General features: G+C 72.5%; 52 protein-coding genes and 1 tRNA gene (2 of these 53 cut by a window edge). 17 read left to right on the forward strand and 36 right to left on the reverse strand.

All coding sequences use genetic code 11. The features are described 5' to 3' along the window. From AC5RWQ_RS16785 to AC5RWQ_RS16795, 3 genes are all read right to left on the reverse strand, one after another. A protein-coding gene (locus AC5RWQ_RS16785; protein WP_494283656.1) for a 3-hydroxyacyl-CoA dehydrogenase family protein crosses the window boundary here: on the reverse strand, positions 1–387 show its 5' end (the start). The gene continues 1,404 nt to the left of window position 1, outside the view; 387 of the gene's 1,791 nt are visible here — the first part of the coding sequence; the start codon lies at positions 385–387; its stop codon lies beyond the left edge, outside the window. A 110-nt stretch (positions 388–497) separates the two neighbouring features. Then, on the reverse strand, positions 498–1,565 hold the full coding sequence (locus AC5RWQ_RS16790; protein ID WP_494283657.1) for an alpha/beta hydrolase: 1,068 nt from the start codon (positions 1,563–1,565) through the stop codon (positions 498–500). A 112-nt stretch (positions 1,566–1,677) separates the two neighbouring features. After that, positions 1,678–2,154: an FHA domain-containing protein gene (locus tag AC5RWQ_RS16795; protein WP_494283658.1), complete on the reverse strand. Its 477-nt coding sequence runs from the start codon at positions 2,152–2,154 to the stop codon at positions 1,678–1,680. A 226-nt stretch (positions 2,155–2,380) separates the two neighbouring features. On the opposite strand from AC5RWQ_RS16795, the gene AC5RWQ_RS16800 reads away from it, so the two are divergent. Further along, positions 2,381–3,880 (forward strand): aldehyde dehydrogenase family protein, encoded by a 1,500-nt coding sequence (locus tag AC5RWQ_RS16800; RefSeq protein WP_494283659.1) that lies wholly within the window; start codon positions 2,381–2,383, stop codon positions 3,878–3,880. A gap of 31 nt (positions 3,881–3,911) precedes the next feature. Here the strand turns inward: AC5RWQ_RS16800 and nucS are convergent, their stop codons facing one another. Beyond that, positions 3,912–4,571, reverse strand: coding sequence for an endonuclease NucS (nucS, locus tag AC5RWQ_RS16805; protein ID WP_334492329.1), 660 nt, complete (start codon positions 4,569–4,571; stop codon positions 3,912–3,914). A 71-nt stretch (positions 4,572–4,642) separates the two neighbouring features. Here nucS and AC5RWQ_RS16810 point away from each other — a divergent pair, with 71 nt between their 5' ends. After that, positions 4,643–5,260, forward strand: coding sequence for a DUF4126 domain-containing protein (locus AC5RWQ_RS16810; protein WP_334492331.1), 618 nt, complete (start codon positions 4,643–4,645; stop codon positions 5,258–5,260). 144 nt (positions 5,261–5,404) lie between these two features. On the opposite strand, the gene AC5RWQ_RS16815 is transcribed toward AC5RWQ_RS16810, so the two are convergent. Then, positions 5,405–6,004 (reverse strand): hypothetical protein, encoded by a 600-nt coding sequence (locus tag AC5RWQ_RS16815; protein WP_494283015.1) that lies wholly within the window; start codon positions 6,002–6,004, stop codon positions 5,405–5,407. A 949-nt stretch (positions 6,005–6,953) separates the two neighbouring features. Here AC5RWQ_RS16815 and AC5RWQ_RS16820 point away from each other — a divergent pair. Together AC5RWQ_RS16820 and AC5RWQ_RS16825 are read left to right on the forward strand one after the other, a co-directional pair. Next, on the forward strand, positions 6,954–7,955 hold the full coding sequence (locus AC5RWQ_RS16820; protein WP_494283660.1) for a polysaccharide deacetylase family protein: 1,002 nt from the start codon (positions 6,954–6,956) through the stop codon (positions 7,953–7,955). A gap of 109 nt (positions 7,956–8,064) precedes the next feature. Next, on the forward strand, positions 8,065–8,361 hold the full coding sequence (locus AC5RWQ_RS16825) for a DUF1540 domain-containing protein (RefSeq protein ID WP_334490909.1): 297 nt from the start codon (positions 8,065–8,067) through the stop codon (positions 8,359–8,361). Positions 8,362–8,379: 18 nt separating this feature from the next. On the opposite strand, the gene AC5RWQ_RS16830 is transcribed toward AC5RWQ_RS16825, so the two are convergent. Then, positions 8,380–10,386, reverse strand: coding sequence for a protein meaA (locus tag AC5RWQ_RS16830; protein ID WP_494283661.1), 2,007 nt, complete (start codon positions 10,384–10,386; stop codon positions 8,380–8,382). Between the two features lie 151 nt (positions 10,387–10,537). Between AC5RWQ_RS16830 and AC5RWQ_RS16835 the strand changes: the two genes are divergently transcribed. Together AC5RWQ_RS16835 and AC5RWQ_RS16840 are read left to right on the forward strand one after the other, a co-directional pair. Next, positions 10,538–11,383: an ABC transporter ATP-binding protein gene (locus AC5RWQ_RS16835; protein WP_494283662.1), complete on the forward strand. Its 846-nt coding sequence runs from the start codon at positions 10,538–10,540 to the stop codon at positions 11,381–11,383. Beyond that, positions 11,383–12,228 carry an ABC transporter permease gene (locus tag AC5RWQ_RS16840; protein ID WP_494283663.1) on the forward strand — a complete coding sequence of 282 codons (846 nt, stop codon included), beginning with the start codon at positions 11,383–11,385 and terminating at the stop codon, positions 12,226–12,228. Before AC5RWQ_RS16835 ends, AC5RWQ_RS16840 begins: the two co-directional genes overlap by 1 nt. Before the next feature lie 53 nt (positions 12,229–12,281). Here the strand turns inward: AC5RWQ_RS16840 and AC5RWQ_RS16845 are convergent, their stop codons facing one another. Then, positions 12,282–13,130 carry a 3-hydroxyacyl-CoA dehydrogenase family protein gene (locus tag AC5RWQ_RS16845; protein ID WP_494283664.1) on the reverse strand — a complete coding sequence of 283 codons (849 nt, stop codon included), beginning with the start codon at positions 13,128–13,130 and terminating at the stop codon, positions 12,282–12,284. Positions 13,131–13,202: 72 nt separating this feature from the next. Then, entirely contained in the window at positions 13,203–14,645 is a 1,443-nt protein-coding gene (gene murA, locus AC5RWQ_RS16850; RefSeq protein WP_494283665.1) for a UDP-N-acetylglucosamine 1-carboxyvinyltransferase, read from the reverse strand. Between murA and AC5RWQ_RS16855 the strand changes: the two genes are divergently transcribed. After that, positions 14,644–15,216 (forward strand): cob(I)yrinic acid a,c-diamide adenosyltransferase, encoded by a 573-nt coding sequence (locus tag AC5RWQ_RS16855; RefSeq protein ID WP_334490902.1) that lies wholly within the window; start codon positions 14,644–14,646, stop codon positions 15,214–15,216. The two genes, murA and AC5RWQ_RS16855, sit on opposite strands and share 2 nt — an antisense overlap. Beyond that, positions 15,192–15,638, forward strand: coding sequence for a VOC family protein (locus AC5RWQ_RS16860; RefSeq protein WP_494283666.1), 447 nt, complete (start codon positions 15,192–15,194; stop codon positions 15,636–15,638). Before AC5RWQ_RS16855 ends, AC5RWQ_RS16860 begins: the two co-directional genes overlap by 25 nt. A 108-nt stretch (positions 15,639–15,746) precedes the next feature. Here the strand turns inward: AC5RWQ_RS16860 and AC5RWQ_RS16865 are convergent, their stop codons facing one another. From AC5RWQ_RS16865 to glyA, 13 genes are all read right to left on the reverse strand, one after another. Continuing rightward, complete coding sequence (locus AC5RWQ_RS16865; protein ID WP_494283667.1) at positions 15,747–16,202, reverse strand: DUF2550 domain-containing protein; 456 nt, start codon at positions 16,200–16,202, stop codon at positions 15,747–15,749. 12 nt (positions 16,203–16,214) lie between these two features. Beyond that, on the reverse strand, positions 16,215–16,493 hold the full coding sequence (locus AC5RWQ_RS16870) for a F0F1 ATP synthase subunit epsilon (protein WP_334490899.1): 279 nt from the start codon (positions 16,491–16,493) through the stop codon (positions 16,215–16,217). Positions 16,494–16,641: 148 nt separating this feature from the next. Beyond that, the gene (locus AC5RWQ_RS16875) at positions 16,642–17,790 is read right to left on the reverse strand and encodes an LCP family protein (protein ID WP_494283668.1); all 1,149 of its coding nucleotides are present in this window, start codon (positions 17,788–17,790) and stop codon (positions 16,642–16,644) included. A gap of 206 nt (positions 17,791–17,996) precedes the next feature. Continuing rightward, on the reverse strand, positions 17,997–19,436 hold the full coding sequence (gene atpD / locus AC5RWQ_RS16880) for a F0F1 ATP synthase subunit beta (protein WP_494283669.1): 1,440 nt from the start codon (positions 19,434–19,436) through the stop codon (positions 17,997–17,999). Further along, complete coding sequence (locus AC5RWQ_RS16885) at positions 19,436–20,365, reverse strand: F0F1 ATP synthase subunit gamma (RefSeq protein WP_494283670.1); 930 nt, start codon at positions 20,363–20,365, stop codon at positions 19,436–19,438. The genes atpD and AC5RWQ_RS16885 overlap by 1 nt, the downstream gene beginning before the upstream one ends. 3 nt (positions 20,366–20,368) lie before the next feature. Further along, positions 20,369–22,021 carry a F0F1 ATP synthase subunit alpha gene (atpA, locus tag AC5RWQ_RS16890; protein WP_494283671.1) on the reverse strand — a complete coding sequence of 551 codons (1,653 nt, stop codon included), beginning with the start codon at positions 22,019–22,021 and terminating at the stop codon, positions 20,369–20,371. 87 nt (positions 22,022–22,108) lie between these two features. Next, a complete protein-coding gene (locus AC5RWQ_RS16895; RefSeq protein ID WP_334490891.1) occupies positions 22,109–22,930 on the reverse strand; it encodes a F0F1 ATP synthase subunit delta in 822 nt (273 codons plus the stop codon). Beyond that, positions 22,930–23,469 carry a F0F1 ATP synthase subunit B gene (locus AC5RWQ_RS16900; RefSeq protein WP_334490890.1) on the reverse strand — a complete coding sequence of 180 codons (540 nt, stop codon included), beginning with the start codon at positions 23,467–23,469 and terminating at the stop codon, positions 22,930–22,932. Before AC5RWQ_RS16900 ends, AC5RWQ_RS16895 begins: the two co-directional genes overlap by 1 nt. A 30-nt stretch (positions 23,470–23,499) precedes the next feature. Beyond that, complete coding sequence (locus AC5RWQ_RS16905; protein WP_334490889.1) at positions 23,500–23,733, reverse strand: ATP synthase F0 subunit C; 234 nt, start codon at positions 23,731–23,733, stop codon at positions 23,500–23,502. A gap of 67 nt (positions 23,734–23,800) precedes the next feature. After that, positions 23,801–24,598 (reverse strand): F0F1 ATP synthase subunit A, encoded by a 798-nt coding sequence (gene atpB / locus AC5RWQ_RS16910; RefSeq protein WP_334490888.1) that lies wholly within the window; start codon positions 24,596–24,598, stop codon positions 23,801–23,803. Between the two features lie 11 nt (positions 24,599–24,609). After that, positions 24,610–24,846, reverse strand: coding sequence for an AtpZ/AtpI family protein (locus AC5RWQ_RS16915; protein WP_088642787.1), 237 nt, complete (start codon positions 24,844–24,846; stop codon positions 24,610–24,612). A 173-nt stretch (positions 24,847–25,019) separates the two neighbouring features. Then, the gene (locus AC5RWQ_RS16920) at positions 25,020–25,442 is read right to left on the reverse strand and encodes a hypothetical protein (RefSeq protein ID WP_494283672.1); all 423 of its coding nucleotides are present in this window, start codon (positions 25,440–25,442) and stop codon (positions 25,020–25,022) included. Further along, positions 25,435–26,724 (reverse strand): serine hydroxymethyltransferase, encoded by a 1,290-nt coding sequence (glyA, locus tag AC5RWQ_RS16925; protein ID WP_494283673.1) that lies wholly within the window; start codon positions 26,722–26,724, stop codon positions 25,435–25,437. Before glyA ends, AC5RWQ_RS16920 begins: the two co-directional genes overlap by 8 nt. A gap of 35 nt (positions 26,725–26,759) precedes the next feature. Here glyA and AC5RWQ_RS16930 point away from each other — a divergent pair, with 35 nt between their 5' ends. Next, positions 26,760–28,223 carry an SDR family oxidoreductase gene (locus AC5RWQ_RS16930; RefSeq protein ID WP_494283674.1) on the forward strand — a complete coding sequence of 488 codons (1,464 nt, stop codon included), beginning with the start codon at positions 26,760–26,762 and terminating at the stop codon, positions 28,221–28,223. Positions 28,224–28,228: 5 nt separating this feature from the next. Here the strand turns inward: AC5RWQ_RS16930 and AC5RWQ_RS16935 are convergent, their stop codons facing one another. The 4 genes from AC5RWQ_RS16935 to prmC form a co-directional block, all read right to left on the reverse strand. After that, complete coding sequence (locus tag AC5RWQ_RS16935) at positions 28,229–30,346, reverse strand: transglycosylase domain-containing protein (RefSeq protein ID WP_494283675.1); 2,118 nt, start codon at positions 30,344–30,346, stop codon at positions 28,229–28,231. Positions 30,347–30,513: 167 nt separating this feature from the next. Next, the gene (locus tag AC5RWQ_RS16940) at positions 30,514–31,125 is read right to left on the reverse strand and encodes an arsenate reductase/protein-tyrosine-phosphatase family protein (protein ID WP_494283676.1); all 612 of its coding nucleotides are present in this window, start codon (positions 31,123–31,125) and stop codon (positions 30,514–30,516) included. Continuing rightward, complete coding sequence (locus AC5RWQ_RS16945) at positions 31,126–31,770, reverse strand: L-threonylcarbamoyladenylate synthase (protein ID WP_334490916.1); 645 nt, start codon at positions 31,768–31,770, stop codon at positions 31,126–31,128. Further along, a complete protein-coding gene (prmC, locus tag AC5RWQ_RS16950) occupies positions 31,770–32,717 on the reverse strand; it encodes a peptide chain release factor N(5)-glutamine methyltransferase (RefSeq protein ID WP_494283677.1) in 948 nt (315 codons plus the stop codon). Before prmC ends, AC5RWQ_RS16945 begins: the two co-directional genes overlap by 1 nt. 76 nt (positions 32,718–32,793) lie before the next feature. Here prmC and AC5RWQ_RS16955 point away from each other — a divergent pair, with 76 nt between their 5' ends. Beyond that, positions 32,794–34,350, forward strand: coding sequence for a GGDEF domain-containing protein (locus tag AC5RWQ_RS16955; RefSeq protein WP_494283678.1), 1,557 nt, complete (start codon positions 32,794–32,796; stop codon positions 34,348–34,350). Positions 34,351–34,392: 42 nt separating this feature from the next. Here the strand turns inward: AC5RWQ_RS16955 and prfA are convergent, their stop codons facing one another. Next, positions 34,393–35,481: a peptide chain release factor 1 gene (prfA, locus tag AC5RWQ_RS16960; protein ID WP_334490878.1), complete on the reverse strand. Its 1,089-nt coding sequence runs from the start codon at positions 35,479–35,481 to the stop codon at positions 34,393–34,395. 100 nt (positions 35,482–35,581) lie between these two features. Then, a complete protein-coding gene (gene rpmE, locus AC5RWQ_RS16965; RefSeq protein ID WP_088642795.1) occupies positions 35,582–35,806 on the reverse strand; it encodes a 50S ribosomal protein L31 in 225 nt (74 codons plus the stop codon). Positions 35,807–36,082: 276 nt separating this feature from the next. Here rpmE and AC5RWQ_RS16970 point away from each other — a divergent pair, with 276 nt between their 5' ends. Continuing rightward, positions 36,083–36,979, forward strand: a complete 897-nt coding sequence (locus AC5RWQ_RS16970) for a phosphatase domain-containing protein (RefSeq protein WP_494283679.1) — start codon at positions 36,083–36,085, stop codon at positions 36,977–36,979. A gap of 90 nt (positions 36,980–37,069) precedes the next feature. Here AC5RWQ_RS16970 and rho read toward each other — a convergent pair whose 3' ends face one another. Both rho and thrB read right to left on the reverse strand, forming a co-directional pair. Next, the gene (gene rho / locus AC5RWQ_RS16975) at positions 37,070–39,253 is read right to left on the reverse strand and encodes a transcription termination factor Rho (RefSeq protein ID WP_494283680.1); all 2,184 of its coding nucleotides are present in this window, start codon (positions 39,251–39,253) and stop codon (positions 37,070–37,072) included. Between the two features lie 298 nt (positions 39,254–39,551). After that, on the reverse strand, positions 39,552–40,496 hold the full coding sequence (gene thrB / locus AC5RWQ_RS16980) for a homoserine kinase (RefSeq protein WP_494283681.1): 945 nt from the start codon (positions 40,494–40,496) through the stop codon (positions 39,552–39,554). A 109-nt stretch (positions 40,497–40,605) separates the two neighbouring features. Here thrB and AC5RWQ_RS16985 point away from each other — a divergent pair, with 109 nt between their 5' ends. Continuing rightward, entirely contained in the window at positions 40,606–41,097 is a 492-nt protein-coding gene (locus AC5RWQ_RS16985) for a hypothetical protein (RefSeq protein WP_494283682.1), read from the forward strand. Positions 41,098–41,122: 25 nt separating this feature from the next. Here AC5RWQ_RS16985 and AC5RWQ_RS16990 read toward each other — a convergent pair whose 3' ends face one another. The 7 genes from AC5RWQ_RS16990 to argS all read right to left on the reverse strand — a co-directional run bounded on the left by AC5RWQ_RS16990 (position 41,123) and on the right by argS (position 52,228). After that, on the reverse strand, positions 41,123–42,367 hold the full coding sequence (locus tag AC5RWQ_RS16990; protein ID WP_494283683.1) for an MFS transporter: 1,245 nt from the start codon (positions 42,365–42,367) through the stop codon (positions 41,123–41,125). An 11-nt stretch (positions 42,368–42,378) separates the two neighbouring features. After that, positions 42,379–43,203 (reverse strand): polysaccharide deacetylase family protein, encoded by an 825-nt coding sequence (locus AC5RWQ_RS16995; RefSeq protein ID WP_494283684.1) that lies wholly within the window; start codon positions 43,201–43,203, stop codon positions 42,379–42,381. Between the two features lie 124 nt (positions 43,204–43,327). Continuing rightward, on the reverse strand, positions 43,328–46,597 hold the full coding sequence (locus AC5RWQ_RS17000) for an efflux RND transporter permease subunit (protein ID WP_494283685.1): 3,270 nt from the start codon (positions 46,595–46,597) through the stop codon (positions 43,328–43,330). Positions 46,598–46,697: 100 nt separating this feature from the next. Further along, on the reverse strand, positions 46,698–47,747 hold the full coding sequence (thrC, locus tag AC5RWQ_RS17005; protein WP_494283686.1) for a threonine synthase: 1,050 nt from the start codon (positions 47,745–47,747) through the stop codon (positions 46,698–46,700). A gap of 108 nt (positions 47,748–47,855) precedes the next feature. Then, positions 47,856–49,169, reverse strand: coding sequence for a homoserine dehydrogenase (locus AC5RWQ_RS17010; RefSeq protein ID WP_494283791.1), 1,314 nt, complete (start codon positions 49,167–49,169; stop codon positions 47,856–47,858). 8 nt (positions 49,170–49,177) lie between these two features. Then, a complete protein-coding gene (lysA, locus tag AC5RWQ_RS17015; protein WP_334490867.1) occupies positions 49,178–50,560 on the reverse strand; it encodes a diaminopimelate decarboxylase in 1,383 nt (460 codons plus the stop codon). Between the two features lie 3 nt (positions 50,561–50,563). Then, a complete protein-coding gene (argS, locus tag AC5RWQ_RS17020) occupies positions 50,564–52,228 on the reverse strand; it encodes an arginine--tRNA ligase (RefSeq protein ID WP_494283687.1) in 1,665 nt (554 codons plus the stop codon). A 98-nt stretch (positions 52,229–52,326) separates the two neighbouring features. Between argS and AC5RWQ_RS17025 the strand changes: the two genes are divergently transcribed. The 5 genes from AC5RWQ_RS17025 to mmsA all read left to right on the forward strand — a co-directional run. After that, positions 52,327–53,142, forward strand: coding sequence for a thioredoxin-like domain-containing protein (locus tag AC5RWQ_RS17025; protein ID WP_494283688.1), 816 nt, complete (start codon positions 52,327–52,329; stop codon positions 53,140–53,142). A 9-nt stretch (positions 53,143–53,151) separates the two neighbouring features. Continuing rightward, the gene (locus AC5RWQ_RS17030) at positions 53,152–53,820 is read left to right on the forward strand and encodes a DUF305 domain-containing protein (protein ID WP_494283689.1); all 669 of its coding nucleotides are present in this window, start codon (positions 53,152–53,154) and stop codon (positions 53,818–53,820) included. Between the two features lie 199 nt (positions 53,821–54,019). Further along, positions 54,020–54,715: a winged helix-turn-helix domain-containing protein gene (locus AC5RWQ_RS17035; RefSeq protein ID WP_494283792.1), complete on the forward strand. Its 696-nt coding sequence runs from the start codon at positions 54,020–54,022 to the stop codon at positions 54,713–54,715. A 188-nt stretch (positions 54,716–54,903) separates the two neighbouring features. Then, positions 54,904–54,975 (forward strand) — tRNA-Arg (locus AC5RWQ_RS17040). Between the two features lie 355 nt (positions 54,976–55,330). After that, positions 55,331–56,057, forward strand: the 5' end (the start) of a protein-coding gene (gene mmsA, locus AC5RWQ_RS17045; protein WP_494283690.1) for a multiple monosaccharide ABC transporter ATP-binding protein. The gene runs 821 nt beyond the window's last position; the window shows 727 of its 1,548 coding nt (coding positions 1–727); the start codon lies at positions 55,331–55,333; the stop codon falls past the right edge of the window.

The following is a 56,057-nucleotide window of genomic DNA, read 5'->3' on the forward strand; positions in this document are numbered from 1 at the left end:
CGAGATCTCGGTGACGCTCAGCGAGGAGGTGTTGGTGGCCAGGATCGCCTCGGGCTTGCAGACCCGGTCCAGCTCGGCGAAGATCCGCTGCTTCAGGTCGAGGTGCTCGGGCACGGCCTCGATCACCAGGTCCACCGAGTGCAGCGCGTCCAGCCCCACCTTGAAGTCGACCCGGGAGTGCAGGGCGTCCCGGTCGGCCTCGGCGAGCTTGCCCTTGGCCACCGCCCGGTCGGTCGAGCCCTTGAGGGTGGCCCGGCCCCGCTCCAGGGCGGCCTCGGAGATCTCCACCGCGACGACGCCCACGCCGTTGCGGGCGAAGACCTCCACGATGCCGGCACCCATGGTGCCCAGACCCACCACACCGACACTGGTGAACTCGCGCGCCACGACCGGCCTCCCCTTGGTTTGACTCCGCCGTTGCCGACATGAACGGCCGCTAAGGTTATGCGCCGGAGTCTGCCACGTGACGCTGCGTTGTCGAGACGCCGTGGGATATTTCACGCAGGGGCTGTCGATCCCGTCAGCAGCGCCAGCAGCTCCGCCACGAACTCGGCCGGCCGCTCCAGGTGCGGGCTGTGTCCGCAGCCGGGGAGCACCACCTCGCGGTACGACCCGCCGGCCGCCGCGTACCGCTCCAGCACCGCCCGGGTCTGCCCGATCATCGGCTGCGGCGGGCAGGCCTCCTCCCCCGGCCAGCCCGGCACCAGGCCCAGCGACCCCAGGTACGCCAGGTCGAACAGCGAGGTGTCCGAGACGATCACGTCGGCGTCGCCGCGTACCCAGGTGATCGGCGGCTTGACCGCGACGGCGACCAGCTCGTCGGCGATCCGGAAGTGGACCGGGGCGAGGGCGTTGAGCACGCCCCGCTCCCCCGCCGCGATGCCGGGCCAGTGCGCCGAGGTGGCCACCGTGCCCGGGTAGTTGCCGTCCCCGGTGGCGGTCGAGAGCAAGCTGTCGAGCAGCAACTCCTCGTCGTCGCCGAGGGTGGCGGGATCGGCCACGTAGGTGGCCCGCAGGACGCTGCGCGGGCTGGTCCGGGCCTCCTGGCCCCGGTCGCCGGCCGCGAGTCGGGCCACGAAGTCGGCGTTGGCGGTGCCAGCCCCGGTGCCGGCGAAGTCCGGCGTGGTGGGGGTGCCGTCGAGGTCCCGGGTGCCGCCGAAGCCGTACGGCGAGACCGGCGCCTCCAGCAGCAGTCCGGCCACCCGGGTGGGGTGGTCCACCAGCAGTCGCATCGCCACCCCGCCACCGAGGGAGTGGCCGGCCACCAGCGGGCGGGCGCCAGCGGCGAAGAGCTCCGGCAGGTCCAGCAGGGCGGCCACGTCGGCGGCGAAGTCGGCCAGCCCCCGGGTCGCGTCCACCGGGGCGGTCTCGGTGTCCCCGTAGCCCCGCAGGTCCGGCGCGACCACCCGCAGCGTGGCCGGCAGCCGGCGGATCAGCGGCTCCCAGAACGCCGAGGAGGAGCCGTTGCCGTGCACCAGCAGCACCGGCACGCCGTCCGGCGGCCCGGCCACCCGGACCCGCTGGGTGATGCCGTTCGCCGTCACGGTCCGCTGCTCGGTCTCCATCCGCGGCATGCTGCCACGGTCGCGCGGGCCGGTCCATGGGTCGGCGCCCCACGATCGCCCCGGCCACGATGTCGCCGGCCCGGCCGGCGTCGGGTCAGGAGGCGGTGTCGGGTCAGGAGGCGGTGTCGGTGACCGCCCGCGACGACACCGGGGTGCCGGCCGGCCAGGCGTCGGTCGGCCCGGTCGAGGGCGCGAGCGGCAGCGGCAGGGTGGGCCGGTGGTCGCGTCGGACGCCGCCGCCGGCGAACCGCAGCCCGACCGGGTCGGTGGTGGCCAGCCCGGGGTCGGAGTACCGCAGCTCCGTGCGGCCGAGCCGGATGACGTCCCCGTCGCAGAGCGGCTCCGGGCCGCTGATCCGCCGGTCGTTGAGCCAGGTCCCGTTGGTCGACGCCAGGTCGACCAGGACCGCGCCGGCATCGGTCAGTCGCACCTCCGCGTGCCGCCGGCTCAGATGCGGATCGGGCACCGCGATGTCGGCCGTCGGCGCCCGGCCGATCACCAGCGGCTGGGGGCCCAGCCGAAAGCTCGCCCCCCGCATCGGCCCGCCCGCCACCCTGACCAGTGGTACCAGTTCCGGATGATCCACCATGGACAGTCAGCTCCCCACCCACCGTCGCCCCGGCGCAAGCCTGCCAGCTCGCTGTAACCAGCTCACCACCCGGGAGGTCATCTCCGCGACCCCGGGCGTACATCTCCCGTCCACCGAACCGGGCCCGACACCGGCCGCCCGGTCCGCCCGGGACGCCGGACGGGTGCGGAGTGGACGGTCGTCGCCGCCCCTACCGGCCAGTAATCACCGGGTCTAGACTTCCGCCATGACGGCTGTGCATGTCCCGGGCACCCCGGTCATCGAGGACGGCCGGTTGGTCTCGACCAGCCCGGCGACGGGCGCCGAGGCGGGCCGACTCCCGGTCGCCACCCCCGCCGACGTCACCCGCGCGGTCGAGCGTGCCCGCCAGGCCGGCGCGTGGTGGGCCGGCCTGGGCAACGCCCGCCGCCGGGAACGGCTGCTGCGCTGGCGCGGCGCGCTGGCCCGGCGGATCGAGGAGCTCGCCCAGCTGGTCCACGTCGAGGGCGGCAAGCCGGTCGCCGACGCGATCGTCGAGATCCTCACCGCGATCGAGCACGTCGACTGGGCCGCCCGCAACGCCCGCCGGGTCCTCGGCCCACGCCGGGTCCGGTCCCGGCTGATCCTCGCCGAATTCTCCGGCCACCTCGAATACCAGCCGTACGGGGTGATCGGCGTGATCGGCCCCTGGAACTACCCCGTCTTCACCCCGATCGGCTCGACCGCGTACGCGCTGGCGGCCGGCAACGCGGTGGTGCTCAAGCCCAGCGAGTACACCCCGGCGGTCGGCCAGTGGCTGGTCGACAGCTTCGCCGAGGTGGTGCCGGAGCACCCGGTGCTCACCGCCGTGCACGGGCTCGGCGACGTCGGGGCGGCGCTGTGCCGGTCCGGGGTGGACAAGGTCGCCTTCACCGGCTCCACCGCCACGGCCAGGAAGGTGATGGCCGCCTGCGCCGAGTCGCTGACCCCGGTGCTGCTGGAGGCGGGCGGCAAGGACGCGATGATCGTCGACGCGGACGCCGACCTGGACGCGGCCGCCGAGGCCTGCGTGTGGGGCGCGCTGACCAACGCCGGCCAGACCTGCATCGGCATCGAGCGGGTTTACGCGGTCGAACCGGTCTTCGACGCCTTCGTCGACAAGGTGGTGGCTCGCGCCGGGCGGTTGACCGTCGGCGCCGAGGGGACGGACATCGGGCCGATCACGATGCCCGGCCAGCTCGACGTGATCCGCCGGCACATCGACGACGCGGTGGCCGCGGGCGGTCGGGCCGTCCTCGGCGGGGCGGAGGCCGTGCGGCCGCCGTACGTGCACCCGACCGTGCTGGTGGACGTGCCGGAGTCCTCCGCCGCCGTCCGCGAGGAGACCTTCGGCCCGACGCTGACCATCAACCGGGTACGCGACGCCGACGAGGCCGTCCGCCGGGCCAATGCCCTGTCGTACGGCCTGGGGGGTTCGGTCTTCGGCCGGAAGCACGCGGTGGCGATCGCCCGGCAGCTGCGCTCGGGCATGGCCTCCGTCAACTCGGCGCTCACCTTCGCCGGGATGTCCACGCTGCCGTTCGGCGGGGTGGGCGACTCCGGCTTCGGCCGCATCCACGGCGAGGACGGGCTGCGCGAGTTCGGCCGGGCCAAGGCGATCACCCGGCGCCGGGCCCGGTCGCTGCTGCCCTCGATGACCTTCGAGCGGACGCCGGCCGACGTGGCCCGCCTGGTCAAGGCCGCCAAGCTGATCTACGGCCGACGCTGACGGGTGGTCCCGGACGGCGGCGGCCCCGCAATCAGAACAGGGTCAGCTCGTCGCGCTCGATGCCGCGCAGCTTGTCGTAGTCGACCACCACGCAGCGGATGCCCCGGTCGGTGGCGAGCACCCGGGCCTGCGGCTTGATCTCCTGCGCCGCGAAGACGCCGGTCACCGGAGCGAGCAGCGGGTCCCGGTTCATCAGTTCGAGGTAGCGGGTGAGCTGCTCCACCCCGTCGATCTCGCCGCGCCGCTTGACCTCCACGGCGACCGCGCCGGAGTTCGCGTCCCGGCAGAGCAGGTCGACCGGGCCGATCGCCGTCATGTACTCGCGCCGGACCAGGGTGAACCCCTCGCCGAGGGTCTGCGGGTTGGCGGCGAGCAACTCCTGCAGGTGCGCCTCGACGCCGTCCTTGCGCAGCCCCGGGTCGACACCCAGCTCGTAGGAGGTGTCCTGGAAGATCTCCTCCAGGGTGATCCGCAGCTCCTCGCCGGCCTTGTTGACCACCCGCCAGACGCCGGGGGCCTCCTCGAGCCGGCAGGGCGGGCTCATCCAGTTGAGTGGCTTGTACGCCCGGTCGTCGGCGTGGATCGACACCGACCCGTCCGCCTTCACCATGAGCAGTCGGATGGCTGGCGGCAGGTGAGCCGAGAGCCGTCCGACGTAGTCCACCGAGCACTTCGCGATCACCAGACGCACCCGACGAGGGTAGCCGAGGACCGAACCGTCGCCACCGAGCGGCACTGGCGTGCCGGTGCGATGCTGAGATCGTGTTCGAAGTCCTCACCGGCACCGGGCTCGCCGCCTCGGCGGGTCTCAACGCCTACATCCCCCTGCTCACCATGGGCCTGCTCGCCCGCTACACCGACCTGATCGACCTGCCCGGCGGCTGGCAGTGGCTGGGCAACGGCTGGGTGCTGGCGATCCTGGCGGCGCTGCTCGCCGTCGAGGTCGTCGCCGACAAGGTGCCGGTCGTCGACCACGTCAACGACCTGGTGCAGACAGTCGTCCGGCCGACCGCCGGCGGCCTCGCGTTCGGCGCGGGGTCCAGCTCCGAGACAGTCACGGTCAGCGACCCGGGCAGCTTCTTCTCGTCGCACCAGTGGGTGCCGGTGGTGACCGGCGTGGTCATCGCGTTCGCCGTGCACCTGCTCAAGTCCGCCGCCCGGCCGGTCGTCAACGCCACCACCGCCGGCTTCGGCGCGCCGGTGGCCAGCACCGCCGAGGACGCCACCAGCGTGGTGATGTCCCTGGCGGCGATCATCCTGCCGGTGCTGGTGCTGGCGTTCCTGCTCGGCCTGGTGGCCTTCCTCTTCTGGTTCCTGCGCCGACGCTCCGACCGCCGCCGGGAACGCCAGGCCGCCCGGGCCGCGGGCTTCCGCGTCTGACCCATCGGGTACGCCTCCAGCCAGCCCGCCCGGGGGACGCCCCGGCGAGATCCTGAACGGTCGCGGTTCGCCGTTGAGCCATTGGATATGCCGCTGGCCGGCACCCCGTGAGGGGTGCCGGCCAGCGTTCGTTGGCTTGTGGGGTCAGCTGTTCCAGTGCTTGGCGACGAGGTCGGCGGCCTGCTGCTCCCACTGGGCGTAGGCGTCCGGGTAGGCGGAGACCTGCACGGTCTGGGCGGCTTCGGTCAGCGGCATGTCCTGCCAGCCGTCGATCTGCTTGAGGCCCTTCTGGAAGGCCATGGTGGAGTAGATCGGGTCGGTGATCTGCTCCGGGCTGCCCCAACCACTGGAGGGGCGCTGCTGGAACAGGCCCAGCGAGTCGTGGTCGTTGCGGTCGCCGAGGTGGCCCAGGTTCTCCAGCTTCGACTCCTGCAGGCTGGTGGCGATGGAGATGACCGCGGCCCGCTCGTCCAGACCCGACTTCTTCGTCCCGGCGATGATCGCCTTCACGTTCGCGGTCTGCTCATCGTTCAGGTCGATGCGCGACTGGCTGCCCTGCACACCGTGCGGGATCAGCTTGGCCTTGTCCACGCCCGGCTTGTCGGCCTGCACGGCCACCGCGACGGGCTTGGCGTCCACCGCCGGGGCGGCGTGCGCCTCGGCCATCGGACCGGCGAACACGCCACCGGCGAAGGCCAGACCAGCGATACCCAGAACACTCTTACGCAGCATGGTGGTCTTCATCAGAGAAGCTCCTTCGGGGGTTGGCCCAACCCGAACCAGGGGGACGGTCACGGGCGGGCAAGCACCACGAACAGGGGCGCTCAAAGCACAAGGGGGAAAGTCTTCGTCCGGCTGGCTTCACAAGCCGGGGGGCTCGGGCGCCGGGACCATGTGTAACGACCGCCTGCCCGCCATCATTCCGGGGCCACCGCATCCATCCGGCCGTGCCGGAGGGGCCTGCTACTGCGGTCGCACGGGATGTGTAACGACCCCGGGCCGGCCACGATTCCGGCCTCAGGGTGCCGCCGGTCACGGGACGACACCGCCCGGCGGGCGCAGACCGGATTTCCGGTCGCCCGTCGCCGCCCGGCGAAACCGGGCAAGCCACCACTGCGGCACAGACCGGACGCGCCGGTCAGGGGGCGGACCGGGATCGGGCAACCTCTCCACATCGCGAAACCGGGCATCCAACCCATCGGAGGTATATACGTACCGAGACTCGGAAGGGACCTGGCGGGCGCGGCGGAGGGCGAGTGGTCACCCGCGCCAGGCCGACTCAGGACACCGCGACGGGTCCAACGGGTTCGGGTGCGTTTCTCGTCGCTCCAGCGACAAGAAACGCACCCGATCAAGGCCTTGCCTCGCGCCTGGACCTCGGCGCGGGCCGGCATCGACCGGCGACGGATCGAATCTGCTCACGAGCGGTATGACTCTCCGTCACATTTATGACGGAGAGTCATACCGCTCACCACGAAGTCCACCTCCAGAGCGCGCCACGCCCGAGCGACCGCCCGCCTTGGACGCCGGCCCCGCGCCGCGCCGGCGACCGGCCAGCGATCCGGCGGTGCCCGACGGGGGCAACCCGACGGTGCGGTGGCACTGTGCGGCGGGAGGGTGCGGCCGGACGGTGCGGCCGGGAACGACCGTTCGGGGGCCACCATGACGGGCAGCCTGCTGCGATCATCAGCCGGTGTTCGTGAAGAATTCCCACCTCCTGCTGGCCGCCGGAACGGCCGCCGTGCTCGCCGCCGTCGCGGTCCTCACCGGGCCGACACCGCCGCACCGGCCCGTCCGGGCCGTGCTGAGGGCGCCGGGCAGCACCGCGACGCAGATCGGCACGGGCACGCCCGGCGGCGCCGCCACCCCGGGCGGCACGGGCACGCCGAGCATCACCACCGACGCGTCGGCAGGCACGGGCGCTCCGGGCGGCACGGGCACCCTTGGCGGCACGGGCACGCCGGGCGGCACGGGGACGGGGGCACCAGGCACCGACGCCCTGCCCGGAGCCACCCGGCCGGGCACCCTGCCCCCGGTGGTGAACCACGGTCCGCGTACCGGGGCGAAGGTGGCGCTGACCTTCGACGCGGACATGACCGAGGTGATGCGCCGCGAGCTGCGCGGCCCGCACCCCCCGTCGTACGCGAACCTGAAGGTGATCGAGCTGCTGGAGCGGGAGCGGGTGCCGGCCACCTTCTTCCTGACCGGCATGTGGGTGGAGCAGTACCCGGAGCTGACCCGCCGACTGGCCGACAATCCGCGGTTTGAGCTAGCGAACCACACCTACGCGCACGCGGCGTTCACGCCGCGCTGCTACCACCTGCCGCCGATCCCCCGCCAGCGGATGACCGCCGACGTGGCCCGGACCTTCGACGTGATCGCCCCGTACGGCGGGCGGCAGACCCGGTACTTCCGTTTCCCCGGGCTCTGCCACGACCGGACGGCGCTGACCGAGCTGGCCCCGCTCGGGGTGACCGTGGTGGACGGAGACGTGGTCAGCGGGGACCCGTTCGCCACCCGGTGGCAGCCGCTCGTTCGGGCGGTGCTGGCGGACGCCCGCCCCGGCTCGGTGATCATCCTGCACGTCACCGAGGCGAACGCGCCGATGACGGACGAGGCGCTGCCGCACATCCTGGCCGGCCTGGCCGAACGGGGCCTGACCCCGGCGCCGCTCTCCGAGGTGCTGGGCGGCTGAGCCCGACCGAAAGGTGGCGGAGACCTGGCGGGGGACCGAGCCCCGGAAGCCGGCCGCAGAATCCCCTCACATGCCTAGCATCGGGGCAGAAGCCGAGAGGGAGGTCGCCATGACCGCAGCGACGCAGATGCCCAAGGTCCAGGAGTGCACGGTCGTGTCCTGCGCCTACAACCACACCAACGACTGTCACGCCTTCGCGATCACGGTCGGCAGCAGCGACCACGCCCACTGCCACACCTTCGTCGAGTTGCCGGTGCGCGGGGGCATCGACCAGCTCGTCGCGCAGGTCGGCGCCTGCTCGCGCGCCGACTGTCGGCACAACTCCGACCTGGAGTGCCACGCCCCGTCGATCACCGTCGGCCCGCGGACGGACATGGCCGACTGCATGACCTATCAGAGCCGCTGACCGCGCGGGCCTTCCGGTTCACGACAGCCCGTTGGCCTCGCGGATCACGGTGACCATCTCGTCGATGATGGGGCTGAGGGCGAAGTCCTTCGGGGTGAAGACGCGGGCCACCCCGGCGGCGCGCAGCGCCTCCGCGTCGCCCGCGGGGATGATGCCGCCGACCACCACCGGCAGGTCGCCCCGGCCGGCGGCGCGCAGCCCGTCCAGCACGGCCGGCACGGCCGCCAGGTGCGAGCCGGAGAGCACCGACAGCCCGACCAGGTCGACGTCCTCCTCGACGGCGGCGGCCACGATCTGCCCGGCGGTCAACCGGATGCCCTGGTAGACGACCTCGAAGCCGGCGTCGCGGGCGCGTACCGCGATCTGCTCGGCGCCGTTGGAGTGCCCGTCCAGGCCGGGCTTGCCGACCAACAGCCGCAGCCGGCCGCTGCCCAGCTCCCGGGCCGTCGCGGCGACCCGCTCGCGGACCGCGCCCAGGGTGGCGTCGCCGCCCGCGCCGGCCGCGCCGGCCAGCCCGGTGGGCGCCCGGTACTCGCCGAAGACCTGGCGCAGCGCGCCGGCCCACTCGCCGGTGGTCACCCCGGCCCGCACGCACTCCAGGGTCGCCGGCATCAGGTTCGTCGTGGTCGCGGCGTCCGCGCGCAGCCGGGCCAGTGCCGCGTCGACCGCCGCGTCGTCCCGGCCGGCCCGCCACTCGCGTACGGAGGCGATGGCGGCCGCCTCGACCGCCGGATCGACCTGCTCGACGGCCTCGGCGCCGGCCGCGGTCAGCGGCGACGGCTCGGTCTCGGTGAACCGGTTGACGCCGACCACCACGTCGGCGCCGGACTCCATCCGACGGCGCCGTTCGGCGAGCGAGGCGACCAGTGCGCTCTTGAGGTAGCCGGTCTCCACGGCGGCCACCACGCCACCCATCTCCAGCACCTTGTCCAGCTCGACCCGGGCGCCGGTGACGATCCCGTCGACCAGCGCGGTCATCACGTGCGAGCCCTCGAACAGGTCGGGATACTCCAGCAGGTCCGACTCGTACGCCAGGACCTGCTGCATCCGCAGCGACCACTGCTGGTCCCACGGGCGGGGCAGGCCGAGCGCCTCGTTCCAGGCGGGCAGCTGCACCGCGCGGGCCCGGGCGTCCCGGGAGAAGGTCACGCCGAGCATCTCCAGCACGATGCGCTGGATGTTGTTCTCCGGCTGGGCTTCGGTCAGGCCGAGCGAGTTGACCTGCACGCCGTAACGGAACCGGCGCTGCTTCTGGTTCTCGACGCCGTAGCGTTCGCGGGTGATCTCGTCCCAGAGCGCCCCGAACGCGCGCATCTTGGCGATCTCCTCGACGAAGCGCACCCCGGAGTTGACGAAGAAGGAGATTCGCTGGACGACGTCGCCCATCCGCTCGGCCGGCACCTGACCGGAGTCGCGGACCGCGTCGAGCACGGCGACGGCGGTGGCGAGCGCGAAGCCGACCTCCTGCACCGGCGTCGCGCCGGCCTCCTGGAGGTGGTACGAGCAGATGTTGACCGGGTTCCACTTCGGCATCTCGCGCAGCGTGTACGCGACCACGTCGGCGGTCAGGCGCAGCGAGGCGGCCGGCGGGAAGATGTACGTCCCCCGGGACAGGTACTCCTTGATGATGTCGTTCTGTGTGGTCCCGGCGCAGGCGACCAGCTCCGCGCCCTGCTCGGCGGCGACCGTGCCGTAGAGGGCGAGCAGCCACATCGCCGGCGCGTTGATGGTCATCGAGGTGTTCATCCCGGCGAGCGGGATGCCGTCGAAGAGGGCCCGCATGTCGCCGAGGTGGGACACCGGCACGCCGACCCGGCCGACCTCGCCGACGGCCAGCTCGTGGTCCGGGTCGTACCCGGTCTGAGTGGGCAGGTCGAAGGCGACCGAAAGGCCGGTCTGCCCCTTGGCCAGGTTGCGGCGGAAGAGCGCGTTGGTGGCCGCGGCGGAGGAGTGCCCGGCGTACGTGCGCATCACCCAGGGGCGGTCGCGCTCCGGCAGCCGGTCCGGGAGAGCCTTCTCGTCCATGGCCGGAGTCTAAGTTACCGTTCAGTAAAACGGGTTGTGCAAAACCACACAGGTCCATGGAGTGGACCACCGGGTACGCCGGGCGCGACATGGCCGACACCACCACACCCCGGGCCGCCGCCACGTGCGCCGGGGTCGCACACTTGACGTCATGGATGACGAGCTCGCGATCTCCATCCGGGGACTGCGCAAGGCGTACGGCGACACTAACGCGGTGGCGGGGGTCGACCTCGACGTCCGCCGGGGCGAGGTGTTCGCTCTGCTCGGCCCGAACGGCGCGGGCAAGACCACCACGGTGGAGATCCTGGAGGGCTACCGGCAGCGCGACGCCGGTGAGGTCTCGGTGCTGGGCAGCGACCCGGCCCGCCCCGCCGCGGACTGGCGCTCCCGGGTGGGCATCGTGCTCCAGGGCACCGGCGAGTTCGACGAGCTGACCGTCGCCGAGGTGGTCCGGCACTTCTCCGGCTTCTACCCCGACGCCGACGACCCGGACAAGGTGGTAGAGCGGGTCGGCCTGGCCGGCAAGGCGAAGGCCCGTACGCACACCCTCTCCGGCGGGCAGAAGCGCCGGCTCGACGTGGCGCTGGGCATCATCGGCCGCCCCGAGCTGCTCTTCCTCGACGAGCCGACCACCGGTTTCGACCCGGAGGCCCGGCGGGAGTTCTGGGAGCTGATCCGGGACCTGGCCGCCGTCGGCACCACCATCGTCCTCACCACGCACTACCTGGACGAGGCGGAGTCGCTGGCCGACCGGGTCGGCGTGATCGCCGGCGGCCGGCTGGTCGAGGTGGCCCCGCCGAACCGGCTCGGCAACCGGCAGGAGGCCCTGGCGACGGTCTCCTGGCGTACCCCGGACGGGGTGGTGGAGAGCGCGGAGAGCGCGACGCCGACGGCCCTGGTGGCGGAGTTGGCCGCGCGTTTCGGCGGCGAGGTCCCCGGCCTGATGGTGACCCGGCCGACCCTGGAAGACGTCTACCTGCGGATGATCGGACACTGATGACGACCACCACGAAGCCGGCGGCCCCGGTCGCCGCCACGGGCGCCCGGCGGGTCGGGCCGGGCGCGCTCGCGCTGCGGCAGGGCCGGCTGGAAATCACCCAGTTCCTGCGCAGCCGGGAGTCCGTCGTCTTCACGATGGGCTTCCCGATCATCATGATCCTGATCTTCGCGGCGATCTTCGACGGGACGATCGGCGGCGGGGTGAAGTTCACCCAGTACTTCATCACCGGCATGATCGCGACCGGCCTGATGACGGTGAGCTTCCAGAACCTCGGCATCTGGATCCCGATCGAGCGGGACCGGGGGGTGCTCAAGCGCTACCGGGGCACACCGATGCCCAAGTGGGTCTGGTTCGCCGGCAAGGTGATCATGGTGGTGGCGATCGGCATCGCCGAGACGGCGCTGCTCCTGGTCGTCGCCGTCGCGCTCTTCGACCTCGACCTGCCGGCCACCGCCGCGAAGTGGTTCACCTTCGGCTGGGTCGCCGTGCTGGGCGTCACCGCCTGCACCCTGTGCGGGATCGCCATCTCGTCGCTGGCCCGCACCGCGCGCAGCGGCTCCGCGGTGGTCACCCCGGTCTCCCTGGTCCTCCAGTTCATCTCCGGGGTGTTCTTCGTCTTCACCGACCTGCCGAACTGGATGCAGCAGACGGCGGCGCTCTTCCCACTCAAGTGGATGTGCCAGGGACTGCGCTCGGTCTTCCTGCCGGAGAGCTTCGGCGCCCAGGAGCCGGGCGGCTCCTTCGAGCTGGGCCGGGTAGCCCTCGTGCTGGCCGCCTGGTGCGTCATCGGCCTGGTCCTCTGCCTGACCACCTTCCGCTGGACCACCAAGCGCGACGGCTGACCGACGGACACCGAAGGGGCCGGGCGCGTCGCGCCCGGCCCCTTCGCGTGGGCTCAGTACTGGTAGAAACCGGTGCCGGTCTTGCGGCCGAGGTCGCCGGCGGTGGCCATCCGCTGGAGCAGCTCCGGCGGGAAGAACTTCTCGTCGGCGGTGTCGGTGTAGATGTTCTTCGCGGCGTTCAGCAGCACGTCCACGCCGGTCAGGTCGACCGTGGCCAGCGGCCCCATGGCGTGCCCGAAGCCCAGCTTGCAGGCGGTGTCCAGGTCCTCCGCCGAGACCACGCCGGACTCGACCAGCTTGACCGCCTCCATGGCGAGGGCGCAGATCAGCCGGGTCGTCACGAAGCCGGCGATGTCCCGGTTCACCACCACGACCGTCTTGCCGATCCCCTCGGCGAACGCCTTCGCGGTCGCGAGCGTCTCGTCGCTGGTCTTGTAGCCCCGGACCAGCTCGCAGAGCTTCATCATCGGCACCGGCGAGAAGAAGTGCGTGCCGACGACCGACTCCGGCCGCTCGGTCGCCGTGGCGATCTGGGTGACCGGGATGGCCGAGGTGTTGGTGGCCAGGATCGCGTCGGACTTGCAGATCTTGTCCAGCGCGCGGAACACCTCGTGCTTGATCTCGATCTTCTCGAAGACCGCCTCGACGACGATGTCCGCGTCGGCGGCCGCCTCCAGCTCGGTGGTCGGGGTGATCCGGCCCAGGGTCGCCTCGACCTCGGAGGAATCGATCATGCCCTTCTCGGCGAACTTCGCCAGCGACTTCCGGATGCCGTCGACGCCCCGCTTCGTGGCGGCGTCGTCCACGTCCCGCAGGGTCACCTGCCAGCCCGCCTGCGCCGCCACCTGGGCGATGCCGGAGCCCATCAGCCCGGCCCCGACGACCGCGAGTCGACCCGCCATCTACTTCTCCCTCGCTGCGATTGAGTGTCTGTCAGCACCCTAGTCGGCGAGCCTGAACGACGGCTAAGGCCCTCAGATCGTGAGGTCGGGCGCCTCCGGCGCCGTGCCCCGCTCCACCTCGACGCCGAGCGCCCGCAGGTCGGCCACGAAGTCCGGGTAGCCACGGTCGACGTGATGCACGTGGGAGACCTCGGTGACCCCGTCCGCGCAGAGCCCGGCGATGATCAGCCCAGCGCCGGCCCGGATGTCGGTGGCGCGTACCGGGGCGCCGGAGAGCCGGTCCCGGCCCCGGACCACGGCGTGGTGGCCGTCGGTCTTGATGTCCGCGCCGAGGCGCATCATCTCGTTGGCGAACATGAACCGGCCGTCGAAGATGTTCTCGGTGATCAGTGAGGCGCCGTCGCTCACCGCGGCCAGGCCGATCGCCATCGGCAGCAGGTCGGTGGCGAAACCCGGGAACGGCAGGGTGACCACGTCCACCGCCGCCGGCCGGTCGTCGGCGCGTACCCGGAAGGCGTCACCGCGGGTCTCCACCAGCGCGCCGGCCGAGACCAGCTTGTCCAGCGCGACCTCCAGGTACGCCGGGTCGATGCCGGTGACCGTGACGTCCCCGCGGGTCATCGCCGCCCCGAACGCCCAGGTGCCGGCGACGATCCGGTCCCCCACCGTGGCGTGCCGCACCGGGTGCAGCTCGGGCACGCCGACGATACGCAGGGTGGAACTGCCCGCCCCGGAGATCCGGGCGCCCATCTGGCTCAGCATCGTGCAGATGTCGACGATCTCCGGCTCCCGGGCCGCGTTGTCGATCACCGTCACGCCCCGGGCCAGCACCGCCGCCATCACCAGGTTCTCGGTGGCGCCCACGCTCGGGAAGTCCAGCACGATCTCCGCGCCGTGCAGGCCGTCCGGGGCGGCGGCGATCACGAAGCCGTGCTCGCCGGAGATGTCCGCGCCCATCCGGGTCAGCCCCGAGATGTGCATGTCCAGCCCGCGCGAGCCGATCGCGTCGCCGCCGGGATGGGCGACCCGCACGTACCCCCGGCGGGCCAGCAGCGGGCCGAGCACGCAGATCGACGCCCGCAGCCGGCGGACCAGGTCGTAGTCGGCCTCCGCCCCCGGCCGCTCCGGCACGTCGATGACCACCGAGCGGGACCGGGCCACCCCGCCCCGGGCGACCATCGGGTCGACCGGGTCGTCCGCGTCGAAGCTGACCCCGCAGCCGAGCCGGCGCAGCACCTCCCCCATGATCGCGATGTCGGTGATCCGGGGAACGTTGGTGATCACGCTCCGGCCGGGGGCCAGCAGCGCCGCGGCCATCAGCTTCAACGCCGAGTTCTTCGCCCCCACCACGTGGACCGTGCCGGCCAGGCGGGCGTCGCCGGGAACCCGGATGACATCGACGTCCTCGACCGCTGGATCACCGCCGTCGCCGGGCCCCACCCCACCCGGCCAACCGGCGGCCGGGTCGGGCCGCGCCGGGATCGTCAGGTCCGGTATCCGTAGGCTGTGCGTCATGGCCGTCCACCTCACGCGCATCTACACCAAGGCCGGCGACGCCGGCATGACCAGGCTGAGCAACAACGAGCAGGTGCCGAAGACCGATCCGCGGATCGCCGCGTACGCGGATGTCGACGAGTGCAACGCCGCGATCGGCGTGGCCCTCGCCCTGGGACAGCTCGACGACGAGCTGCGGGCGGTGCTGGGCTCGATCCAGAACGACCTGTTCGACGTGGGCGCCGACCTGGCCACCCCGGTCGAGCCGGACCCCAAGTACCCGCCGCTGCGGGTGACCGAGGAGTACGTCGAGCGTCTGGAGGGCTGGTGCGACGAGTACAACGCACGCCTGAGCAAGCTCGACTCCTTCATCCTCCCCGGCGGCACCGCGGGCGCGGCGCTGCTGCACGTGGCACGGACGATCGCCCGGCGCGCCGAGCGGGCCGCCTGGGCCCTGGTCGCTCATGATCCGGATCGCACCAGCTCCCTTCCGGCCAAGTATCTCAATCGCCTCTCCGACCTGCTGTTCATCCTGTCAAGAACGGCAAATCCGGCCGGAGATGTGCTATGGGTGCCGGGCGGCAAGCGCTGAGCACCGGCGCGCTGCACCACGTCGAGGTCTGGGTGCCGGACCTCGCCGCCGCGCGGGCGAGCTGGGGCTGGCTCCTGGGCGAGCTGGGCTGGACGCCGTACCAGGACTGGCCGGCCGGCCGGTCCTGGCGGTTCGGCCCGACCTACCTGGTCATCGAGGAGTCCCCGGCGCTGTCCGGGCGGGTCCACGACCGGCTCGCCCCGGGCCTGAACCATCTGGCCTTCCACGCCGGTCCGCCCGCCGCGGTGGACCGGCTGGTCGCGGCGGCGCCGGCGCACGGCTGGGAGCTGCTCTTCCCGGATCGGCACCCGCACGCGGGCGGACCGGGGAGCTACGCCGGCTACCTCACCGACGGGCAGGGGTACGAGGTCGAGCTGGTCGCCTCCGCGGGACCGGCGAGGGCTTCCGATGAAGAGCCCTGACACGCGGCGCAGCATGAGGGGTTTGGGGGGAGCCCGCCCGCGGAGGGATCAAGCCTGACCGCCTGGAGCGGGTGGGCTCCCCCCAAACCCCGGAGCGCGAGGCGGCCGTCAGGCGGCGGGCCAGTCCTGCGGGGCGAGACGCGGCGAGGCCGCCCCGGGCGGGGCGGCCTCGAGCCAGGAGAGGAAACCGGTGACCGTGGAGCGCGCCATGGCGATCTCGACGGGCGCGTGCTGGCTGGTACAGCGCAGGATCACCCAGTCGGCGGGCATGGAGAGGCGCTCCTGACCTTCCGGGAGCCGACGGCGTTCCACCGCCAACTCCTTACGGGAGAGCACCCGCTTGGGTCGCAGCGCGAAGCTGAACATTCGGTACCAGCGGAGCTCGTCGGCGGCGAAGCGGCCGAAGCCGGGCGACCAACCGCGCCCGTCGAGCACGGTGGTGACCCGGACGCTGAGCCGGATGATACCCCCGCTACGGGTGACCAGGGCCCGCCGGATGAAGAGGATCAGAAGCCCGGCGAGCACCACCGCGAGGCCAATTCCGATCCCTTCCACGATCTCCATCGGCGGGTCGGCTCAGCGTGCCGGAGTCGCGGGGGTGGCGCTCTCGGCGAGGACGGTGACGCCCTCACCGGTCACCGACAGGAAGCCGCCCGCGACGTCGTAGGCGACCTGCTCACCGCCGGCCTGCTTGATCCGGACCTGGCTCGGCTCGGCGAGCTGGCCGAGCAGGGGCGCGTGCCCCGGCAGCACACCCAGCTCACCCTCGGTCGTCCGGGCGACGACCATCTCGGCCTCACCCGACCAGATCTTCTCCTCGACGGCTACGAGCTCGACGTGAAGCTGCTGTGCCACGCTGTCTCCTTGCTGCGGCGGCGGATTGTCGAAAGTCTAGTCCCCACCGTGCGGGCCACCCCCACGTGGGTGGCGAGACCTGTACCACCCGGCATCACGGGCACGCCACGGCGGGCCGGCACCGTGCCGACCCGCCGGGCGTACGGGCTCACTTGGTCTTCTGGCGGAACTCCGGGTGCTCCAGCATGAACGCGTCGAGCTGCTCGTCCTTGAGCGCCGTGAAGAAGTCGGCCACGGCGGGCACGAACTTCTCCCCCCGGTACGCCGAGCCGGTGCCGATCGGCTCGCCCGGCAGCTTGATCGTCTCGATGTTCTCCGACCGGATGCCCTTCAGGGCGACCGCGAAGTCGACCACGCTGTTGCCCCGGCCGTTGAAGGTCAGCGACTTGCCGGCGGCCCGGATCACCCGGTCCAGCTTGATCGGGTTGGTCACCACGTCCGAGCCGAGGGCCTGGCTGGCCATCGCCTTGATGAACTGCTGCTGGTGGCGCTGCCGGCCGTAGTCGGCGTCCGGCACGCCGTTCTTCGGGTAACGCTGCCGGACGTAGTCCAGCGCCTGCCACCCGTTGAGGTGGGCGTTGCCCTTCTTGTACTCCGCCTGCGGGCCGAGGTAGCCGCCCCCGCCCGGCTTCAGCGTGCGCATGGTGCCGTCCGGCTTACGGTGCTCGGAGCGGACGTCCCGCTCGATGTACATGTCGACGCCGCCCATCGCGTCGACGATCTTCTGGAACCCGGCGAAGTTGATGATCGCGCCCGCGTCGAACCGCTCGATGCCGGTCACGTTCTGCAGGGTCTTGGCGAGCAGCTCGAAGCCCTGCGGGGCGCTCGGATTCTGCCCCGGGACGTTGCTGCCGTGCGACATCGCGCCGTTGAGCTTGCCGGAGCCGCCGGAGTACTCGGCCTTCTCGAACTCCGGGATATCGACGTAGAGGTCACGCGGCATGGAGAAGAGGTAGGCCCGGTCCATCGACGACGGTACGTGCAGGATCATGATCGAGTCGGCGAGCGGCCGGGTCTCCGCCTTGCGGGGGTCGATACCCACCAGCAGGATGTTCAACGGACCCTTGATGTCGCTCTTGCGCTCCTGGGCACCGGCGGCCTGGTCGCCGAAGAGGTCGGCCTTGCCCACCGCCCCCTCGTAGCGGGACAGCAGCGCCTCGTAGCCCACCAGCACCACACCGCTGAGCAGCATCAGCACGGCGCCGAACACCGTGCAGGTGCGGGCCCACCGCGGCACGCCGAACCAGATGGACGACTTGGCGCCGCCCTTGCCGGCCTTACCCACTAGCTTCTCCATTCGTCACGCCCACGACAAGGAGACGGGCGCACGCAGCCGAATAGTTGCACCGGATCGGCGCCCGTTCGTGAGCGTCGCGCTCGAAACGGTACCGCGCGTCGGCGGGAAACGCGTATGTGGCAACCGGACGGCCGGGACGAACACCGCGTAACGGCCGAAGGCCACCCCGGCTGACGCCGGGATGGCCTTCGTATGTGTCGCGGGACTCAGCCCTGCGCCATCAGCTCCTTGGCCTTGGCCTCGAGGTCCTCGAGACCGCCGCACATGAAGAACGCCTGCTCGGGGAAGTGGTCGTACTCGCCCTCGCTGATCTTCTTGAACGCGTCGATGGTCTCGGCGATCGGGACCGTCGAGCCCGGCACGCCGGTGAACTGCTCGGCGGCGTAGGTGTTCTGCGACAGGAAGCGCTCGATCCGCCGGGCCCGGGCCACGGTGATCTTGTCTTCCTCCGAGAGCTCCTCGATGCCGAGGATGGCGATGATGTCCTGCAGGTCCTTGTAGCGCTGCAGGATCCGCTTCACCTCGGTGGCCACCGCGAAGTGCTCGGCGCCGACGAACTCCGGGGCGAGGATCCGGGACGAGGACGCCAGCGGGTCCACGGCCGGGTAGATGCCCTTGTCGGAGATCGACCGCTCCAGGTTGGTGGTCGCGTCCAGGTGGGCGAACGTCGTGGCCGGCGCCGGGTCGGTGTAGTCGTCGGCGGGCACGTAGATCGCCTGCATCGAGGTGATGGCCTGACCCCGGACGGAGGTGATCCGCTCCTGGAGCTCGCCCATCTCGTCGGCCAGGGTCGGCTGGTAACCCACGGCGCTCGGCATCCGGCCGAGCAGCGTGGAGACCTCGGAACCGGCCTGGGTGAAGCGGAAGATGTTGTCGATGAAGAGCAGCACCTCCTGCTTCTTCACGTCCCGGAAGTACTCCGCCATGGTCAGCGCGGAGAGGGCGACCCGCAGCCGGGTGCCCGGCGGCTCGTCCATCTGGCCGTAGACCAGCGCGGTCTTGTCGATGACGCCGGACTCGGTCATCTCGGCGATCAGGTCGTTGCCCTCACGGGTGCGCTCACCCACGCCGGCGAAGACCGAGGTACCACCGAAGTTCCGGGCCACCCGGGTGATCATCTCCTGGATGAGCACCGTCTTGCCCACGCCGGCACCGCCGAACAGGCCGATCTTGCCGCCCTTGACGTACGGGGCGAGCAGGTCGATGACCTTGATGCCGGTCTCCAGCATCTCGGTCTTCGGCTCCAGGTCCGCGAAGGCCGGGGCCTTGCGGTGGATGCCCCACCGGTCGTCGGCCTGGATGGTCTCACCCTCGGTGAGGTTCAGGCACTCGCCGATCGCGTTGAACACGTGGCCCTTGACCGCGTCGCCCACCGGAACGGTGATCGGCTCGCCGCGGTCACGCACCTCCGCGCCGCGGACCAGACCGTCGGTCGGCTGCATCGAGATGGCGCGGACCATGTTGTCACCCAGGTGCTGGGCGACCTCCAGGGTCAGCGTCTTCTCACCGCCGGACAGTTTCACGTCGACGTTCAGGGCGTTGAACAGGGCCGGCATGGCGTCGCGCGGGAACTCGGCGTCGACGACCGGGCCGATGACCCGGACCACGCGACCCGTGGCCGTCTTGGTCTCCACTGGTGCAGTCATCACACTTCACTTCCCGACGCGGCCAGCGCGTTCGCGCCGCCGACGATCTCGCTGATCTCCTGGGTGATCCCGGCCTGGCGGGCCGAGTTCATCTCACGCGTGTACTTCTCGATCATGTCTTCGGCGTTGTCAGTGGCGCTCTTCATCGCCCGCCGCCGGGCCGCCGACTCGCTCGCGGCCGACTCGATCAACGCCGCGTAGATCCGCGTGTTGATGTATTTCGGCAGCAGCGCGTCGAGCAGCGCCTCCGCCTCCGGCTCGAACTCGTACGCCGGCAGCAGCCCCTCGGACCGCGGCCGGTCCTCGACCTGCATCGGGCCGATGATCTTCGCGACCGGCGTCTGGGTCATCAGGGAGTGGAACTCGGTGTAGACCATGTGCAGCTCGTCGATCCCGAGCACCCCGTCCGCCCCGGCCTTGCCCTCCGCGTCGTCCGCGCCGGCCGAGAACGCCTTGATCAGCGTCTCGCCCACCTCGCGGGCGTCGGCGAAGGACGGCTGCTCCGAGAAGCCCGTCCAGTTCGCCGCCATCTCCCGGTTGCGGAACCGGTAGAACCCGACGCCCTTGCGCCCGATGACGTAGAGCACCGGCTCCTTGCCGTCGGCCTTGAGCCGGGCGATGAGCGACTCCGCCGTCCTGATGGCGTTGGAGCTGTAACCGCCGGCCAGGCCCCGGTCACTGGTGACCAGCAGGACGCCCGCCCGCCGCACCTGCTCGCGCGGGGTGAGCAGCGGGTGGTCGATCCGCGCGTTGGACGCCAGCGCCGTGAGCACGCCGGTGATGGCCTTGGCGTACGGCAGGGACGCCTCCACCCGGGCCTGGGCTTTGGCGATCCGGCTCGTCGCCACGAGCTCCATCGCCTTGGTGATCTTCTTCATCCCCTTCGCCGAGCGGATCCGCTGGCGAAGTACGCGAACCTGGGCAGCCATGGATCAGCTCTCGGCCGGGCGGTCGGTCGAGCCGTCGCGGAAGCGGGTCACCGACTCGCGGTTCTCCTCGCCCTCGAGCGGCGCGGCCGGGGCCTCGTTGATCCGGCGCTCGTCCTCCTTGCCCAGGAAGACCTGCTTGAACTCGGCGACGGCCGAGTCCAGCGAGCCGGCGATGTCGTCGCCCCACTTGCCGTCCGCGATCGACGCCAGGACGCCCTCGTGCTTGTGCCGGAGGTACTGGAGGAACTCCGACTCGAAGCGGCGGACCTCACCGACCGGGATGTCGTCCAGCTTGCCCTCGACGCCGGCCCAGACCGAGACGACCTGCTCCTGCACCGGGTACGGCGAGTAGTTCGGCTGCTTGAGCAGCTCGACCAGGCGGGCGCCGCGGTTGAGCTGGTTCTGGGAGGCCCGGTCCAGGTCGGAGGCGAAGGCGGCGAACGCCTCCAGCTCACGGAACTGGGCCAGGTTCAGCCGCAGCGAACCGGAGACCTTCTTCATCGGCTTGACCTGCGCGGCGCCACCGACCCGGGAGACCGAGGTGCCGACGTTGATGGCCGGCCGGACGCCCTGGTTGAACAGGTCGGTCTCGAGGAAGATCTGGCCGTCGGTGATCGAGATGACGTTGGTCGGGATGAAGGCCGAGATGTCGTTGGCCTTCGTCTCGATGATCGGCAGACCGGTCATCGAGCCGCCACCCAGCTCGTCGGAGAGCTTCGCGCAGCGCTCCAGCAGGCGGGAGTGCAGGTAGAAGACGTCACCCGGGTACGCCTCACGGCCCGGCGGGCGACGCAGCAGCAGCGACACGGCCCGGTAGGCCTCAGCCTGCTTGCTCAGGTCGTCGAAGACGATCAGGACGTGCTTGCCGCCGTACATCCAGTGCTGCCCGATGGACGAGCCGGTGTAGGGGGCGAGGTACTTGAAGCCCGCCGGGTCCGACGCCGGGGAGGCGACGATGGTGGTGTACTCCATCGCGCCCGCCTCCTCCAGGACGCCCTTGATCGAGGCGATCGTGGAGGCCTTCTGGCCGATGGCGACGTAGATGCAGCGGACCTGCTTCTTCGGGTCGCCGGAGCGCCAGTTGTCCCGCTGGTTGAGGATGGTGTCCAGGGCGACCGTGGTCTTGCCGGTCTTCCGGTCACCGATGATCAGCTGGCGCTGACCGCGGCCGATCGGGGTCATGGCGTCGATCGCCTTGATACCGGTCTGCAGCGGCTCGTCGACGGACTGCCGGGCCATCACGTTCGGGGCCTGGAGCTCCAGCTCGCGGAAGCCCTCGTTGGCGATGTCACCGAGGCCGTCGATCGGCTGGGCGAGCGCGTTGACCACGCGGCCGAGGAAGGCGTCGCCGACCGGCACGGAGAGCACCCGGCCGGTGCGCTTGACGCGCTGCCCCTCCTCCAGCTTGGCGGAGTCACCGAGAACGACGACACCGATCTCCCGGACGTCGAGGTTCAGCGCCACGCCGAGCGTGCCGTCCTCGAACTCCAGGAGCTCGTTGGTCATGGTCGAGGGCAGGCCCTCGACGTGGGCGATGCCGTCACCGGTGTCGGCGACGGTGCCGACCTCCTCGCGGGAGACGTCGGTCGAGTAGGAGGAGACGTAGCGCTCCAGGGCGCCGCGGATCTCCTCCGTCGAGATGGTCAGCTCGGCCATCCTCTGCTTCCTTAAAGATCAGGGTCCCGGGATACCTAGTACCGACCGGTCCGAATGGCGTCGATCAGGGGGCTGCGGAGACGCTGGTCAGCGCTTCGCGAGCGCGTTGCGGGTCTCGTTGAGGCGGCGCAGCACGGTGCCGTCGTACAGGTCGGAACCGACCCGCACGCTCACCCCACCGAGCACCTCCGGGTTGACCGTCTGCTTGACGGAAACCTCTCGACCGTACATCGCGGAGAGGCGAGCGCCGAGGCGTCGCTCCTCCTCGTCACTCAGCGGGGCAGCCACGGTCACGTACGCGACCTGACGGTCCCGCCGGTCGGCGGCCAGCTCGACCAGCCGGGTGAGCGCTCCGCTGAAGGAACGTCCCCCGAACCCGCCGAGGGCCACCTCGACGAGGCGGACGGTGACCGGACGGGCCTTGCCGGCCAGCAGCTCGCGGACCAGTCCGGCCCGCTGCGCCACCGGCGCGACCGGGTCGGCCAGCGCCCCGGAGAGCGCGGACTGACCGGAGACGACCTGGCCGAAGCGGAACAGCTCGTCCTCGACCTCGCCGAGGTCGCCGGCGGAGTCGGCGCTGGCGAGCAGCGCCTCCACGCCGAGCCGCTCGGTGCCGCCGAGGAGTTCCGACGGCGCCGACCAGCGGCCGGAGACCAGCGAGGCGAGCAGGTCGAGCGCCTCGGCGCCGATCTTGCCGCGCAGCATCTCACCGAGCAGACCGGCACGGTCCGCGCCGGAACGCGCCGGGTCCGACAGCGCCCGGCGCAGCCGCGGCTCGCGCCGCAGCAGGTCGGCGACGGAGAGGATGTCGTCGGCGGTGGAGGCCACCGCCGACGGCTCCGCGCCGCGGACGTACGCGTCGAGGCGCTCGGCCGCGATCTTGTACGACTCCCGGCTGGCGGCCTGCATCAGCGGGCCCCCGCGCTCTCGAGACCGCTCAGGAACCGGTCGACGGTGCCCTTGCGACGTGCCTCGTCGGCCAGCGACTCACCGACGATCTTGCTGGCCAGGTCCACCGCGATGGTGCCCACCTCGGTGCGCAGCTCGCGCACGATGGTGGCCCGCTCGGCGGCGAGCTGCTCCTTGCCCGCGGCGATGATCCGGTCGGACTCCTCCCGCGCCTTGGCGAGGATGTCCTGGCGGATGCCCTCCGCGTCGGCCCGGGCGTCATCCCGGATCTTGGCGGCGTCGGTCCGCGCCTCGGCGAGCTGCGCCCGGTACTGCTCGAGGAGCTGGCCGGCCTCGGCCTGGGCGGCCTCGGCACGCTTGATGCCACCCTCGATCGCGTCGACCCGCGCCTGGAACGTCTGCTCCATGCGGGGGAAGACGAACTTCATCAGCACGAAGCAGAGCAGGATGAAGGCGACGCCACCTACCACGATCTCCTGCCAGATCGGCACGATCGGGTTGTGGGTCGACTCACCACCCTCAGCGGCGAAGAAGAACATGGAAGACCTCCCGGTCAAAGGGGGGCGGGATTAGAGCTGGCCCTGCCAGATGAAGCCGAAGGCGATACCCAGCAGCGCGAGCGCCTCGATGACGGCGAAGCCGATCCAGACGTACGGCAGGGTCATCCGCGACGACTCCGGCTGGCGGGCGGTCGACTGGATGTAGGCGGCGAAGACCAGGCCGACACCGATGCCCGGGCCGATGGCCGCGAGACCGTAGCCGATGGCGGCGGTGCTGCCCTCTACCGCGGCGTAGACGTCCATTAGTGGGTTCCTCCTGGTTATCACGCGTGACGGTCACGCGGGACGACAACTGTTGGTACGAAGTGGATCAGTGCTCGTCGGCGAGCGCGCCCTGCACGTAGCTGGCGGTCAGCACCGTGAAGACGTACGCCTGCAGGACGATCACCAGGAACTCGAGGAAGGTCAGCGCGATGGTCATCGCCCAGGACAGCACCGAGACCGGCGCGAGCCAGGCGTTGGAGCTGAGCATCGCGAAGCCGCCGAGCGTGAAGACCAGCAGGAGCATGTGGCCGGCGAACATGTTCGCGAAGAGACGGACGGCCAGCGAGAACGGCCGGACGAGGAAGGTCGAGAAGAACTCGATCGGGATCAGCAGCGGCAGGATGTACCAGGGCGCCGGCGGGATCAGGGAGTTCTTGACGAACTTGCCGAAGCCGTGGTGCTTGATGCCGGCGTAGATGAACAGCACGTAGCTGATCACCGCGAGGAACGCCGGGAAGGCGATGTGCGAGTTCGGCGAGATCTGGAACAGCGGCAGGATCGCGAAGAAGTTGGTCAGCAGGATGAAGCAGAACAGCGTGGTGAAGTACGGCGCGAACCGCACCCCCGCGTGCCCGATCATGTCGACCGCGATGTTGTTCCGCACGAAGCCGTAGATCGACTCGGCGAACCACTGCTTCTTCGTCGGGACCAGCTGCGGCTTCCGGTAGCTGGCCAGGAAGAAGATGATCAGGACGCCGACGGCGATCCAGACCATCGCGGTGATCTTCGTGAACCAGTAGGAGTCGTGTGCACCCCAGGGCAGGATGCTGGGCAGGTAGAAGTCCTCCACACTGGGTGGGAATGCCGCCTGGCCCGCTGCCAGGACGTTCGCCTGTCCGAACACCGCGTCCCTTCCTAAGTAGGCGTGCCGAGTCGGCGGACGACCAGGATGATTCCCCCGGCCATGCCGAGCACGACGCCGATCCCGGTGGCGATGCCGCCGGAGTCGAGCCACTGGTCGACCAGCCAGCCGATGAAACCCCAGACGAGCATGCCCCCGATGAGGTACGAGAGCGCGGTCCAACCCTGGCCGGCGCCGGTCGGAACATCGTCCGGGCCGCCGGTGGGTCGGGGGTTTTGGTCACCAGCCATGACGGGGCGAACGATATCAGCCGGGAAGACGAGGCTGTGCCTCACCCCCCGCACAACCGTCGTTGTGTGGGCGTCTGGCGGGTGCAGTCGTCTGGGGGCACGCTACTCCCCTTCCGCCAGTCAGAGAATGACCGATCGAGGACAGTCGGGGGTGTCGTCCATCCCCTGGGACGTCAGCGCCGGGCGTGCACTCTGGTCAGCCACACGATGTGCACCCCGGTCCAGACCGCCACCCCCGCCGCGATGCCGATACACAAGGGAATCAGACCGTCCCAGCCCGTCGAGGCAACTCCGACCATGACCACACCAAGGAGGGTGAACTTCGCGGCGTAGAGACCCAGCCCGAACGGCAGCACCAGCTGCGGGTTCACCGCGTCGGCCCAGGCCAGCACCACCGTGGTCAGCGTGTAGCTGGCCGCCGTCACGGCCACCCCGGCCGCCGCGCCCAGCGCCGCGTCGCCGCCGCCGGTCACCCCGCCGAGCACCGCCGCCACCGCGCCGAGCGCCGCCGACGCGGCCAGCAGCACGGGCAGGTGGCGCAGTCGCCAGCGCCGGTCCGCGGCGGCCTCCGGCGCGCGCACCCCGGGCTCAGCCACGGGGGTACGCCGGGAAGGCGGCGACCAGCTCGGCAACCTCGCCGGCGAGCCCGGCGAGGGTGTCGGCGCCCCCGGGGGCGGCCGGGTCGGTGCGCACCGCGCGGGCGATCAGCGCGGCGACCTGCCGCATCTCCGGATCCCGCATGCCCTGGGTGGTGACGCTCGGGGTGCCGACCCGGATGCCGGAGGCGACCATCGGCTTCTGCGGGTCGTACGGGATGGCGTTCTTGTTCAGCGTGATCGCCGCGGTGTCGCAGCGCGCCTCCGCGTCGGCGCCGGTCACCCCGACCTCGCGCAGGTCGACCAGGGCCAGGTGGGTGTCGGTGCCGCCGGAGACCGGCCGCATCCCCTCGTCGGCCAGTCCGCCGGCGAGCGCCCGCGCGTTGGCGATCACCTGCGCGGCGTACGCCCGGAACTCGGGTTGCGCGGCCTCGCGCAGCGCGACCGCCTTGGCCGCCACGGCGTGCATCAGCGGGCCGCCCTGGGTGAACGGGAAGACCGCCTTGTCGATCCGGGCGGCCAGCGACTCCCGGCAGAGGATCATCCCGCCGCGCGGGCCGCGCAGCACCTTGTGCGTGGTGCAGGAGACGACGTCGGCGTAGGGCACCGGCGACGGGATCGCCCCGCCGGCGACCAGCCCGATGAAGTGCGCGGCGTCCACCATCAGGTACGCCCCGACCTCGTCGGCGATCTCCCGGAACCGGGCGAAGTCGATCAGCCGGGGGTACGCCGTCGCGCCACAGATGATCATCTTGGGCCGGTGGGCCAGGGCCAGGTCGCGGACCTCGTCGTAGTCGATCAGCTCGGTGTCCCGCCGGACGGTGTAGCCGACCGGGTGGAACCACTTGCCGGAGAAGTTCACCCGGCTGCCGTGGGTGAGGTGGCCGCCGTGCGGCAGGTCCATCGCCAGCACGGTGTCCCCCGGCTGCACCAGGGCGGCGTACGCGGCCAGGTTGGCGCTCGCACCGGAGTGCGGCTGGAGGTTGGCGTGCTCGGCGCCGAAGAGCTCCTTCGCCCGGGCGATGCCGATCTCCTCGGCCCGGTCCACCTCGGCGCAGCCGCCGTAGTAGCGGCGGCCCGGGTAACCCTCGGCGTATTTGTTGGTCAGGGTCGAGCCGAGCGCGGCGAGCACCGCCGGGGAGGTCAGGTTCTCGCTGGCGATCAGCTGCAGGCCGCCGCGCAGCCGGTCCAGCTCGCCCAGCACCACCTCGGCGATCTCCGGGTCGACGGCGCTGAGCTGCTGGAAGTCCGGTCCCCAGAAGGTGTCCCTCGCGTTCTCCACAGCGAAGGAGTCTACGGAGCCGCAGACTGGAACTCGTGAGATGCCTCGTCACCGGAGCCACGGGTTACATCGGCGGGCGGCTCGCGCCCCGACTGCTGGAGGAGGGGCACGAGGTCCGCTGCCTGGCCCGGACGGCCGGGCGGCTGCGCGACGTGCCCTGGGCGACCCGCGCCGAGGTGGTCGAGGGCGACCTGCGCAGACCGGAGACGCTGTCGGCCGCGTTCGCCGGGGTCGACGTCGCGTACTACCTGGTGCACTCGCTCGGGCAGGCCGGTTTCGAGGCCGCCGACCGGGAGGCCGCGACGAACTTCGCGCAGGCCGCCGCCGCGGCCGGCGTACGCCGGATCGTCTACCTGGGCGGCCCGGAGCCGCAGGAGGACGGCGAGGTCCCCTCGCCGCACCTGCGGTCCCGGGCGGAGGTGGCGCGGATCCTGCTGGCCAGCGGGGTGTCGACGGTGGTGCTGCGGGCCGCGGTGATCATCGGGTCGGGATCGGCCTCGTTCGAGATGCTGCGCCACCTGACCGAGCGGCTGCCCGCGATGATCACCCCGCGCTGGGTGCGCAACCGGATCCAGCCGATCGCGGTCCGGGACGTGCTGCGCTACCTGGTCGGCGCGGCGGCGCTGCCGCCGGAGGTGAACCGGGCCTTCGACATCGGCGGCCCGGACGTACTCACCTTCCTGGAGATGATGCAGCGGTACGCGAAGGTCGCTGGCCTGCGCCGCCGGATCATCGTGCCGGTGCGACCGTTGACCCCGTCGCTCTCCTCGCACTGGGTCGGGCTGATCACCCCGGTGCCGAACGCGATCGCCCGGCCGCTGGTGGAGAGCCTGATCCACGAGGCGGTGGCGCACGAGCACGACATCGCCCGCTACCTGCCCGACCCGCCCGGCGGGCTGACCGGCTTCGACCAGGCGGTCGGGCTGGCCCTGGCGAAGGTCCGCGACGCGCAGGTGGAGACCCGCTGGTCCACCGCGAGCGGGCCGGACGCGCCCGCCGAACCGCTGCCCAGCGACCCGAAGTGGTCCGGCGGCACGGTCTACACCGACGTCCGGGAGCGGGTGGTGGACGCGCCGACCAACGCGCTCTGGCGGGTCATCGAGGGAGTCGGCGGGGAGCACGGCTGGTACTCCTTCCCGCTCGCCTGGTCGGTCCGGGGCTGGCTGGACCGGCTGGTCGGCGGGGTGGGGCTGCGTCGGGGCCGGCGCGACCCGCACCGCCTCCAGGTCGGCGAGGCGCTGGACTTCTGGCGGGTCGAGGAGATCGTGCCGGGCGAGCTGCTCCGGCTCCGCGCGGAGATGCGGCTGCCCGGCCGGGCCTGGCTGGAGATGCGCGCCGAGCCCACCGAGGGCGGCGGCAGCCGCTACGTGCAGCGCGCCGTCTTCCTCCCCCGCGGCCTGCCCGGCCACCTCTACTGGGGCTCGGTCGCCCCGTTCCACGCCGTCGTCTTCGGTGGCATGGCCCGCAACATCGCCCGTGGCGCCGAACAGGCCGGCTGAGGCGGTCAGTTGCCGTCGCGGGGGCCGGTGCGGCGGAAGGCGACGCTCTCCGACGGGGGGACGAAGTCGCGGACCGGTTGGTCGGCCAGGGCGGTGGCGAGGATGCGGCCCACCGCGTCGACCATCCCGGCCTGCACCGCCGCGCCGACCGCGTCCCGGGGATCGTCCGGGTTGGCGGCGATCTGGGCGACCGCGAGCTGCGGGGTGAACGCCACCACCGACTCGGTCTCGTTCCGCTCCGAGCTGCCCGTCTTGCCGGCCACCGGCCGGCCCAGCCGGGGCCGGAGCTTCTCGGCCGTGCCGCCGTCGCAGCCGCGGTACATGGACTGGTCGCCGACCGGGCAACGGGCCGCGTCCGCCGCCGCCCGGGCCACGTCGGTGTCGACCACCTGCCGGCAGTCCGGCCGCCCGGCGGCGACCTCCCGGCCGGCGCTGTCGGTGATCGACATGACCGGGAGCGGGGCGCACCAGGTCCCCTCGGCGGCGACCGTGGCGTACGCGTTGGCCAGGTCCAGCGGGGTGGTCGAGGAGACGCCCAGGGTGAACGCCCCCCAGTCGCGGGCGCCGTAGCGGGCGAGCTGCGCGTCGTCCTCGGCGCGGAACTGCACGCCCAGCCGCTCGGCCATCTCGACCACCCGGTCCGCCCCGACCCGCTCGGTCAGCCAGGCGAAGTAGGTGTTCACCGAGCGGCCGAAGGCGTTCCACATGGTCCGGTAGCCGTCCATCCACTCCGGGGTGGCGTTCGCCGGGCACCAGCGCCCACCGCAGCTGGCCGCGCCGTCGTCGACCGGGAAACGGGTCAGGATCCGGCTCGGGGCGACGAAGCCCGTCTCCAGCGGCATGCCGGATTCCAGCGCGGCGAGCAGCGTGAAGAGTTTGAAGGTGGAGCCGGCCTGGTAGCCCTCGATGCCGTTGCCGCCCGCGACGAGCTGGTTGACGGTGTTCGGGTAGTTCTTCTGCCCGCGCGGGTTGTCGGCGACGCTGTAGTTCCGGTTCACCGCGAGCGCCAGCACCCGCCCGGTCCCCGGCTGGACCACCGCCGTGGGCACGGCCCGGGCGTCGCCGGTGTCGTAGATGTCGCGCACCTCGCGGATGGCGGCCCGCTGCACCGCCGGGTCGAGCGAGGAGACGATCCGGAACCCGCCGCGGCGCAGGTTGTCCTGCCGCTCGTCGGCGGTGGCCCCGAACGCCGGCTGGGTGCTCCACCACTGGGTGAACCAGTCGCAGAAGAAACCCCAGTCGTTCTGCTGCTCGGGGACGGCGGTGCAGTCGTTCGGGGTCTCGCTGGGGAGCAGGGCCAGCGCCGTCTCCTTCGCCCGCGCCACCTCGGCGGCCGGCGCCTGCCCGAGTTCGACCAGCCGGTCCAGCACGTACGCCCGGCGGGCCAACGCCGCGTCGGCGTCCCCGTTGATCGGGTCGTCGGTGTCCGGCGAGCGGACCAGCCCGGCCAGCAGGGCCGCCTGGGCCAGGGTCAGCTTCGCCGGCGAGGTGGAGAAGTAGCGCTTGCTGGCGGCGGCGATCCCGTACGCCCCGGCGCCGAAGTACGCGATGTTGAGATAGCGGGTGAGGATCTCGTCCTTGCTCAGCTCACGCTCCACCGCCAGGGCGTACCGCATCTCCTGGACCTTGCGGGCGGTGCTGATCTCGGTGGCCTTCTTCCGCTGCTCCTTGGTCAGCCGCGGGTCGTTGCTGAGCACGTTGCGCACGTACTGCATGGTCAGCGTGGAGGCGCCCTGCCGGGTCCGGCCGTCCCGCCGGTTGACCGTGAAGGCGCGCACCACGCCCCGCAGGTCGACGCCCCGGTGCTGGTAGAAGCGGGCGTCCTCGGCGGCGACGATGGCCTGCCGCATCACCGGCGCCACCTTGGCCAGCGGCACCTCCACCCGGTCCTCGGTGTAGAAGGAGGTGATCAGGGTGACGCCGTCGTTGGCGTACAGGTTGGAGCGCTGGGCGGTCGGCGGCGTGCGCAGGCTGTTGGGCAGCTCCGAGTAGGGACCGGCGAGCGCGCCGAACCCGCCCCCGAACACGACGGCGACGGGCAGCGCGGCGGCGGCCAGGACCAGCCCGGCGAGCACTCCGGCGATCAACACGGTCAGCAGCTTGTCGAGATGGGCCCGGATCATCAGCTCTCCCCGCAGGAGCCGGCAGGACCCGTCCAGCATGACCGGTCAAACTGCGCGATCCTTCACTTTTGCCCGAATCCGGAGGAATCTCGCGCTTCGGACAGGCGGCGCGGCACGGGACAGGCCACCCGGTTCACCCGGGAGAGGTCAGCCGGTGACGGAAGAGGTCAGGGCAGCAGCGCCGAGGCGAGCGGGTGCACCGTCTCCTCGATCTCGTCGGCGACCCGGCTGAAGCACTGGTCACCGCGGCCCCACGGGTCGTCCAGGTCGTCCGAGTGCAGCGCGGTGGCGCCCTGCCGGGCGTCGTCGACCGCCGTGACCAGGGTCACCCCGCGGGCGTACACGGCGTCCGGGGTCGCCTCCACCGGGGGCAGCGCGGCCAGGTCCACCGTGCCGAGCAGCCGGCCGAACTCACCGAGCACGAACGTCCGGGACGCGGCGTCGGGGCGCAGCGCCACCACGTACTCCTGCTGGTCGGCGGTGGCGGTGAGGACCAGGTCGGCGGCGTCGATCAGATCCGAGCGCAGCTTGCGCGCGGCGAACCCGTCGACGTCGCCGCCCCGGGAGAGCACCTGCCGGGCGGCCGGCGGGTTCATCTCCTCGCCGGCGTGCCAACCGCCGGTGCCGGCGCTGTGGCTGTGCAGCAGCTCGTCCGAGCCGGCCGGCTCGACGCCGAGCCGGCCCAGCCGCTGCCGGACCGCGAGCATCAGCAGCCGCTCCGCCATGGGCGACCGACAGATGTTGCCCATGCAGACGTGCAGGACGGTGAAGGGCGGCACTCAGGCCCCCTGCTCGTCGAGGATGTCCGGCGCCACCTCGCGGAGCTGGTCCAGGCGGATCGCGCCGAGCCGCAGCACCCGGGGCACCTCCCCGGTCAGGTCGACGATGGTGCTCGGCACCGGGTCCGGGCACGGCCCCGCCTCCAGGTAGGCGCGGACCGAGTAGCCGAGCTGGTCGCGCGCCTCCTCGGCGGTTAGCGCCGCCGGCTGGCCGGTCCTGTTGGCCGAGGCGACCGCCATCGGGCCGGTCTCCCGCAGCACCTCCAGCGCCACCGGATGCAACGGCATCCGCACCGCGACCGTGCCGCTGGAGTCGCCCAGGTCCCACTGGAGGCTCGGCGAGTGCTCCACCACGATGGTCAGCGCCCCCGGCCAGAACGCCTCGACCAGCTCCCGGGCCGCACGCGGCAGGGAGAAGACCAGGCCGTCGAGAGTGTGCCGGGAGCCGATCAGCACCGGCGGCGCCTGCCGGCTGCCGCCCTTGGCGTCGCCGAGCGCCTTGACCGCGTACGGCGTGAAGGCGTCCGCGCCGATCCCGTAGACCGTGTCGGTCGGCAGGACGACCAGCTCGCCGTTCTTGACCGCCTCGATCGCAGCGGCGATGCCGCGGTCGCGGTCGGCCGGGGACCGACAGTCGTAGAGCATCACGAGGAGCCAGTCTGCCACGCCGCGGCCCCGTCGGCGTGCGGGCCGTCCCCGCGGCGGGACGCGGTGGCGAAGCGGGGCCGCCCGGCCAGGTCCCGGTGCTCCTCGATCTCCCCGTACCGGCCGTCGGCGGCGAGCAGCGCGGGCACCGCCGCCGCGTGGGTGTCGTCGTGCTCCACGCCGAGCACCCCGCCGGGGCGCAGCAGCCGCGCGGCGCGGGCCACGACCGGCCGGATCACGGTCAGCCCGTCCGCCCCACCGAAGACCGCCTCGTCCGGGTCGTGGCCGGCCACCTCCGGCGGTACGACCACCGCGCGGGGCACGTACGGCGGGTTGCAGAGCAGCACGTCCACCGCGCCCACCAGCTCGGCCAACAGCTCCGGGTCGGTGACGTCGGCGGCCACCACCCGCACCGGCCGGTCCCCGGCGGCGGCCCGGTCGGCGGCGTTGCGCCGCAGCCATGCCAGCGCGGCCGGCGACCGCTCCACCGCGACCACCCGGGCGGTCGGCAGCTCCTGGGCGACGGCGAGCGCGATCGCGCCGGACCCGCTGCACAGGTCGACCACCACCGGCGCGGCGAGGGCCCGGGCCCGCGCGATGCCCCAGCCGGCGAGCAGCTCGGTCTCCGGGCGGGGCACGAAGACCCCCGGACCGACCGCCAGCTCCAGGTGTCGGAACGCGGCGAGGCCGGTGAGATGTTGCAGCGGCTCCCGGCCGGCCCGGCGGGCGATCAGCGCGTCGTACCGCTCGCGCTGGTCCGGGGTGAACCCGTCGGCCAGCGCCAGCCGCCCCCGGGGCACGTCGAGCACGTACGCGGCGAGCAGCTCGGCCTCCGCCCGGGCCGACTCCACCCCGGCCGCGCCGAGCGTGCGGGCCGCTCGTGCCACGGCGTGCGACGGCCGTTCGCGTTCTGACCCTTCGGAGGGGTGGCGCGGCAGGGAGGTCACGTCATAATCATGAGGCGTCGCGGCGGTCACCTCACGAGCGGGTGCGTCCGGTCGCACACCGACAGGAGGATGCCAGGTGGGGTGGCTCGACCGGGTCGACGACCAGGTTGACGCCCTCACGCACGCCCGTGACCTGCAGGAGGCGAGCCGCTCCGCGGAGGCGGTCAGCGTCCTGGACCGGGTGCTGCGCACCACCGCCGACCCCTACACCCGGGCCGACGCGCTGGTGCAGCGGCTCTGCGCGCTGATCAATCTCGGTCGGACGGCCGAGTTCACCCGGGCCATCGAGGACGCCTCCACCGCCGTCCGCGACCTGCCCGAGCCATACCTGCACGGGCACCTCAACGCGCTGGCCGGGCTCGCCGCCCACCACCAGGGCGCGCTGGACCGCTGCGTCACCCACCTGGTCCGGGCCGCCCGGGCGCTCGGCGCGGCCGAGGACCGCGACCGGGACACCGCCTGGGGCTGGCACGACCTGGCGATGGCCTACTCGTACCTCAGCTTCCACGGCTACGCGCTCGGCGCGATCGAGCGGGCCCGCCAGCTCGGCCTGGCCGCCGGGATCCCGGAGGAGGTCTTCGCCGCGCCGGGCATCCGGCTGCGCAACGCGGTCGCGCTGGACCACAACGGCGACAGCGACGGCTGCCTGCGGGTGCTCCGGGACATCGCCGCGGACCTGGAGCGGTTCGTCCGGGACGGGCGGGCCGACCGGATCCGCCCGAGCAGCCTGGCCGCCTACGGCTACGCGGCGGCCCGGCGGGCCGCGCTCGGCGACCGGGTGGAGACCGGCACCGACGCCGACACCGACCCGGTCCGACTGCTCGGGCACGGCGGCGACAGCGCCCGGGCCCGGGACATGCGCCAGCTCGGGCAGGTGTGCCTGGCGGTCGCCGACGGCCGGCCGATCGAGGCGATCACCCGGCTGGACACCAGCCGGGTCTCCAACGAGACGCTGGGCGCGGCCGAGCCGGCCCGGCTGCGCAGCATCGCCCTCGCCCGGGCCGGCGACCACGCGGCGGCGCACCGGGCCGACCGGGTGGCGTTCCGGCTCGCCGCGCAACGCAACGACCGGCTGCGCGACGTCTACATCGACGGCATCGCCGCCCGGATCGACCACGAGGAGATGCGCCGGGAGGCCGCCCGGTACGAGGGCGAGGCGCTCACCGACCCGCTGACCGGCCTGCCCAACCGACGGCGGCTGGAGCGCTACATCGGCGCGGTGGTGTCCCGCGGCGATCGGGTGGTGATCGGCGTCTGCGACCTGGACGGCTTCAAGGCGGTCAATACCCGGCACGGCCACCACTCCGGCGACCTGGTGCTGCAACGCATCGCCGGGGTGATCAACCGGGTGATGCGGCGCGGCGACTTCGTGGCCCGGTACGGCGGCGACGAGTTCGTGGTGGTGCTCGCCGGCGCGGGGATGACCGAGGCGGCCGAGGTGGCCCGCCGGATCGACGCCGCCGTCCGCACCGAGGACTGGGAGTCGCTGGTGCCGGGCACCCCGGTCGGGGTGAGCATCGGCTTCGCCGAGGTGGACGGCGGGAGCACGTCGCTGCGGGACGCGCTCGGCACCGCTTTCGAAATCGCCGACCGGGAGATGCTGCGCGCCAAGGCCCACCCCCGCGCCTCCTGACCGGGCGGGTGCGGGCCGCCGCTCGGCGCGGCCGGCCGCGGCTCAGCGGCGGGTCAGCTCCGTGTCACCGGCGAGGCGGGCGGCCCGGTCGGCCTCGGCGAGGGCGTCGAGCACGCCGTCCAGCTCACCGGCGAGCGACAGATCCAGGTTGTACGCGGTGTAGCCGATCCGGTGGTCGGTGATCCGGTTCTGCGGGTAGTTGTAGGTGCGGATCCGCTCCGAGCGGTCCACCGTGCGGACCTGCGCCTTGCGGGCGTCCGAGGCGGCCGCGTCGGCCTGCTCCTGGGCCGCCGCGAGCAGCCGGGCGCGCAGGATGCGCATCGCCTGCTCGCGGTTCTGCAGCTGCGACTTCTCGTTCTGGCAGGAGACCACCAGGCCGGTGGGCAGGTGGGTGATCCGTACCGCCGAGTCGGTGGTGTTCACCGACTGGCCGCCGGGCCCGGACGAGCGGAACACGTCGATCCGCAGGTCGTTCGGGTCGACGGTGACGTCGACGTCCTCGGCCTCGGGCAGCACCAGCACGCCGGCGGCGCTGGTGTGGATACGGCCCTGCGACTCGGTGACCGGGACGCGCTGCACCCGGTGCACGCCGCCCTCCCACTTCAGCCGGGACCAGACCCCGTTGCCGCCCTCCGGGACGCCCTTGGTCTTGATCGCCAGCGAGACGTCCTTGACCCCGCCGAGGTCCGAGTCCTGCGCGTCGATGACCTCGGTGAGCCAGCCGTGCCGCTCGGCGTACCGGGTGTACATCCGCAGCAGGTCGCCGGCGAAGAGCGCCGACTCCTCGCCGCCCTCGCCGGCCTTGATCTCGATGATCACGTCCTTGGCGTCGTGCGGGTCCCGCGGGATCAGCAGCTCCGCCAGCCGCTCCTCGAGCGCGGGCACGCTGGCCGCGATCGCGTCCGCCTCGGCGGCGAAGGCCGGGTCCTCGGCGGCGAGCTCCCGGGCGGCGATCAGGTCGGCGCGGGCCTGCTCCAGCTCACCGGCCGCCTTGTGCAGCGGCACCAGTTCGGCGTACCGGCGGCCCACCCGGCGGGCGGTGCCCTGGTCGGCGTGGATGGCCGGGTCAGCCAGCCGCTTCTCCAGCTCGGCGTACTCGTCGAGGAGGGCGGCCAGACGCTCGCTGCTCATGCGGGGATGCTCCTTCGACGACGTCCGGGTACGAAAGGGAGGCGGAACGGACGGACGCCCGCGTCCGGCACAGGGCCGGACGCGGGCGTCGTCGGTGAAGCTACTTGGCCTTCTTCGCCTGAACCTTGGCGTACTTCTGCTGGAACTTCGCGACCCGGCCGGCGGTGTCGAGGACGCGCTGCTTGCCGGTGTAGAACGGGTGGCAGGCGCTGCAGGTCTCGACGCTGATCGAGCCGCCCTTGGCGGTGCTGCGGGTCGTGAAGGAGTTGCCGCAGGAGCACTTGACCTCGGTGGTCGTGTACTCCGGGTGGATGTTGGGCTTCATGTCGCCTAGGTCCTTTCGTCAGGTGGTCGCCGGGTCGCCGCTGATCTCCCCGTCGTCTGGTGCGCGACGGACTCGGGCGTGAACCGGAACCGGTGGCCGATTGACCAGTGTGCCATGGGCGTGAGCCGACCCGACGAGCGGGCCGCACGATCGGTCCGGCTGTGGTAACGCCCGCCTCCCCGGTCGCATTCCCGCCGACCCCGACCGGCATTCCCCCACTCCCGGCTACGGTGGGAACGTGCCCGATTCGTCCCCGAGCCGCGCCGGGTGGGCGGGATGCCCCGCCTGATCGCCACCCGCGGGTTGCCCGCCTCCGGCAAGACCACGTTCGCCCGTACCCTGCAACCGGCCGTCGCCCGGGTCAACCGGGACGACCTGCGCCGGATGCTGCACGGCGAGCGGCTCTTCACCCAGCGGGCCGAGTACCAGGTCAGCCTCGCCCAGCGGGCGCAGGTGGAGGCGCTGCTGGCCGCCCGGGTGAGCGTCTGCGTGGACGACACCAACCTGCGCTCCCGCACCCTGCGGGAGTGGGCCGACCTGGCCGCCCGGCACGACGCGGACTTCGAGGTGCACGACTTCACCGACGTGCCGCTGGACGAGTGCCTGCGCCGGGACGCCGACCGGCCGGAGGCCGACCGGGTCGGCGAGGAGTACATCCGCCGGCTGCACGATCGCTACCTGGCGCACCGCCCGCTACCGCTGCCGGTGCCGACGGCCCGGGTCGGGCGGGTCGCCCGGATCGACGACGCGCCGGCCGGCCCGCCCGAGATCGTGCTGGTGGACATCGACGGCACCGTCGCGCTGAACGTCTCCCGCAGCCCGTACGACATGACCCGGGTCGGCGAGGACCTGCCCAACGAGGCGGTCATCGCGGCGGTTCGGGCGATGCACGCCGCCGGGTACGGCGTGGTCTTCTGCTCCGGGCGGGACGCCTCGACCCGGAACACCACAGCGGCCTGGCTGGCCCGGCACGTCCAGGTGCCGTACCTGGCGTTGCACCTGCGGGCGCAGGGCGACTCCCGCAAGGACTCCGTGGTGAAGCAGGAGATCTACGAGCGGGAGGTCCGCGACCGCTACCGGGTGGTCGGCGTCTTCGACGACCGCCAGCAGGTGGTCCGGATGTGGCGCGCCCTCGGCCTCACCGTCTTCCAGGTCGCCGAGGGCGACTTCTGAGGCGTCCGTCCACTCCGGAGCGTCCCACGGGAAAAGGGCACGGCCGGTTCGGCCGTGCCCTTTCTCCGTACGGGTCTCACCCGGGCGAGGTCACTCCCCCGGGGTCGACTTCGCGATCTGCATCAGGAACTCGATGTTCGTGCGGGACTGCTTGAGGCGGTCCAGCAGCAGGTCGAGCGCCGCCTGCGAGTCCAGCGAGTGCAGCACCTTGCGGAGCTTGTGGATGATCGCCAGCTCCTCCGGCGCGAGCAGGACCTCCTCCTTACGCGTACCGGAGGGGTTGATGTCGATCGCCGGGAAGACCCGCTTGTCGGCGATCTTCCGGTCCAGCTTCAGCTCCGCGTTACCGGTGCCCTTGAACTCCTCGAAGATGACCGTGTCCGCCATGGACCCGGTCTCCACCAGCGCGGTGGCGAGGATGGTCAGCGAGCCGCCGTTCTCGATGTTGCGGGCCGCGCCGAGGAACCGCTTCGGCGGGTAGAGCGCGGTGGAGTCGATACCACCCGACATGATCCGGCCGCTGGCCGGCGCCGCCAGGTTGTAGGACCGACCGAGCCGGGTCACCGAGTCGAGCAGCACGACCACGTCGTGCCCCAGCTCGACCAGGCGCTTCGCCCGCTCGATCGCCAGCTCCGCCACCGTGGTGTGGTCCTGCGGCGGACGGTCGAACGTGGCCGCGATGACCTCGCCCTTCACCGACCGCTGCATGTCGGTGACCTCTTCGGGCCGCTCGTCGACCAGCACCACCATCAGGTGGCACTCCGGGTTGTTCCGGGTGATCGCGTTGGCGATCGCCTGGAGCACCATCGTCTTACCCGCCTTCGGCGGGGAGACGATCAGTGCCCGCTGGCCCTTGCCGATCGGCATGACCAGGTCGATGACGCGGGTGGTGAGGATGTGCGGCTCGGTCTCGAGCCGCAGCCGCTCCTGCGGGTACAGCGGGGTCAACTTGTAGAACTCGGGACGACGCTTCGCCTCGTCCGGCTCCATGCCGTTGATGGTGTCCAGCCGGACCAGCGGGTTGTACTTGTCCCGCCGCTGGTCACCGGTGCCCTCGCGGGCGGTGGTGCGGACCGCGCCGGTGATCGCGTCACCGCGGCGCAGGCCGTACTTCTTGATCTGGGACATCGAGACGTACACGTCGTTCGGGCCGGCCAGGTAGCCGGTGGTCCGGACGAATGCGTAGTTGTCGAGGACGTCGATGATGCCGGCCACCGGGACGAGAACCTCGTCCTCGCTGACCTGCGGCTCGCGGCCGCCGCCCTCGTTGCCACCCTCGATCCGCTCGCCGCGGCCACGCCGACGGTCGCGGAACCGGCTGCGCCGGCCGCGCCGGCCGCCGCCCTCGCCGTCGTCGTCGGAGTCGTCGTTCCCGTTGCGCTGCGGGCCCCGGTCGTTACGGTCACCGCGCTCGCCCCGGTCGCCGCGGTCGTTGCGCTCACCGCGCTCGCCCCGGTCATTGCGGTCCCCGCGGTCGTTACGGTCACCGCGGTCGTTACGGTCCCCGCGGTCGTTACGGTCACCGCGCTCGGCCCGCTCGCCCCGGTCGGTGCGCTCGCCGCGCTCCCCCCGGTCGTTACGGTCACCGCGCTCGGCCCGGTCACCGCGCTCGGCCCGCTCGCCGCGCTCGTTGCGGTCACCCCGGTCGCCGCGCTCGCCCCGGTCGGCCCGCTCGCCGGTCTCGGCGGGAGCCTGCTCGGTCCGCGCCTCGGTGGCCCGAGCCTCGACGGCCCGGCCCTCGGTGGCACGCCCCTCGGTGGCACGAGCCTCAGCGGCCCGGCCCTCGGTGGCACGGCCCTCGGTGGCACGAGCCTCAGCGGCCCGGCCCTCGGTGGCACGGCCCTCGGTGGCACGAGCCTCAGTGGCACGGCCCTCGGCCGTCGCGGCCCGGCCGCGCCGGGTCCGGGTCCGGCCCTCGGTCTCGCCGGTGGCGGTCGCGGCGGTCGGCGCCGCCTCGGCGGCCCGCTCCTCGCGTACCTCGGCGCGGACCTCTTCACGGGCGGCGGGGGCGGCCGCGGCAGCCACCTCGGCCCGCGGTCGAGGGGTGCCAGCGGCGGAGCCGCCCTGCTGCCGCTCCGAGATCGCGCTGATCAGCTCGCCCTTGCGCATGCGAGCCGTACCGGAGATGCCGAGCGACGCGGCCAGGCTCTGCAGCTCCGGCAGCAGCATTGCCGACAGGCCGGTACCGCTACGCCGACGGCGGGCGGGGGCGGCGGTGGTGGCATCGCCAGCGACGTTGGAAACATCCGACGTCACGTCGGTGGTGTCGCTCAATGGATTCCTTCCCTCGATTAAGGCCGGGACTGCCCGGGGTCGACAAGCAAGGTGGCCGGGCGGCCTCGGTGCACCCGCCTCGCATTGACGCGTCGCGGGAGTCTGTGGCACAGCAGCCGGTCGGTTTCCCGACTCACCAACATCGGTGAGCAGGTCTCGCCGTCTGCGGCGACCTGTGGAAACTGCGGTGCGGCGTGGGCCTTGGCAGGGGTGACGGGCTGACCGCCGAGAGCTTCGGGGGTGCGCCGACCCGCAGAGAGATCGCATGCTTCGCGGCTGTGCTAAGGCTAGAGCGTAATCAACTCTTACGACCTGCGGCAACAGGGTCCCGCTCGGCGTGTCCAAGTCTACCCCGTACGGCGGTGGCGCCGTGCACCTCTATTGGTAACCGGACAGCCCGCCAGCCTGTTCCCGGCTCGAAACCCGCGGGCGGCTCGGTCAACGCCAGCACCGTCGGACCCGCACCACTGACCACGGCCGCCACACCAGCCGCACGCAACTCGCTGACCAGGGCGGCCGTCGCCGGCATACCGGGGGCGCGATAGTCCTGATGCAGACGGTCGACGGTGGCCGGCAGCAGCAACGCCGGCTCGGTGGTCAGCGCGTGCACCAGCAGCGCCGCCCGGCCGGCGTTCAGCGCGGCGTCGCCGTGCGGGACGGTGGCCGGCAGCGCGGCCCGGGCGACCGCCGTGAGACCCCGCTCGCCGGGCACGAAGACCGTCGGGCGGACCCCCTCGGCGACCGGCAGCGCGACCGCCCGCGCGCCCTCGGGCTCCGTCCAGGCCACGGTGAAGCCGCCGAGCAGGCAGGGCGCCACGTTGTCCGGATGGCCCTCGATCCCGGCGGCCAGCCGCAGCACGGCGTCGTCGTCGAGCCGCTGCGCGCCGTCGTCGACCAGCGCGCGGGCCAGCACCACGCCGGCCACGATCGCGGCCGAGGAGGACCCCAGCCCACGGGCCTGCGGGATCCGGTTGACGCACTCCAGGGCCAGCCCGGCCGGCTGACCGCCGAGCGCGTCGAAGGCGGCCCGCATCGCGGTGACCACCAGGTGCCGGTCGTCCCCCGGCAGCTCGCCGGCGCCCTCGCCGGTCACCGTCACCCGGACGCCGCCGGCGGTCACCTCGGCCGCCACGTCGTCGTAGAGACCGAGGGCGAGCCCGAGGGCGTCGAAGCCCGGGCCGAGGTTGGCGCTGGTCGCGGGCACCCGTACCCGCACCGGCCCGGAAACGAAAGTGATCGGCACCGGCTCATGCTAGGGCTCCTGGCCGACATCGCGGCGGTCCCGACCGGACCGTGGGAACTGATCATTTCCGCTAGCCTGGCCCGGCGACCACGGCCAGACGGAGGCGGGCATGGACCTGATGGGCTACCGGATCCTGCAGCTGGCCGGGTACCTGCCCGCCCTGCTCGTGCTCCTCACCGGGCTGGTGCTGGCCCTGACGCGCCGCGACCGGCTGCCCCGACGGGCCCGGACGCTGCTGCTCTCCGGCGTCGTCGTGCTGCTCCTCGTGGAGCTGGTCGGCACGTTCTGGGCCCTCGCCGCGCCCCAGTTGATCAGCTCCGACTGGGCAGGCGGGAGGGCCATAAGCCGGTTCGGGCTGCTCAGCATGCTGGTCAGCGCGATCGCCTGGATCGGCTATCCGGTCGGCATCGGCCTGGTCCTCGCCGCCGCGTTCGGGGGGCGGCAGCCGGCCGGCGACTGGGGTGGCTGGACGCCACCCGCCGCCGACGAAGGCCACCCCGCCGACGAAAGCCACCCCGCCGACCCCGCGGCCACCGCCGCCGGCCCGGCCCCGCAGTGGGGCGCGACGGACCTGCCGCCGCACTCCCCCGGCCGGGTCTGAGCCGGCCCGGCGCGGCGCCCCGGCGTCAGGGCGCGGTCGACGGCTCCGGCGCCACGGCCGGGTCCGACAGCGAGAGCCGACGGGTGGCCGCCCGCCAGCCCACCGCGTACACCAGGGTCACCAGGCCGCAGCCGGCCAGCACCACCCGCTCGTCCACCACGTCCACCACCGAGGCGACGACCAGCTGGCTCACCGAGATGGCCAGCGTCGCCAGCATCATGTCGGTGGCGAAGACCCTGCCCCGCAGCCGGTCCGGCACCTCGCCCTGCAGGGCGAAGTTCGACAGCACCCAGTTGCTGCCGCCACCGAAGTGCGCGACGAAGACCAGGACCAGCACCAGCGGGAACCAGTGCGCCACCGAGGCCCCCAGGTAGGCCAGGCCGTACAGCGACATCGACAGGGCCAGCCCGGGCAGCAGCCAGGCCCGGTTGGTCAGCACCCGGCGCATCAGGATCGGCCCGACCAGCGCGCCGGCGCCGCGCGCGGCGAAGAGCAGCCCGGCACCGATCGGCCCAGCGCCGTACACCCCGGCGAGCAGCGGGAAGACGGTCAGCACCCCGTTGCCCAGGCCGACCGCGGATTTCACGGTGACCAGCGCCAGCACCCGGGGCCGGTGTCCGATGTAGCCCAGCGCCTCGCGGATCGCCGCCCAGGTGCGCGGCGTCGGCCGGTCGGCCTCCCGGGGCGCCTGGAGGGGGCGGCGGATCAACGCGGCCAGGCCCGCGGCCAGCGCCAGGCCGACCGCCGCCACCCAGAAGCAGGCGTACGGCCCGGCGGCCGCGCTCAGCACGCCGCCGAGCGAGGCGCCGACCACCGTCATCGTGCCCCAGGCCGAGCCGGCGACCGCGTTGCCGGCGGCCAGCTCGTCCGGGTCGAGCACATTGGGCAGGGCGGCCTGGGCGGCCGGGGAGTAGAACGCCTTACCCACCGCCACGGCGGCGATCGCCACCATCGCCAGCCAGGCCGTGCCGGCCCCGCGCACGCCGAGCAGGAGCAGCACCCCGAGCAGCGCCACGCCGTTCGCCACCATCATGATCTTCTTGCGGTCGAACCGGTCGGCGATGGTCCCGGTGTACGGCAGCAGCAGCGCCACCACCCCGGTGTCCAGGGCGAGCACCAGCGCGCCCCAGACGCCGCTACCGGTCAGCCTCGGCAGCAGCACGAGCAGCGGCACCATGACGAACCAGTCGGCCCCGAAGACCACCAGCTCGGCCAGGAAGAGGTTGCGGAAGTTCCGGTTGCGGCGCAGGACCGAGAGGGTGGACGACACGTGCCCGAACCCTACCCGCCGCCGCGCGCCCCGGCCGCGTGCCGCAGCAGCGCGGAGACGGTGACGAAGGTGTAGCCCCGGTCCCGCAGCCCGGTGACGATCGTGCCGAGCCGGTCCAGTGCCACCCGCCGGTTGTCGGACCCGGCGTCGTGCGCGAGCAGGATGGTGCCCGGCGCGACGTCGGCCACGATCCGTCGGGCGTGGCCGGCCGGGTCGGCCCGGTATTCGCCCTCCACCATCTGGAGCGACCAGAGCACCAGCCGGTAGTCGAGGCGGGCGGCGGCGTGCAGCACGGCGCCGCCCAGGTGGCCGTAGGGCGGGCGGGCCAGCCGGGGCGGCGCGCCGACGACCTCGGTGATGGCGTCGTGCGACCGACGCAGGTCGTCGTGGACGGCGGCGGCGTCCAGCCGGGCCAGATCCCGGTGCCGCCAACTGTGGTTGCCCACCTCGTGCCGGGCCAGCCGGCCGCGCAGCAGCGCGGCGTGCCGCCGGACCCGCTCGCCGACCAGGAAGAAGGTGGCGGGCACCGCGTACCGGTCCAGGGTGTCCAGCACCGCCGGCGTCCACCGGGGCAGCGGACCGTCGTCGAAGGTGAGCGCGACGAGCCGGTCGGCGGTCGGGACGTGCCAGACCACCTCCAGCGCGCCGCCGCCGACCTGCTGCCGGCGCGTGCCCACGGTGGCGCTGGCCGGGCCGCCGGCGATCGGCAGGTGCCGGTCGGCGAGCCGGGTCCCCTCGACGGTTCCGGCCACGCCGAGCGCGGCACCCCCGGCCAGCAGGGCGCCCCGGCGCAGCACGATCCGCCGCCCCCACCGCCCGCCGTCGGGGTCCACCATCGCCGCCTCACCCTGAGTCCGTGATCGACTGCTCACGGTAGTGAATCATGGCACCGGCCGGAGCAGGCACGACAACGCCCCCGGCCCTATGGAGCACCGGGCCGGGGGCGGGTCGCCGGACGGACTACTCGGTCGGCGGCAGCGGCGAGCGGCGGCTCTTCGGCAGCCGCAGCACCTCGAACTGGTCGGTGCCGTCGAGCAGGGCCGCCGAGGGAGCCGGGCGGCCCGGTGACTCCGCGACGGAGGTGTCGCCGACCGTCGTACCCCCGGCTCCGGCGCGGGCCGGAACCGGCGCGGCGGCCGGGGCGCCGGCGGACGCGGGAACCTCGTCACCCGGGGTCGACCCGCCGGAGCGCCGCGCCCGCAGCGACTCCTTGGTGCGTTCCACCATCGTGTACAGCGTCGGCACCAGGACCAGGGTGAGCAGCGTCGAGCTGAGCAGGCCGCCGATCACCACCACCGCCAGCGGCTGGGAGATGAAGCCGCCCTCGCCGGTGAGGCCGAACGCCATCGGCAGCAGCGCGAAGATGGTGGCGACGGCGGTCATCAGGATCGGCCGCAGCCGGCGCCGACCGCCCTCGACCACCGCTTCGGCCACGCCCATCCCCCGGGCCCGGTACTGGTTGATCAGGTCCAGCAGCACGATCGCGTTGGTCACCACGATGCCGACCAGCATCAGCACGCCGATCAGCGCGGGCACCCCCAGCGGGGTGCCGGTGGCCAGCAGCAGCGCGATCGCGCCGGTCGCGGCGAACGGGATCGAGATCAGCAGGATCAGCGCCTGGGTGATGCTGCGGAACGTCGCCACCATGATCAGGAAGACGATGGCGATGGCCGCCAGCACCGCCAGCCTGAGGTCGCCGAAGGCGTCCTCCTGCTGCGCACTGGCCCCGCCCACGGCCACCGTCGCGCCGGGCACGTCGAGGTCGGCGAGCCGTTTGCGCAGCTCCTTGGTGGTCGCGCCGAGGTTGGAGCCGGTGGCCGTGCCGGTCACCGAGACGCTGCGCTCGCCGTCGATCCGGGTGATCTGCTGCGGGCCCTCGCCCTGGGTGACGTCGGCGATGTCGTCCAGCCTGACCGGGCCGACCGGCAGGGCCCGCAGCTGCTCCACGGTCAGCGGCGGGGCCGCCGTCGTCCGCAGCACCACGTCCTGCTGGGCGCCGTCCAGGTTCACCTGGCCCAGCGGCGCGCCCCGGTACGCCTGGGCCACCAACTGCCCGACGGCCGCCTCGCTCAGCCCCACCCGGGCCGCGGCGAGCCGGTCGACGTGGACGTCCACCCGCGGCACCCGCTCCGCCAGGCTGGTGGAGACGTCCTCGACACCGGAGATCCCGGCCAGCGCCGACTTCGCCTCGTCGGCCGCCCGGGTCAGCGCCTCCGGGTCGGCGGCCTGGGCCACCACCTCCAACTGGTCGCCCTGCCCCTGGCCGAAGGTCAGCTCGCCGACCTCGGCACCGAGGGCGCCGAACTCCCTGCGGAGGACCTCCTTCATCTCCTTGGCGTCGGTGTCGTCGCCGAGCGCCACCGACCAGGCGGCGGTGTTGTTGCCACCGCCGCCCTCCCACGGCCGGTCGGTACCACCGGCGGTCACCTGGTACGTCTCGACGCCGTCGGTGCGCCCCAGCACCTCCTCGACCCGCTTCGCCGCCGCGTCGGTGCCGGCCAGGCCGGTGCCGGCGGGCAGCTCCTGGCGGATGGTGAGGGTGTCCTGCCCGGAGTCGTCCAGGAAGTTGGTCTTCAGCTGGCCGGCGAGGCCGAGGGTGCCGAGCAGCAGCAGCAGGCCCACCGCCACGGTGATCCACCGGGTGCCCCGGGAGCGGGTGGCGAAGCCGATTGTCGGCAGGTACGCCCGCTGCAACGGGCTGCGCAGCTCCTTCTCCTCGGCGGCCCGGCGCAGCGCGGCGTCGTCCGCGCCGGCCGCGGGCGGCTTCAGGAACCAGTACGCCAACACCGGGATCACGGTCAGCGACACCAGCAGCGAGGCGAGCAGGGCCACCGTCACGGTGATCGCGAACGGCGCGAAGAGCTGCCCGACGAAGCCGCCGACCAGCGCGATCGGCGCGAAGACCGCGACCGTGGTGAGGGTGGACGCGGTCACCGCGCCGGCCACCTCGCGGACCGCCGCGACGATCGCCTCGCGCTTCGGCTCGCCGTACTCCAGGTGCCGTTTGATGTTTTCCAGCACCACGATCGAGTCGTCGACCACTCGGCCGACCGCGATGGTGAGCGCGCCGAGGGTGAGCAGGTTGAGCGAGTAGTCGCCGATCCAGAGGGCGAGCAGCGCCACCACCACCGACAGCGGGATGGAGACCGCGGTGACCAGGGTGGAGCGCACCGACAGCAGGAAGACCAGGATCACCACGACCGCCATCAGCAGGCCGAGCAGGCCCTCGGTGGTCAGGCTCTCGATGGAGCGCTCGACGAACGGCGCCTGGTCGAAGACCACCGTCAGCTCGGCGCCGGAGGCGGAACGCAGGTCGGCCAACCGGTCCCGGATGTCGTGCGAGATACGGACCGCGTTGCCGTCCGGGGCGGCGGTGACCTCGACGCCGATGCTCTCCGTGCCGTTGGTCCGGGTGATCGCGTTGGCCGGGGCGAGCTGCCGCTCGACGGTCGCCACGTCGCCGAGGCGGACCGGGCCAGCCCGCGGCACGGCCGGGGTGAGCACGATGCCGCGCAGCTCGTCCAGGGTGGCGATCGGGGTGCCGACCTGCACCGGCAGGGCGCGCGTCCCGTCGGTGACCGTACCGGCCGGGATGGCGATGCCGTTGGTCTTCAGGGCGGCGCCGATGGCGGTCGGCGCCAGCTTCGCCGCGGCGAACCTCGCCGGGATCGGGGTGATCGTCACGACCTGGTCGCGGGTGCCGGTCACCGCGACGGTGCGGACGCCGTCGATCCCTTCCAGTTCCGGTACGACGGTGGCGCGCAGCTTCTCGACCAGCGCGCGCTGGTCGTCGCCGCCGGTGGCGGCCAGCACCACGGCCGGGAAGTCGTCGGTGCTGCCGGTGATCACCTGCGGGTCCACCGCGTCCGGCAGTTGCGCGTCGATACGGCCGAGCGCGGTCTGCATCTTGTTGGCGGCGGCGTCGATGTCGGTGCCGAAAGCGAATTGCACCGAGACGGTGGCCGAGCCCTCCCGGGAGACGGAGGTGACCTTCTCCAGCCCCCGGATGCCCTGGAGGCTGTTCTCGATCGGCTCGGTGACCTGGGCCTCGACGACCTCGGGGCCGGCGCCGGGATAGACCGCGACGACGAACGCACCGGGGAACTCCAGCGACGGCAGCAGCTGCTGCTTCAGGGAGGGCACGGCGAACGCCCCGAACACCGCGGTCACCACCGCGATGAGGGCGACCAACCCCCGGTTGGCGAGACTGGATCTGGCGAGCAGCGACATCGGCTTGGCTCACTCCTGGGGAGACGGGCATGCGGGGTACGCAAAGTGTGCCCGACCGGATCTTCCCCAGCCCCGCCGGGTCGTGGCGGCCCGCCAGCGGTCAGACGAGGTCGAGCGAGCGCGCGGCGGCCAGGGCGTCGTTGGCGATGGTGACCGGCGCGGGGGCGGTGGAGATGGCCCACTCCGGGTCCTTGAGGCCGTGCCCGGTGACCGTGCAGACCACCGTGGAGCCGGCCGGGACACGACCCGCCGCGGCCTGCTGGAGCAGGCCGGCCACGCTGGCCGCGCTGCCCAGCTCGACGAAGACCCCCACCTCGCGGGCGAGCAGCCGGTACGCCGCCAGGATCTCCCGGTCGGTGACGGCGGCGATCAGGCCCTGCGAGGCGTCCCGGGCGTCGACCGCCTTGGTCCAGCTGGCCGGGTTGCCGATCCGGATGGCGGTGGCGATGGTGGACGGCTCGTGCACCACCCGGCCGGTGACGATCGGCGCGGCCCCGGCGGCCTGGAAGCCGTACATCTTCGGGGCCCTGGTGGCGTTGCCGACGCGCAGGTCGTCGGAGTAGCCCATCCAGTACGCCGAGACGTTGCCGGCGTTGCCGACCGGCAGGCAGTGGATGTCCGGCGCGTCACCGAGCGCCTCGACGATCTCGAAGGCGGCGGTCTTCTGCCCGTGCAGCCGGTCCGGGTTGACGGAGTTGACCAGGGCCACCGGGTAGTCCTGGGCGAGCTTCGAGGCCAGCGAGAGGCAGTCGTCGAAGTTGCCCTGCACCTGGAGCAGCTTCGCGCCGTGCACCAGCGCCTGGGCCAGCTTGCCGAGCGCGATCTTGCCCTGCGGCACCAGCACCGCGCAGGTGATCCCGGCCCGGGCCGCGTACGCCGCGGCGGAGGCGCTGGTGTTGCCGGTGGAGGCGCAGATGATGGCCTTGTCGCCGGCCTCGACCGCCTTGGAGACCGCGACGGTCATGCCGCGGTCCTTGAACGAGCCGGTCGGGTTGGCCCCCTCGACCTTGAGGTGCACGTCGCAGCCGAGCCGGGCGGAGAGCACCGGCGCGGGCAGCAGCGGGGTGTTCCCCTCGTGCAGGGTGACGACCGGGGTGGCGTCGGTGACCGGCAGCCGGTCCCGGTACGTCTCGATCAGACCCCGCCACATGTCGCTCTCCTCGCCTCGCCCCGTCGCACCGGGGGCACGTCAAGCCTGGACCAGCCGCACCGGCCGACGCCCGCCGCACCCGCCCCTGACCACCAGACGGGATGCGGTCTAGACCCCGCCCTCGACCCGCAGCACGCTGGCCACCGAACGGACGATCTCCAGCCCGCGCAGCTCGCGGACGGTCGCGGCGAGCGCGGCGTCCGGGGCGACGTGGGTGACGATCACCAGGTCGGCGTCCTCGCCCCGACCGGCCGGCCCGCCGCCCGCCGGGCCCTGCCGGACGGTGGCGATGGAGACGTCGTGCCGGGCGAAGACCCCGGCGACCGCCTCCAGCACACCCGGCCGGTCGGCCACGTCGAGGCTGATGTGGTAGCGGGTGAGCGCCTCCCCCATCGGGCGCACCGCCAGGTCGGCGTACGCGGACTCGCTGGCCGCGCGCGCCCCCGCGAGCCGGTTGCGGGCCACCGCCACCACGTCGCCGAGCACCGCGCTGGCGGTCGGCGCGCCGCCCGCGCCCCGGCCGTAGAACATCAGCTGCCCGGCCGCCTCGGCCTCGACGAAGACCGCGTTGAACGCGTCGCCGACGCTGGCCAGCGGGTGGGTCAGCGGGATCATCGCCGGGTGCACCCGGACGCTGACCGTCTCCCGGCCGCCCGTGTCGGTGCCCCGGGCCGCGATGCAGAGCAGCTTGATGGTGCAGCCCATCGCCTTGGCGCTGGCCACGTCCGCGGCGGTCACCTCGGTGATCCCCTCGCGATGCACGTCGGCGGCCCCGACCCGGGTGTGGAAGGCCAGCGAGGCGAGGATGGCGGCCTTGGCGGCGGCGTCGAAGCCCTCCACGTCGGCGGTCGGGTCCGCCTCGGCGTACCCCAGTTCGGTGGCCTCCTCCAGGGCCTCGGCGAAGCCGGCGCCGGTGGCGTCCATCGCGGAGAGGATGAAGTTGGTGGTGCCGTTGACGATGCCGGTGACCCGGTTGATCCGGTCGCCGTGCAGCGACTCGCGCAGCGGGCGCAGCAGCGGGATCGCCCCGGCCACGCTGGCCTCGTAGTAGAGGTCGGCGCCACCCTCGGCGGCGGCGTCGTGCAGCGCCGCGCCGTCCTCGGCGAGCAGCGCCTTGTTGGCGGTGACCACGCTCTTGCCGGCCCGCAGCGCCTCCACCAGCCAGCTCCGCGCCGGCTCGATGCCGCCGACCACCTCGACCACCACGTCGACGTCGTCGCGCTTGATCAGCCCGAGCGGGTCGGTGGTGAACAGCGCCGGGTCGACCGGCAGGTCGCCGCGGTCCCGGCCGACCCGGCGTACGGCGATGCCGGCGATCTCCAGCGGAGCGCCGATCCGGGCGGCGAGGTCGGTCGACTGCTCGTGCAGCAGCCGGACCACCTCGCTACCGACCGTTCCGCAGCCGAGCAGCGCCAAACGCACAGGTGATGTCATCCCACATCCAGGGTGAGCAGGTCCTCTTCGGTCTCCCGCCGGACGATCAGCCGGGCCCGGCCCTCGCGCACCGCGACCACCGGGGGTCGGGGCACGTGGTTGTAGTTGCTGGCCATGCTCCGGCAGTACGCCCCGGTGCCGGGCACCGCGACAAGATCTCCGGGCTGCACGTCGGCGGGCAGGAATTCATCCTTCACCACGATGTCCCCGGACTCACAGTGCTTTCCCACCACGCGGGCGAGCATCGGCTCGGCCGTCGAGGCGCGGTTGGCCACCGTGGCCGAGTACGACGCGTCGTAGAGGGCGGTGCGGATGTTGTCGCTCATCCCGCCGTCGACGCTGACGTACGTGCGGATCCCGTCGACGTCCTTGACCGTGCCGACCTCGTAGAGGGTGAACACCGCCGGGCCGACGATGGCCCGCCCCGGCTCGATCGACAGGTGCGGTACGGCCAGCCGCTCCGCCGCGCACTCGCCGTCCACGATCTTGCGGAGCCGCTTGGCCAGCTCCTGCGGCGAGGCCGGGTCGTCCTGCGTGGTGTACGCGATGCCGAAGCCGCCGCCCAGGTCCAGCTCGGGCAGCTCCACCCCGCGCGCGTCGCGGATCTGCGCCTGGAGGGCGAGCACCCGGCGGGCGGAGACCTCGAAGCCGTTGGCGTCGAAGATCTGCGAGCCGATGTGCGAGTGCAGGCCCCGCAGGTCGAGCACGCCCTCGTCGAGCACCTTGAGGGCGGCCGCGGCGGCGGCCCCGCCGGCCAGCGAGAAGCCGAACTTCTGGTCCTCGTGGGCGGTGGCGATGAACTCGTGGGTGTGCGCCTCCACGCCGACGGTGACCCGGATCATGACGCCGGGGCGTACCCCCCGCTCGCGGGCGAGCGCGGTGAGCCGGTCGATCTCGGTGAACGAGTCGAGGATGATCCGCCCCACCCCGGCGTCCAGCGCCCGGGTCAGCTCGGACACCGACTTGTTGTTGCCGTGGAAGCCGATCCGCTCCGCCGGCATCCCGGCCGCCAGCGCGGTGGCCAGCTCGCCGCCGGTGCAGACATCCAGGTGCAGGCCCTCCTCGGCGATCATCCGGACCACCGCGCGGCAGAGGAACGCCTTGCCCGCGTAGTAGACGTCCTCGGTCGGGAAGGCGGCCCGGAAGTCGCGGCAGCGCGAGCGCAGGTCGTCCTCGTCCAGGACGTACACCGGGGTGCCGAACTCGGCCGCGAGGTCGCGGACGCTGAGGCCCGCGACGGCGAGCGCGCCGTCCGCGCCGCGGGTCACGGTCCGCGGCCAGAGCTGCGGCACCAGGGCGTTGACGTCGTCCGGGGTACGCAGCCAGGCGGGCCGGCTGCCGATGTCGCCGTGCAGGGCGCCGGCTTCGTGCGCGCGCATGGGTTACATCCTCTCCGGGGCGGAGACGCCGAGCAGCCGAAGACCGTTGGCGATCACCGTCCGGGTGGCGTCGTTGAGCCAGAGCCGGGCCCGGTGCAGGTCGGTGACCTCCTCGTCGCCCCGGGGCAGGATCCGGCAGTTGTCGTAGAACCGGTGGTACGCCCCGGAGAGGTCCTCCAGGTAGCGGGCCACCCGGTGGGGTTCGCGCAGCTCGGCGGCGGAGGCGACCACGGCGGGGAACTCGGCGAGCGCCTTGAGCAGCTCGTTCTCCTTCTCGTGGTCGAGCAGCTCGGGGTGGAACGCGTCCCCGTCGCCCCGGCTCAGGCCGATCTCGGCGGCGTTGCGGCCGACGCTGGCCGTCCGGGCGGCCACGTACTGCACGTAGTAGACCGGGTTGTCGCGGGTGGCCCGGGTCCACAGCTCCACGTCGATGTCGATCGGGGAGTCGCTGGAGTAGCGGGCCAGCGCGTAGCGGGACGCGTCCACGCCGATCGCGTCGACCAGGTCCTCCAGGGTGACCACGGTGCCGGCCCGCTTGCTCATCCGCACCGGGGCGCCGTCGCGGACCAGGTTGACCAGCTGGCCGATCAGGATCTCCAGGTTGCGCTCCGGGTCGTCGCCGAAGCAGGCGGCCATCGCCTTCATCCGGCCGATGTAGCCGTGGTGGTCGGCGCCCAGCATGATCACGACCCGCTCGAAGCCGCGCTCACGCTTGTCCAGGTAGTAGGCGCAGTCGGCGGCGAAGTACGTCCATTCGCCGTTGGACTTGCGCAGCACCCGGTCCTTGTCGTCGCCGAAGTCGGTGGTGCGCAGCCAGGTCGCGCCATCGGACTCGTAGAGGTGGCCCTGCTCGCGCAGCCGGTTGAGGGCCAGCTCCAGCTCGCCCCGGTCGTGCAGGTCCTTCTCGTTGAAGTAGGTGTCGAACTCCACCCCGAAGGCGCGCAGCGACGCCTTGATCTCGGCGAACATCAGCGCGACGCCCTCGACCCGGAAGGTCTCCTGGGCGGCGGCGTCGTCCTGCTCCAGCACGTCCGGGCGGACGGCGCGGACCTGCTCGGCGATCTCGGCGATGTACGCCCCGCCGTACCCGTCCTCGGGGGCCGGCTCACCCTTGGCGGCGGCGAGCAGCGACCGGGCGAACCGGTCGATCTGGGAGCCGGCGTCGTTGAAGTAGTACTCCGTGCCGACCTCGGCGCCGGTGGCCCGGAGCAGGCGGCTCAGCGCGTCGCCGACGGCCGCCCAGCGGACCCCGCCGATGTGCACCGGGCCGGTCGGGTTCGCCGAGACGAACTCCAGGTTGATCTTCTGGCCGGCGAGCCGGTCGCTGCGGCCGTACTCCGCGCCGGCCTCGACGATCGACCGGGCGAGCTGGCCGGCGGCGGCCGCGTCGAGCCGGATGTTGAGGAAGCCGGGGCCGGCGATCTCCACCGACTTGACCCCGGCGGCCCGGCCGAGCTGCTCGGCCAGCGCGGCGGCCAGCTCCCGCGGCGGGACCCCGACCTTCTTGCTGAGCTGCAAGGCCAGCGTCGAGGCGTAGTCGCCGTGCTCGGGGTTGCGGGGTCGCTCCACCGCCGTGCGCGCCGGGAGCGCGGCGGGATCCAGGCCCCGGTCGGTGAAGACGGCGTGGGCTGCGGAGAGGACGACCTCGGCGAGTTCTGCGGGAGTCACCGAACCATGTTATCGGGGGTAGACTCGGGCACTCGGCGGCGACCCTTTGCGTCACCCGGCCCGCCAGATCCCCTGACCGACCGACCTGACGAGGCACGATGAGCATCAGCACCCCGGGCGGCCCAGAGCGCCGTCCGACCGTGGTCAGCACCGGCAAGAAGCCGGCGGCTGGCCGGCCCGCGTCCGGCGCCAAGCCCGGGGCCGGCACGTCTGCGGGCACTCCCCGGCAGACCGCGGGCGGCAAGGGCCCCCGCAAGCCGGTCACGCCGGTGAAGGTGAGCCAGGGCCGGTCCTGGGGCCCGATCGCGCTCTTCGTCGCCGTGGGCGTGCTCGCCGCGGCGATCATCGGCTACGGCGCGTACGCCGCCTTCCAGGGCTCCAAGCCGTGGGAGAAGCGGGCGGACGGCATCGACGGCATCGTCAACTACCGCGCCAAGGACAAGGATCTCGTCAAGGGCGGAAACCACCAGCAGGGGCCGATCAAGTACTCGGTCCTCCCGCCGGTGGCCGGCCCGCACAACGGCAGCTGGCAGAACTGCATGGGTGACGTCTACGACGCCCCGATCGCCAACGAGCACGCGGTGCACAGCCTGGAGCACGGCGCGGTCTGGATCACCTACCGCCCGGACCTGCCGGCCGACCAGGTGGCGAAGCTCAAGGCGAAGGTGCAGGGCAAGGAGAAGCTGATGCTCAGCCCGTTCGACGGGCTGGACAAGCCGATCTCCCTCCAGGCCTGGGGCTACCAGCTCAAGGTCGACAACGCCGACGACGGCCGGATCGACGACTTCATCAAGACGCTGCGGGTGAACGCGTCCGTCGAGGGGCCGACGGCGCTCTGCAACACGGGCATCACCGCCACCGGCACCACCCCGCGGGACGACGCGCCGAACATGCCCGAGCAGCCCACCCAGTAAGGAAGCGTGATGACCGCTCCCGCCACGACGGACAGCGCGCCCGAGGAGATCGCGGTCCCTGACGACGGTGACCGGGGGTCCGCGCGCCGCTACGGCGTCCTGGCCCTGGCCGCCGCCGTCGTGGTCGGCCTCCTCCTCGGGTACGCCGGCGGCCTGCTGACCCCGGGACTCACCCGGCCGGGGGACACCTCGGCCGAGGCGGGCTTCGCCCGGGACATGACGACGCACCACTCCCAGGCGGTGGAGATGGGGCTGCTCGCCTTCCAGCGGGGCACCGACGGCGAGGTGCGTCAGATCGGTGGCGACATCGCCAGCGGCCAGCAGGGCGAGGTCGGCACCATGCAGACCTGGCTGCGGCTGTGGGGGCTGGACCCGACGGGCTCGGAGCCGGCGATGGCCTGGATGCCGGACGGCGCGGGCCTGGTGCGCAACGGGCTGATGCCGGGCATGGCCACCCCGGAGGAGATGGCGAAGCTGCGCGCCGCGCAGGGCCGGGAGTTGGACGTCCTCTTCCTGCAGATGATGATCAGGCACCATCTCGGTGGGATCCACATGCTCGACGGCATCCTCGACGAGGGGCACGACGAGGATGTGCTGCGCGTGGCGCAGACCATGAGGAACACCCAGCAGACGGATCTGACCAATCTGCAGGCCGCGCTCAAGCGGCTGGGCGGCTGACCGCTCCCGCACATCCCGGCCGGAGGCCCGCGTACCGCTGAGGCGGACGCGGGCCTTCCCGTTTCCCGGCCCGACTTCGCCCGATTAGACCCTTTAGGCTACTTCGTGCCTGATCGGTGGGTCCAACCCATTGCGCTGCTTAGAGACTTTTCTCCCCACATATCGTGACCAGTTGCGATTCGGGCTCGTTGCGCAGGACGTGGGGGTTGCACTGAGAGACGCGCGGCGTTCGGTCACCAGCTGGTGCCGGCGCCACACCATCGGCGGTGACGGAGCGGTGGCAGCCATCCGTCGCGGACACCGGCAGGGCGAGCCCGGAACGCTCAGCCGCGAACAGGAACTCGAACTGATCGACCTGCTGCGGGGCGTCCACCCCGACGAGTTCGGGCTGGACGAGGAGCTCTGGACGCGCCAGAGCCTCACCACGCTGATCCAGCGCCGGTTCGACGTGGCGATGGACGCCGGCACGGCCGGGGCGTACCTGCGGGCCTGGGGGTTGGGTCCGCGGGAGCCGCGGGAGCGCGCCTGCGGGCTCTGCGTCGGCGCGGTCGAGCGCTGGGTGCGTCTCGAGTACCCGGCGATCACCCGGGCCGCCCAGGAGCACGACGCCGAGGTCTACTGGATCGGCCGGGTCCGGCTGCGCGGCACCATGCCGGCCGCGGACGTGATCTCGGCGGTGTCGTCCCGGGGGCGGGTCCGGTTCATGGTGACCACGCCCGGCGTCGACGCGCCGCTCCCCCGCGACTTCGTGCTGCGGCTCAGCGGCGCCGAGGAGCGGACGGTACACCTGATCGTGGACGGCTCCTGGCCCAAGAACGAGTGGCCCCGCCGGCTGCCCCGGCGCATCGTCCTGCACCCGCTCCCCAGCTGCGGCCGCGCCCAGGCCGCCGCCTGACCACCCTCGGACACCCTCTCCCGCCAACCCTGCCGTTGATCATGAGGTTGACGGCACCCAGGGAGATCGACTTCGCCGTCAACCCCATGATCAACACGGGCTGCGGGTGGGGCGGGGCGACACGGAGGGTTGGTGGATACCGATTCGGCGATCGGTGGGGGCGTTTGCTAGTCTTCTCGAGTCGCTGAGCCCCCGTAGCTCAGGGGATAGAGCACCGCCCTCCGGAGGCGGGGGCGCAGGTTCGAATCCTGCCGGGGGCACAGACAACTGAACGAGGAAGGTCCTGGCGCGTGCGCCGGGGCCTTTTTCGCTGTTCGGCACCGGTTCGGCCGCCGGTCACCCCCGCGCCCGAAGATCGCCCGCCGTCCGCCCGCGCCGCCAGGCGTGAGCTCGAGCACCGTGGCCCGGCCCGGGCGAGGTCGGCGATGCCGGCTGGGACCGGGGTGACTCCTGTGATGACTCAGCACACCGATATTGCCGGATTGTTACATGTTGGCTCCGCTCCAGCACTTGCGATCGCCTCGAACCCGCAATACGTTGCCGTCGACAACAAAAACAAGTGAAGGTCTTACCCCTTCCGGAGGCACCCATGACGTTGGCGAGGTGGTGCGAACCATGAGCGACGCTCCCATCCTCCTGGAGATGCGCTCCATCACCAAGGAGTTCCCAGGAGTCAAGGCCCTCTCCGACGTCAACCTGGTGGTGCGCGCCGGCGAGATTCACGCCATCTGCGGTGAGAACGGCGCGGGCAAGTCGACGCTGATGAAGGTCCTCAGCGGCGTCTACCCGTACGGCACCTACGACGGCCAGATCACCTATCAGGGCGCGGAGACCCGCTTCTCCGACATCCGGGCGAGCGAGCACGCGGGCATCGTGATCATCCACCAGGAGCTCGCGCTCATCCCGGACATGTCGATCGCCGAGAACATCTTCCTCGGTAACGAGCCGCGCAAGCGGGGGGCGATCGACTGGAAGGCCGCGAACCGGATGGCGCTGGACCTGATGGCCCGGGTCGGTCTGGACGAGGACCCGGACACCCTGATCAAGGACATCGGTGTCGGCAAGCAGCAGTTGGTGGAGATCGCCAAGGCGTTCGCCAAGGACGTCAAGCTGCTCATCCTGGACGAGCCGACCGCGGCGCTGAACGAGGCCGACTCCCGGCACCTGCTTGACCTGCTCCGCGGCTTCCGCTCGCGCGGCATCACCTCGATCATGATCTCGCACAAGCTCAACGAGATCGAGGCGATCGCCGACCAGATCACCATCCTCCGGGACGGGCGGACGGTCGAGACGCTGGACATCAAGGCGGACGGCGTCGACGAGGACCGGATCGTGCGGGGCA

The organism is Micromonospora sp. BS32 (assembly GCF_059089345.1).

Bases quoted from the DNA above. Each gene is read 5' to 3' on its own strand.
- AC5RWQ_RS17030 (WP_494283689.1), top strand. From the start codon at position 53,152: ATGACCGCTCCCGCCACGACGGACAGCGCGCCCGAGGAGATCGCGGTC.
- murA (WP_494283665.1), bottom strand. From the start codon at position 14,645: ATGACGCACAGCCTACGGATACCGGACCTGACGATCCCGGCGCGGCCC.
- AC5RWQ_RS16900 (WP_334490890.1), bottom strand. From the start codon at position 23,469: ATGTTCTTCTTCGCCGCTGAGGGTGGTGAGTCGACCCACAACCCGATC.
- AC5RWQ_RS16995 (WP_494283684.1), bottom strand. From the start codon at position 43,203: ATGGTGGACCCCGACGGCGGGCGGTGGGGGCGGCGGATCGTGCTGCGC.
- thrC (WP_494283686.1), bottom strand. From the start codon at position 47,747: ATGTGGCGGGGTCTGATCGAGACGTACCGGGACCGGCTGCCGGTCACC.
- AC5RWQ_RS16790 (WP_494283657.1), bottom strand. From the start codon at position 1,565: ATGGAGACCGAGCAGCGGACCGTGACGGCGAACGGCATCACCCAGCGG.
- atpD (WP_494283669.1), bottom strand. From the start codon at position 19,436: ATGACTGCACCAGTGGAGACCAAGACGGCCACGGGTCGCGTGGTCCGG.
- AC5RWQ_RS16815 (WP_494283015.1), bottom strand. From the start codon at position 6,004: ATGAAGACCACCATGCTGCGTAAGAGTGTTCTGGGTATCGCTGGTCTG.
- AC5RWQ_RS16935 (WP_494283675.1), bottom strand. From the start codon at position 30,346: ATGATCCGGGCCCATCTCGACAAGCTGCTGACCGTGTTGATCGCCGGA.
- AC5RWQ_RS16840 (WP_494283663.1), top strand. From the start codon at position 11,383: ATGACGACCACCACGAAGCCGGCGGCCCCGGTCGCCGCCACGGGCGCC.
- AC5RWQ_RS16945 (WP_334490916.1), bottom strand. From the start codon at position 31,770: ATGCTCTACGACTGTCGGTCCCCGGCCGACCGCGACCGCGGCATCGCC.
- AC5RWQ_RS17025 (WP_494283688.1), top strand. From the start codon at position 52,327: ATGAGCATCAGCACCCCGGGCGGCCCAGAGCGCCGTCCGACCGTGGTC.
- AC5RWQ_RS16875 (WP_494283668.1), bottom strand. From the start codon at position 17,790: ATGGAGAAGCTAGTGGGTAAGGCCGGCAAGGGCGGCGCCAAGTCGTCC.
- AC5RWQ_RS16825 (WP_334490909.1), top strand. From the start codon at position 8,065: ATGACCGCAGCGACGCAGATGCCCAAGGTCCAGGAGTGCACGGTCGTG.
- AC5RWQ_RS17000 (WP_494283685.1), bottom strand. From the start codon at position 46,597: ATGTCGCTGCTCGCCAGATCCAGTCTCGCCAACCGGGGGTTGGTCGCC.
- AC5RWQ_RS16845 (WP_494283664.1), bottom strand. From the start codon at position 13,130: ATGGCGGGTCGACTCGCGGTCGTCGGGGCCGGGCTGATGGGCTCCGGC.
- AC5RWQ_RS16835 (WP_494283662.1), top strand. From the start codon at position 10,538: ATGGATGACGAGCTCGCGATCTCCATCCGGGGACTGCGCAAGGCGTAC.
- AC5RWQ_RS16985 (WP_494283682.1), top strand. From the start codon at position 40,606: ATGGACCTGATGGGCTACCGGATCCTGCAGCTGGCCGGGTACCTGCCC.
- lysA (WP_334490867.1), bottom strand. From the start codon at position 50,560: ATGCGCGCGCACGAAGCCGGCGCCCTGCACGGCGACATCGGCAGCCGG.
- AC5RWQ_RS16905 (WP_334490889.1), bottom strand. From the start codon at position 23,733: ATGGACGTCTACGCCGCGGTAGAGGGCAGCACCGCCGCCATCGGCTAC.
- AC5RWQ_RS16885 (WP_494283670.1), bottom strand. From the start codon at position 20,365: ATGGCTGCCCAGGTTCGCGTACTTCGCCAGCGGATCCGCTCGGCGAAG.
- prfA (WP_334490878.1), bottom strand. From the start codon at position 35,481: ATGAGCAGCGAGCGTCTGGCCGCCCTCCTCGACGAGTACGCCGAGCTG.
- AC5RWQ_RS16800 (WP_494283659.1), top strand. From the start codon at position 2,381: ATGACGGCTGTGCATGTCCCGGGCACCCCGGTCATCGAGGACGGCCGG.
- AC5RWQ_RS16830 (WP_494283661.1), bottom strand. From the start codon at position 10,386: ATGGACGAGAAGGCTCTCCCGGACCGGCTGCCGGAGCGCGACCGCCCC.
- atpA (WP_494283671.1), bottom strand. From the start codon at position 22,021: ATGGCCGAGCTGACCATCTCGACGGAGGAGATCCGCGGCGCCCTGGAG.
- AC5RWQ_RS16970 (WP_494283679.1), top strand. From the start codon at position 36,083: ATGCCCCGCCTGATCGCCACCCGCGGGTTGCCCGCCTCCGGCAAGACC.
- AC5RWQ_RS16895 (WP_334490891.1), bottom strand. From the start codon at position 22,930: ATGCAGGCCGCCAGCCGGGAGTCGTACAAGATCGCGGCCGAGCGCCTC.
- AC5RWQ_RS16860 (WP_494283666.1), top strand. From the start codon at position 15,192: ATGGGTGCCGGGCGGCAAGCGCTGAGCACCGGCGCGCTGCACCACGTC.
- AC5RWQ_RS16865 (WP_494283667.1), bottom strand. From the start codon at position 16,202: ATGGAGATCGTGGAAGGGATCGGAATTGGCCTCGCGGTGGTGCTCGCC.
- rpmE (WP_088642795.1), bottom strand. From the start codon at position 35,806: ATGAAGCCCAACATCCACCCGGAGTACACGACCACCGAGGTCAAGTGC.
- AC5RWQ_RS16795 (WP_494283658.1), bottom strand. From the start codon at position 2,154: ATGGTGGATCATCCGGAACTGGTACCACTGGTCAGGGTGGCGGGCGGG.
- AC5RWQ_RS16915 (WP_088642787.1), bottom strand. From the start codon at position 24,846: ATGGCTGGTGACCAAAACCCCCGACCCACCGGCGGCCCGGACGATGTT.
- AC5RWQ_RS16855 (WP_334490902.1), top strand. From the start codon at position 14,644: ATGGCCGTCCACCTCACGCGCATCTACACCAAGGCCGGCGACGCCGGC.